General features: G+C 67.3%; 56 protein-coding genes (2 of these 56 only partly in view). 32 read left to right on the top strand and 24 right to left on the bottom strand.

The features are described from left to right. The 3 genes from LOC60_RS01385 to LOC60_RS01375 form a co-directional block, all read left to right on the top strand. On the top strand, positions 1–987 hold the 3' portion of the coding sequence (locus LOC60_RS01385) for an ABC transporter ATP-binding protein (RefSeq protein WP_230020979.1). It extends 708 nt beyond the left edge of the window; 987 of the gene's 1,695 nt are visible here — the last part of the coding sequence; its start codon lies beyond the left edge, outside the window; it ends in the stop codon at positions 985–987. A 266-nt stretch (positions 988–1,253) separates the two neighbouring features. Further along, entirely contained in the window at positions 1,254–3,176 is a 1,923-nt protein-coding gene (gene typA / locus LOC60_RS01380) for a translational GTPase TypA (RefSeq protein ID WP_230020977.1), read from the top strand. A gap of 62 nt (positions 3,177–3,238) precedes the next feature. Then, a complete protein-coding gene (locus tag LOC60_RS01375) occupies positions 3,239–3,622 on the top strand; it encodes a hypothetical protein (RefSeq protein ID WP_230020976.1) in 384 nt (127 codons plus the stop codon). Between the two features lie 82 nt (positions 3,623–3,704). On the opposite strand, the gene LOC60_RS01370 is transcribed toward LOC60_RS01375, so the two are convergent. Beyond that, positions 3,705–3,947 (bottom strand): putative acetyltransferase, encoded by a 243-nt coding sequence (locus tag LOC60_RS01370; RefSeq protein ID WP_230020974.1) that lies wholly within the window; start codon positions 3,945–3,947, stop codon positions 3,705–3,707. Positions 3,948–4,088: 141 nt separating this feature from the next. Between LOC60_RS01370 and fdxA the strand changes: the two genes are divergently transcribed. From fdxA to LOC60_RS01355, 3 genes are all read left to right on the top strand, one after another. Beyond that, a complete protein-coding gene (gene fdxA, locus LOC60_RS01365) occupies positions 4,089–4,412 on the top strand; it encodes a ferredoxin (protein ID WP_230020973.1) in 324 nt (107 codons plus the stop codon). Then, positions 4,409–5,578 carry a succinyldiaminopimelate transaminase gene (dapC, locus tag LOC60_RS01360; RefSeq protein ID WP_230020972.1) on the top strand — a complete coding sequence of 390 codons (1,170 nt, stop codon included), beginning with the start codon at positions 4,409–4,411 and terminating at the stop codon, positions 5,576–5,578. The genes fdxA and dapC overlap by 4 nt, the downstream gene beginning before the upstream one ends. Positions 5,579–5,840: 262 nt before the next feature. Then, positions 5,841–7,133 (top strand): citrate synthase, encoded by a 1,293-nt coding sequence (locus tag LOC60_RS01355; protein WP_230020969.1) that lies wholly within the window; start codon positions 5,841–5,843, stop codon positions 7,131–7,133. A 97-nt stretch (positions 7,134–7,230) separates the two neighbouring features. Here LOC60_RS01355 and galE read toward each other — a convergent pair whose 3' ends face one another. The 3 genes from galE to dapD all read right to left on the bottom strand — a co-directional run bounded on the left by galE (position 7,231) and on the right by dapD (position 10,169). Next, on the bottom strand, positions 7,231–8,247 hold the full coding sequence (galE, locus tag LOC60_RS01350; RefSeq protein WP_230020967.1) for a UDP-glucose 4-epimerase GalE: 1,017 nt from the start codon (positions 8,245–8,247) through the stop codon (positions 7,231–7,233). Between the two features lie 61 nt (positions 8,248–8,308). After that, positions 8,309–9,178 (bottom strand): hypothetical protein, encoded by an 870-nt coding sequence (locus LOC60_RS01345; protein WP_230020966.1) that lies wholly within the window; start codon positions 9,176–9,178, stop codon positions 8,309–8,311. A gap of 13 nt (positions 9,179–9,191) precedes the next feature. Further along, entirely contained in the window at positions 9,192–10,169 is a 978-nt protein-coding gene (dapD, locus tag LOC60_RS01340; RefSeq protein WP_230020964.1) for a 2,3,4,5-tetrahydropyridine-2,6-dicarboxylate N-succinyltransferase, read from the bottom strand. A gap of 33 nt (positions 10,170–10,202) precedes the next feature. Here dapD and dapE point away from each other — a divergent pair, with 33 nt between their 5' ends. Then, on the top strand, positions 10,203–11,294 hold the full coding sequence (gene dapE / locus LOC60_RS01335) for a succinyl-diaminopimelate desuccinylase (protein WP_230020962.1): 1,092 nt from the start codon (positions 10,203–10,205) through the stop codon (positions 11,292–11,294). 93 nt (positions 11,295–11,387) lie between these two features. On the opposite strand, the gene LOC60_RS01330 is transcribed toward dapE, so the two are convergent. From LOC60_RS01330 to LOC60_RS01315, 4 genes are all read right to left on the bottom strand, one after another. Then, positions 11,388–12,293 (bottom strand): amino acid ABC transporter permease, encoded by a 906-nt coding sequence (locus LOC60_RS01330; RefSeq protein WP_230020960.1) that lies wholly within the window; start codon positions 12,291–12,293, stop codon positions 11,388–11,390. Beyond that, positions 12,290–12,967, bottom strand: coding sequence for an amino acid ABC transporter permease (locus LOC60_RS01325; RefSeq protein ID WP_230020952.1), 678 nt, complete (start codon positions 12,965–12,967; stop codon positions 12,290–12,292). Before LOC60_RS01325 ends, LOC60_RS01330 begins: the two co-directional genes overlap by 4 nt. 85 nt (positions 12,968–13,052) lie before the next feature. Beyond that, complete coding sequence (locus LOC60_RS01320; RefSeq protein ID WP_230020950.1) at positions 13,053–13,898, bottom strand: glutamate ABC transporter substrate-binding protein; 846 nt, start codon at positions 13,896–13,898, stop codon at positions 13,053–13,055. A gap of 117 nt (positions 13,899–14,015) precedes the next feature. Beyond that, complete coding sequence (locus LOC60_RS01315) at positions 14,016–14,795, bottom strand: amino acid ABC transporter ATP-binding protein (protein ID WP_230020946.1); 780 nt, start codon at positions 14,793–14,795, stop codon at positions 14,016–14,018. Between the two features lie 147 nt (positions 14,796–14,942). On the opposite strand from LOC60_RS01315, the gene LOC60_RS01310 reads away from it, so the two are divergent. From LOC60_RS01310 to LOC60_RS01285, 6 genes are all read left to right on the top strand, one after another. Further along, the gene (locus tag LOC60_RS01310) at positions 14,943–15,713 is read left to right on the top strand and encodes a TIGR00730 family Rossman fold protein (protein WP_230020945.1); all 771 of its coding nucleotides are present in this window, start codon (positions 14,943–14,945) and stop codon (positions 15,711–15,713) included. A gap of 47 nt (positions 15,714–15,760) precedes the next feature. Beyond that, entirely contained in the window at positions 15,761–16,105 is a 345-nt protein-coding gene (locus LOC60_RS01305; protein ID WP_230020944.1) for a DivIVA domain-containing protein, read from the top strand. Continuing rightward, entirely contained in the window at positions 16,102–16,680 is a 579-nt protein-coding gene (locus tag LOC60_RS01300) for a DNA-3-methyladenine glycosylase I (RefSeq protein ID WP_230020942.1), read from the top strand. Before LOC60_RS01305 ends, LOC60_RS01300 begins: the two co-directional genes overlap by 4 nt. Next, entirely contained in the window at positions 16,670–17,905 is a 1,236-nt protein-coding gene (locus LOC60_RS01295) for a hypothetical protein (RefSeq protein ID WP_230020941.1), read from the top strand. Before LOC60_RS01300 ends, LOC60_RS01295 begins: the two co-directional genes overlap by 11 nt. A gap of 146 nt (positions 17,906–18,051) precedes the next feature. After that, positions 18,052–18,219, top strand: coding sequence for a DUF3117 domain-containing protein (locus LOC60_RS01290; protein WP_146361313.1), 168 nt, complete (start codon positions 18,052–18,054; stop codon positions 18,217–18,219). A gap of 10 nt (positions 18,220–18,229) precedes the next feature. Then, positions 18,230–19,867: a leucyl aminopeptidase family protein gene (locus LOC60_RS01285; protein WP_230020939.1), complete on the top strand. Its 1,638-nt coding sequence runs from the start codon at positions 18,230–18,232 to the stop codon at positions 19,865–19,867. On the opposite strand, the gene map is transcribed toward LOC60_RS01285, so the two are convergent. After that, positions 19,864–20,649, bottom strand: coding sequence for a type I methionyl aminopeptidase (gene map / locus LOC60_RS01280; protein ID WP_230020938.1), 786 nt, complete (start codon positions 20,647–20,649; stop codon positions 19,864–19,866). The genes LOC60_RS01285 and map overlap by 4 nt on opposite strands. A 50-nt stretch (positions 20,650–20,699) precedes the next feature. After that, a complete protein-coding gene (locus tag LOC60_RS01275; protein ID WP_230020937.1) occupies positions 20,700–21,335 on the bottom strand; it encodes an O-methyltransferase in 636 nt (211 codons plus the stop codon). Between the two features lie 328 nt (positions 21,336–21,663). On the opposite strand from LOC60_RS01275, the gene sigE reads away from it, so the two are divergent. From sigE to LOC60_RS01260, 3 genes are read left to right on the top strand one after another with little or no spacing between them, the layout of a single operon-like run. Next, positions 21,664–22,272: an RNA polymerase sigma factor SigE gene (sigE, locus tag LOC60_RS01270; protein WP_230020935.1), complete on the top strand. Its 609-nt coding sequence runs from the start codon at positions 21,664–21,666 to the stop codon at positions 22,270–22,272. Positions 22,273–22,275: 3 nt separating this feature from the next. Then, complete coding sequence (locus LOC60_RS01265; protein ID WP_230020933.1) at positions 22,276–23,202, top strand: zf-HC2 domain-containing protein; 927 nt, start codon at positions 22,276–22,278, stop codon at positions 23,200–23,202. A 48-nt stretch (positions 23,203–23,250) separates the two neighbouring features. Further along, positions 23,251–23,700, top strand: coding sequence for a Sec-independent protein translocase TatB (locus LOC60_RS01260; RefSeq protein ID WP_230020932.1), 450 nt, complete (start codon positions 23,251–23,253; stop codon positions 23,698–23,700). A 9-nt stretch (positions 23,701–23,709) separates the two neighbouring features. Here LOC60_RS01260 and LOC60_RS01255 read toward each other — a convergent pair whose 3' ends face one another. Genes LOC60_RS01255 through LOC60_RS01245 form a run of 3 tightly spaced genes read right to left on the bottom strand, consistent with a single transcriptional unit; the run spans position 23,710 to position 26,771 of the window. Then, positions 23,710–24,900, bottom strand: a complete 1,191-nt coding sequence (locus LOC60_RS01255; protein ID WP_230020931.1) for an Mrp/NBP35 family ATP-binding protein — start codon at positions 24,898–24,900, stop codon at positions 23,710–23,712. A gap of 4 nt (positions 24,901–24,904) precedes the next feature. Next, positions 24,905–25,492, bottom strand: coding sequence for a DUF1003 domain-containing protein (locus LOC60_RS01250; protein ID WP_230020930.1), 588 nt, complete (start codon positions 25,490–25,492; stop codon positions 24,905–24,907). Beyond that, a complete protein-coding gene (locus LOC60_RS01245) occupies positions 25,485–26,771 on the bottom strand; it encodes a magnesium transporter MgtE N-terminal domain-containing protein (protein WP_230020929.1) in 1,287 nt (428 codons plus the stop codon). Before LOC60_RS01245 ends, LOC60_RS01250 begins: the two co-directional genes overlap by 8 nt. A 118-nt stretch (positions 26,772–26,889) precedes the next feature. Between LOC60_RS01245 and LOC60_RS01240 the strand changes: the two genes are divergently transcribed. Next, the gene (locus LOC60_RS01240; RefSeq protein ID WP_230020926.1) at positions 26,890–27,774 is read left to right on the top strand and encodes a general stress protein; all 885 of its coding nucleotides are present in this window, start codon (positions 26,890–26,892) and stop codon (positions 27,772–27,774) included. A gap of 273 nt (positions 27,775–28,047) precedes the next feature. Here LOC60_RS01240 and LOC60_RS01235 read toward each other — a convergent pair whose 3' ends face one another. Further along, positions 28,048–29,631 (bottom strand): aminopeptidase P family protein, encoded by a 1,584-nt coding sequence (locus tag LOC60_RS01235; protein ID WP_230020925.1) that lies wholly within the window; start codon positions 29,629–29,631, stop codon positions 28,048–28,050. A 112-nt stretch (positions 29,632–29,743) separates the two neighbouring features. Here LOC60_RS01235 and LOC60_RS01230 point away from each other — a divergent pair, with 112 nt between their 5' ends. Then, entirely contained in the window at positions 29,744–30,601 is an 858-nt protein-coding gene (locus LOC60_RS01230; protein ID WP_230020924.1) for a PHP domain-containing protein, read from the top strand. A 67-nt stretch (positions 30,602–30,668) separates the two neighbouring features. Here LOC60_RS01230 and LOC60_RS01225 read toward each other — a convergent pair whose 3' ends face one another. Both LOC60_RS01225 and LOC60_RS01220 read right to left on the bottom strand, forming a co-directional pair. Then, positions 30,669–31,565, bottom strand: coding sequence for a DNA-methyltransferase (locus LOC60_RS01225; RefSeq protein WP_230020922.1), 897 nt, complete (start codon positions 31,563–31,565; stop codon positions 30,669–30,671). An 18-nt stretch (positions 31,566–31,583) separates the two neighbouring features. Continuing rightward, positions 31,584–33,224, bottom strand: coding sequence for a DEAD/DEAH box helicase (locus tag LOC60_RS01220; protein WP_230021344.1), 1,641 nt, complete (start codon positions 33,222–33,224; stop codon positions 31,584–31,586). Positions 33,225–33,655: 431 nt separating this feature from the next. On the opposite strand from LOC60_RS01220, the gene LOC60_RS01215 reads away from it, so the two are divergent. Beyond that, positions 33,656–34,366, top strand: a complete 711-nt coding sequence (locus LOC60_RS01215; RefSeq protein ID WP_230020921.1) for a ferritin-like fold-containing protein — start codon at positions 33,656–33,658, stop codon at positions 34,364–34,366. A 98-nt stretch (positions 34,367–34,464) separates the two neighbouring features. Beyond that, positions 34,465–35,295, top strand: a complete 831-nt coding sequence (locus LOC60_RS01210; protein ID WP_230020920.1) for an SGNH/GDSL hydrolase family protein — start codon at positions 34,465–34,467, stop codon at positions 35,293–35,295. A gap of 124 nt (positions 35,296–35,419) precedes the next feature. Here the strand turns inward: LOC60_RS01210 and LOC60_RS01205 are convergent, their stop codons facing one another. The 3 genes from LOC60_RS01205 to LOC60_RS01195 are packed head-to-tail and all read right to left on the bottom strand — an operon-like array spanning position 35,420 to position 36,617. Beyond that, positions 35,420–35,719 (bottom strand): hypothetical protein, encoded by a 300-nt coding sequence (locus LOC60_RS01205; RefSeq protein ID WP_230020919.1) that lies wholly within the window; start codon positions 35,717–35,719, stop codon positions 35,420–35,422. 12 nt (positions 35,720–35,731) lie between these two features. After that, positions 35,732–35,956 (bottom strand): DUF3107 domain-containing protein, encoded by a 225-nt coding sequence (locus LOC60_RS01200; protein WP_230020917.1) that lies wholly within the window; start codon positions 35,954–35,956, stop codon positions 35,732–35,734. Positions 35,957–36,002: 46 nt separating this feature from the next. Continuing rightward, positions 36,003–36,617, bottom strand: a complete 615-nt coding sequence (locus LOC60_RS01195; RefSeq protein WP_230020915.1) for a TetR/AcrR family transcriptional regulator — start codon at positions 36,615–36,617, stop codon at positions 36,003–36,005. Positions 36,618–36,735: 118 nt separating this feature from the next. Between LOC60_RS01195 and moeB the strand changes: the two genes are divergently transcribed. Then, positions 36,736–37,926, top strand: coding sequence for a molybdopterin-synthase adenylyltransferase MoeB (gene moeB / locus LOC60_RS01190; protein WP_230020914.1), 1,191 nt, complete (start codon positions 36,736–36,738; stop codon positions 37,924–37,926). A gap of 6 nt (positions 37,927–37,932) precedes the next feature. On the opposite strand, the gene LOC60_RS01185 is transcribed toward moeB, so the two are convergent. After that, positions 37,933–39,273, bottom strand: coding sequence for a glutamyl-tRNA reductase (locus LOC60_RS01185; RefSeq protein WP_230020913.1), 1,341 nt, complete (start codon positions 39,271–39,273; stop codon positions 37,933–37,935). Positions 39,274–39,416: 143 nt separating this feature from the next. On the opposite strand from LOC60_RS01185, the gene hemE reads away from it, so the two are divergent. From hemE to hemL, 8 genes are all read left to right on the top strand, one after another. Next, positions 39,417–40,478, top strand: coding sequence for a uroporphyrinogen decarboxylase (hemE, locus tag LOC60_RS01180; protein ID WP_230020911.1), 1,062 nt, complete (start codon positions 39,417–39,419; stop codon positions 40,476–40,478). 2 nt (positions 40,479–40,480) lie between these two features. Beyond that, positions 40,481–42,016: a protoporphyrinogen oxidase gene (gene hemG, locus LOC60_RS01175; protein WP_230020909.1), complete on the top strand. Its 1,536-nt coding sequence runs from the start codon at positions 40,481–40,483 to the stop codon at positions 42,014–42,016. A gap of 74 nt (positions 42,017–42,090) precedes the next feature. Continuing rightward, positions 42,091–42,798: a hydrogen peroxide-dependent heme synthase gene (gene hemQ, locus LOC60_RS01170; protein WP_230020908.1), complete on the top strand. Its 708-nt coding sequence runs from the start codon at positions 42,091–42,093 to the stop codon at positions 42,796–42,798. Beyond that, the gene (locus LOC60_RS01165) at positions 42,795–43,988 is read left to right on the top strand and encodes a ferrochelatase (RefSeq protein ID WP_230020907.1); all 1,194 of its coding nucleotides are present in this window, start codon (positions 42,795–42,797) and stop codon (positions 43,986–43,988) included. The genes hemQ and LOC60_RS01165 overlap by 4 nt, the downstream gene beginning before the upstream one ends. Next, positions 43,988–44,947, top strand: coding sequence for a hydroxymethylbilane synthase (gene hemC, locus LOC60_RS01160; protein WP_230020905.1), 960 nt, complete (start codon positions 43,988–43,990; stop codon positions 44,945–44,947). Before LOC60_RS01165 ends, hemC begins: the two co-directional genes overlap by 1 nt. A gap of 24 nt (positions 44,948–44,971) precedes the next feature. Then, a complete protein-coding gene (locus tag LOC60_RS01155) occupies positions 44,972–45,835 on the top strand; it encodes a uroporphyrinogen-III synthase (RefSeq protein ID WP_230020903.1) in 864 nt (287 codons plus the stop codon). 34 nt (positions 45,836–45,869) lie between these two features. Beyond that, positions 45,870–46,853 carry a porphobilinogen synthase gene (hemB, locus tag LOC60_RS01150; protein ID WP_230020902.1) on the top strand — a complete coding sequence of 328 codons (984 nt, stop codon included), beginning with the start codon at positions 45,870–45,872 and terminating at the stop codon, positions 46,851–46,853. Beyond that, positions 46,853–48,178: a glutamate-1-semialdehyde 2,1-aminomutase gene (hemL, locus tag LOC60_RS01145; RefSeq protein ID WP_230020901.1), complete on the top strand. Its 1,326-nt coding sequence runs from the start codon at positions 46,853–46,855 to the stop codon at positions 48,176–48,178. The genes hemB and hemL overlap by 1 nt, the downstream gene beginning before the upstream one ends. Positions 48,179–48,252: 74 nt before the next feature. Here the strand turns inward: hemL and LOC60_RS01140 are convergent, their stop codons facing one another. From LOC60_RS01140 to LOC60_RS01125, 4 genes are all read right to left on the bottom strand, one after another. Further along, positions 48,253–49,092: a MetQ/NlpA family ABC transporter substrate-binding protein gene (locus LOC60_RS01140; RefSeq protein ID WP_230020898.1), complete on the bottom strand. Its 840-nt coding sequence runs from the start codon at positions 49,090–49,092 to the stop codon at positions 48,253–48,255. A gap of 129 nt (positions 49,093–49,221) precedes the next feature. Continuing rightward, entirely contained in the window at positions 49,222–50,010 is a 789-nt protein-coding gene (locus LOC60_RS01135; RefSeq protein ID WP_230020896.1) for a methionine ABC transporter permease, read from the bottom strand. Next, positions 50,007–50,987: a methionine ABC transporter ATP-binding protein gene (locus tag LOC60_RS01130; protein ID WP_230020895.1), complete on the bottom strand. Its 981-nt coding sequence runs from the start codon at positions 50,985–50,987 to the stop codon at positions 50,007–50,009. Before LOC60_RS01130 ends, LOC60_RS01135 begins: the two co-directional genes overlap by 4 nt. 284 nt (positions 50,988–51,271) lie before the next feature. After that, positions 51,272–51,994: a 3'-5' exonuclease gene (locus LOC60_RS01125; protein ID WP_230020894.1), complete on the bottom strand. Its 723-nt coding sequence runs from the start codon at positions 51,992–51,994 to the stop codon at positions 51,272–51,274. 75 nt (positions 51,995–52,069) lie between these two features. Here LOC60_RS01125 and LOC60_RS01120 point away from each other — a divergent pair, with 75 nt between their 5' ends. The 3 genes in view from LOC60_RS01120 to LOC60_RS01110 are tightly spaced (each overlapping or abutting the next) and all read left to right on the top strand, a layout consistent with a single transcriptional unit that may run on beyond the window. Then, complete coding sequence (locus LOC60_RS01120; RefSeq protein ID WP_230020892.1) at positions 52,070–52,540, top strand: MGMT family protein; 471 nt, start codon at positions 52,070–52,072, stop codon at positions 52,538–52,540. Beyond that, positions 52,537–55,833: an ATP-dependent helicase gene (locus tag LOC60_RS01115; RefSeq protein ID WP_230020891.1), complete on the top strand. Its 3,297-nt coding sequence runs from the start codon at positions 52,537–52,539 to the stop codon at positions 55,831–55,833. The genes LOC60_RS01120 and LOC60_RS01115 overlap by 4 nt, the downstream gene beginning before the upstream one ends. Beyond that, positions 55,830–56,304, top strand: partial view of an ATP-dependent helicase gene (locus tag LOC60_RS01110; protein WP_230020890.1) — the beginning only. 2,978 nt of this gene lie beyond the right edge of the window; 475 of the gene's 3,453 nt are visible here — the first part of the coding sequence; it begins with the start codon at positions 55,830–55,832; its stop codon lies off the right edge, out of view. The genes LOC60_RS01115 and LOC60_RS01110 overlap by 4 nt, the downstream gene beginning before the upstream one ends.

The raw sequence follows: 56,304 nt of genomic DNA, 5'->3' as shown, positions 1-56,304 counted from the left end.
GGACGGGTGGTGGAATCCGGGCCGGCCCTGGAAATCCTGACCAATCCGCGCCACCCCTACACGCGGAAACTGGTGGAATCGGCGCCGTCGCTGGCCTCCAAGCGGATCGACTCTGCGAAGAGCCGCGGTTTGGAAAGCACGGATCTGCTGACCTCCGAAGATGATGCCAAGCTGAAGAGCGCGGATAACGTCATTGAGGTGAAGGACCTGACGAAGGTCTTCAAGCTCCGCAACGGTCTCGGCAAGTCCACCGATTTCACTGCCGTGGACAACGTGTCCTTCACTATCAAGCGCGGCACCACCACTGCCGTCGTGGGGGAGTCCGGTTCGGGCAAGTCCACGGTGGCACGCATGGTGCTGAACCTGGAAGCGCCCACCAGCGGATCCATCCTGTTCGACGGGGTGGATATGACCACGCTGAACAGTAAGCGCCTGTTCGAGTTCCGCCGCCGGGTCCAGCCGATCTTCCAGGATCCCTATGGTTCCCTGGACCCGATGTACAACATCTTCCGCACCATCGAAGAGCCTCTTCGGGTGCACAAGATCGGCACACCCAAGAGCCGCGAGGCCAAGGTGCGCGAGCTCCTGGACCAGGTGGCTTTGCCGGCCTCGGTGATGCGCCGCTTCCCGAACGAGCTCTCCGGCGGACAGCGCCAGCGCGTCGCCATTGCACGGGCCCTGGCACTGGATCCCGAGGTTGTCATCTGTGACGAAGCGGTTTCCGCGCTGGACGTGCTGGTCCAGGCCCAGATCCTGAACCTGCTGGCGGACCTGCAGTCGGAGCTGGGACTGAGCTACCTGTTCATCACCCATGACCTGGCCGTGGTCCGCCAGATTGCGGACTTCGTCTGCGTCATGGAAAAGGGCAAGCTCGTGGAGACAGGTACTACTGACGAGGTATTCGACGCCCCGCAGCAGGCCTACACGCAGGCCCTGCTCGCTGCCATCCCCGGGTCCCGGCTGGAACTTCCGCCGGAAGTTGCCTAGCAGCTAAGCAGCACGCGCACTGAAGGCGGGGAACCCACCGGTTCCCCGCCTTTACTGCTTCCCCCCGCCGTCCGCATTAGGGATCGTATGGTCTTGCGACTAGAATGTTAGCGTGCCCGCTGACGGCGGGGCCTTCGGTGGATTCTGACTGGTGATTGAGCAAGCGATTGAATCAGCATTCGTACAGAACAGCCGGAAACGCCGGTACCAATCCGGACGAAAAAGATACACCCCGAACTGATCTCCTATGAATTGAGTCCTCACGCATGTCAGAAACCAACACGGCTGTAAATACCGCAGTACGAAGCGATCTCCGCAACGTTGCGATTGTGGCCCACGTTGACCACGGTAAGACGACCCTCGTCGACGCCATGCTGAAGCAGACGAACTCGTTTGCCGCCCACGGCGACGTGGAAGACCGCGTGATGGACTCCGGTGACCTGGAGCGCGAAAAGGGCATCACCATCCTGGCCAAGAACACCACCGTGTTCTACAACGGCCCGGCCGCCAAGGGTGAAACCATCACCATCAACGTCATCGACACCCCCGGCCACGCCGACTTCGGCGGCGAGGTCGAGCGCGGCCTGTCCATGGTTGACGGCGTTGTGCTCCTCGTTGACGCTTCCGAGGGCCCGCTGCCGCAGACCCGCTTCGTGCTGCGCAAGGCACTGGCCGCGAAGCTGCCGGTAGTCCTCCTGGTCAACAAGACCGACCGTCCCGATGCGCGGATCGACGAAGTCGTCAGCGAGTCCATGGACCTGCTGCTCGGCCTGGCCTCCGACCTCGCCGACGAAGTTCCGGACCTCGACCTTGACCTGGTCCTGAACGTCCCGGTTGTCTACGCCGCCGCCCGCGTCGGTGCAGCGTCCCTGGAGCAGCCGGCCGACGGCTCCGCCCCCGCGAATGACAACCTGGAACCGCTGTTCCAGACGATCATCGACCACATCCCGGCTCCCACGTACGACCCGGAGGGTGTCCTCCAGGCGCACGTCACCAACCTTGACGCCTCCCCGTTCCTCGGCCGCCTGGCCCTGCTGCGTATCTTCAACGGCACCCTGCGTAAGGGCCAGACCGTTGCCTGGGCCCGCCACGATGGCACCATGAAGACCGTCAAGATCACTGAACTTCTGGCCACCAAGGCACTGGACCGGGTTCCGACCGAATCCGCCGGACCGGGCGAGATCGTTGCCGTCGCCGGTATCGAGGACATCACCATCGGTGAGACCCTGACCGACGTCGACAACCCCAAGCCGCTGCCGCTGATCACCGTGGACGATCCCGCGATCTCCATGACCATCGGTATCAACACCTCGCCGCTGGCCGGCCGGGTCAAGGGCGCCAAGGTCACGGCCCGCCAGGTCAAGGACCGCCTCGACAAGGAACTGATCGGCAACGTGTCGCTGAAGGTCCTCCCGACCGAGCGTCCGGATGCCTGGGAAGTCCAGGGCCGAGGCGAGCTCGCGCTGGCCATCCTGGTGGAGCAGATGCGCCGCGAAGGCTTCGAGCTGACTGTCGGCAAGCCGCAGGTGGTCACCAAGATCGTCGACGGCAAGGTCAACGAGCCGATGGAGCACATGACCATCGACGTACCCGAGGAATACCTGGGTGCCGTCACGCAGCTGATGGCCGTCCGCAAGGGCCGCATGGTCAACATGGCCAACCACGGCACCGGCTGGGTCCGCATGGAATTCATCGTTCCCGCCCGTGGCCTGATCGGCTTCCGCACCAAGTTCCTCACGGAAACCCACGGCGCCGGCATCTCCTCGTCCATCGCCGAGGGCTACGAGCCCTGGGCCGGTCCGATCGAGTACCGCACCAACGGTTCGCTGATCTCCGACCGCTCCGGCGTCGTTACCCCGTTCGCCATGATCAAGCTGCAGGAACGCGGATCCTTCTTCGTGGAGCCCACCTCCGAGGTCTACGAGGGCATGATCGTCGGCGAGAACTCCCGCGCCGATGACATGGACGTGAACATCACCAAGGAAAAGCAGCTCACAAACATGCGTGCCGCGTCCTCGGATACCTTCGAGAACCTGACCCCGCCGCGGAAGCTCACCCTGGAAGAGTCGCTCGAATTCGCCCGCGAGGACGAATGCGTGGAGGTCACTCCGGAGTCCATCCGGATCCGCAAGCTGGTCCTGAACGCGAACGACCGTGCCAAGGCCAACCGCGCCCGCGCCAAGGCCTAGTCATTACCACCACGGCTGAAACCGGGAAGAGGTCCCCGCGCTGGCGGGGGCCTCTTGCCGCCGTGATCGGCGGGATCCTGGCGGCACTGCTGGGCACCTCCCTGCACGGCCACGTGGTTTACGCCGGAGACAACGGACTGCCCGTCGGTGCGCTGCTGGCGGTGGTGTTCAGCGGCGCCGTGGCCCTGCTGGTCGGGCTTTGGCAGCGCAGCCCGCTGCTGAGCGCCGCCACCGGTGTGATTACCTACGTGGTGCTGGGCCTTTTCTCCCTGGACCTCGTCAGCGAAGTGCCGCTGATCGTGACCGGTTCGTCCGCACCGGAGCAGCCCCCGGTGGTTACCGCCGGACTTGTCTGGCTGTTCGGGCAGGCCGTGGCCACGGTAGCGGCCGTCCTGGTGTGTGCACGCGTGCTCGGCCGGGACCGGGCAGCCCGGACCACCGCCTAGGCATCCGCAGAACTCAAATGGCAGCCAAAAGGCCGCCGGAACATGACGTTCCGGCGGCCTTTTGCGTGGGATTTTTAGGGGTTCACAGCTGCCGCGTCCGGGCGGGACGGCGAGGGGGAGCGGGCGGGACGGTCTTGGCGGCGGTCACCAGCGGATACGGGATAACGACGTCGCCGCGCCGGGTGGCTACCGTACATCCGTCTGCGCCGACGTCGCTGAGCGTGCCGAGCGCATCCGTGAAGCCCCCGTCGATCCGGTAGCGGACCACCACGCGCACGCCGGCCTGCAGGCCGCGCAGCAGTGCGGCAGGTTCTTCTGGCGTCATCCTCCCATCCTACGGCGGAGCCGTAGTCACGGGGACGCTCCGACTGGGAGATAATGGACAAGGCTACTAACGTGGAACCAACACCCAGCGACCCGCCGACCCCTTGGGGCCGACGGTCCGCAGATCAGGAAGGCAAGGGACGTGACGTACGTAATTGCGCAGCCGTGCGTAGATGTAAAAGACAAGGCATGTATTGAAGAATGCCCCGTGGACTGCATCTATGAAGGCGAACGCTCCCTCTACATCCATCCGGACGAATGCGTCGACTGCGGCGCCTGCGAACCTGTCTGCCCGGTGGAGGCCATCTACTACGAGGACGACACTCCCGAGGAATGGGCCGACTACTACAAGGCCAACGTTGAATTCTTCGACGTGCTGGGTTCGCCCGGCGGCGCTGCCAAGGTAGGCAACACGCACACCGACCACCCGATCATCGCGGCCCTGCCGCCGCAGAACCAGGCATGAGCGCGCCGGCGTCCCGGGCTTTCGGCCTGGACCTGCCGGAATATCCCTGGGACGCCATGGCGCCGTACCAGCGCCGGGCGGCAGAGCATCCGGACGGGGCGGTGAACCTGTCCATCGGCACACCGGTGGACCCTACCCCCGCCGTCGTCCGTGAAGCGCTTGCAGCTGCTTCCGATGCCCCCGGCTATCCCACCACCCACGGCACCGCGGACCTGCGTGCCGCCGTCGTTGAATGGTTTGCCCGGCGGCGGAACGTGCCCGGCCTGGATCCGGCAGCGGTGCTGCCCACGGTGGGTTCCAAGGAACTCGTGGCCTGGCTGCCGCTGCTGCTCGGACTGGGGGAGGGCGACGTCGTTGTCCGTCCCGTGGTGGCGTACCCCACCTACGACATGGGTGCCGTCTTTGCCGGCGCGACGGCGGTCGCCGCGGATTCCCTGTCGGACCTCGATGAGCAGACGCGTTCGCGTGTGCGGCTGGTCTGGGTGAATTCCCCGGGCAACCCCACCGGCATCGTGCGTTCCGCCGAATCCCTGCGCACCCTCGTGGAAGAGGCCCGCGCCGTGGGCGCCGTGGTGGCTTCCGACGAATGCTACGCCGAACTCGGCTGGGGCTCCTGGGATCCGGCCCGGGGCGGCGAACCCGTCCCGAGCATCCTGGATCCCCGGGTCAGCGGCGGCAGCACCGACTCCCTGCTTGCGGTGTACTCCCTGAGCAAGCAGTCCAATCTGGCCGGTTACCGGGCCGCGTTCACGGCCGGGGACCCTGCGCTCATCGCCAACCTGGTCAACAGCCGCAAGCATGCCGGAATGATCGTCCCCGCGCCGGTGCAGGCCGCCATGGCCGCAGCCCTGCGCGACGATACGCATGTGGCCGCGCAGAAGGATCTTTACCGCTCCCGCCGAGCCCTGCTTGTCCCGGCGCTTGAGTCCTTTGGATTGAAAATCGAGCATTCCGAAGCCGGGCTGTACCTGTGGGCGAGTGCGGGGGAGGACACCTGGACTACCGTGGCGCGCTTCGCAGAGCTTGGCATAGTGGTGGGCCCGGGGGTCTTCTACGGCGAGGCAGGTGCCGGCTTCGTCCGGATTGCGCTTACCGGTACGGACGCGGCCATCCGGGCCGCTGCCGGCCGCCTGCACGGGGCGCCGGACGGAGCGGGGCGGGGCTGATACCCGCCCGGGACGGGCTGATACCCGCCCGGGACGGGCTGATACCCGCCGGGACGGCCCCGCGCTGCGGAGGAATAGTATTGGGCTCTGCACCGGAAATCGGTGCTTCCCATGTTGCGCTTGTACAACAGTCCCCGCCCCGATTAGTGGTAAGGGCACTGAAACCGGTAGCGTTTTAGCGAAATAGTTTAGTGGAATGCACTATGTCCGCCGGAAGCGGATGTACATAGCGGCGGTTTCGAAAACTCCTAAAGGAGAATTAATGACTGAGCAACCCAGTGCCAAGCTCCAGTACGGGCCAAACCCGGAAGACGAGCTTGTACTGCCGCGCGTTGCCGCAGCTGAGGGAAACAACGGCTACGACGTTTCCAAGCTGCTGAAACAGACCGGCACCGTCACTTTTGACCCCGGCTTCATGAACACGGCGGCCACCACCTCCGCGATCACCTACATCGACGGCGAAGAGGGCATCCTGCGTTACCGCGGCTACCCGATTGAGCAGCTGGCAAAGCACTCGAGTTTCCTCGAGACCTCTTACCTGCTGATCTACGGGGAACTGCCGACGCCCACCGAGCTGGAGAACTTCGACCAGCGGATCCGCCGCCACACCCTGCTCCATGAGGACCTCAAGGGCTTCTTCGGCGGCTTCCCGCGCGACGCGCACCCGATGCCGGTGCTCTCCTCGGCGGTCAGTGCACTGTCCACCTTCTACCAGGACTCCCTGGACCCGTTCGACGACGAACAGGTGGAGCTCTCCACGGTCCGCCTGATGGCGAAGCTGCCCGTGATTGCCGCCTACGCGCACAAGAAGTCCATCGGCCAGCCGATGCTCTACCCGGACAACTCCATGAACCTGGTGGAGAACTTCATGCGGCTCTCCTTCGGCCTGCCGGCCGAGCCGTACGAAATCGATCCGGACCTGGTGAAGGCCCTGGATCTGCTGCTCATCCTGCACGCAGACCACGAACAGAACTGCTCCACCTCCACGGTCCGCCTCGTGGGCAGCTCCAACGCCAACATGTTCGCCTCGGTTTCGGCCGGCATCAGCGCCCTCTTCGGCCCGCTGCACGGCGGAGCCAATGAAGCGGTGCTGAACATGCTCCGCGACATCCAGGCCACCGGCATGCAGCCGGAAACCTTCATGGAGAAGGTCAAGAACAAGGAAGACGGCGTGAAGCTCATGGGCTTCGGGCACCGCGTCTACAAGAACTACGACCCGCGTGCCAAGATCGTCAAGGCCACCGCCCACGACATCCTTGCCAAGCTCGGCGGCAACGACGAGCTGCTGGACATCGCCATGCGCCTGGAAGAGAAGGCCCTGGCCGACGACTACTTCATTGAGCGCAAGCTGTACCCGAACGTGGACTTCTACACCGGCCTGATCTACAAGGCCATGGGCTTCCCGGAGAAGATGTTCACGGTCCTGTTTGCCATTGGCCGCCTGCCGGGCTGGATTGCCCAGTGGCGCGAAATGATGCAGGATCCGCAGACGAAGATCGGCCGCCCCCGCCAGCTTTACACGGGTGCGCCGGAGCGCAATTACCCGCAGCGCTGATCTGTTTTTCACAAGGGAAGGTCCCCGGAAAATTCCGGGGACCTTCCCTTTTTTCCTGCCCGGCAGGTTATCTGCCGGGCAGGTAGGACAGTAATGCCTACTGGGCGGCGTAGCCCTCGGGGTTGTTCTTCTGCCAGCGCCAGTGGTCCTCGCACATGCTTTCCAGCGTGCGTTCGGCACGCCAGCCCAGGTCCGCGTGCGCTGCGGCCGGGTCGGCGTAGCTGACGGCGGCGTCACCCGGGCGGCGGGCGGTGAACTCGTACGGGATCTCCTTGCCGGCGGCGGCCGAGAAAGCGGACAGGACCTCCAGGACGGACGAGCCGTTGCCCGTGCCCAGGTTCCAGCGGTGCACGCCGGGGTGCTCGCCCACGTAATTCAGGGCTGCCAGGTGGCCGGCGGCAAGGTCCAGCACGTGGATGTAATCGCGGACGCCGGTGCCGTCCGGTGTGGGGTAGTCATTGCCGAACACCATGACCTTTTCCCGGCGGCCTACGGCAACCTGGGCGACGAACGGCAGCAGGTTGTTCGGAATGCCGTTCGGGTCCTCGCCGATCCGGCCGGACACGTGGGCGCCGGCGGGGTTGAAGTAGCGCAGCAGGGCAACGTTCCAGCGTTCATCGGCAGCCCCGAGATCGCTGAGGATGTCCTCGATCTGTTCCTTGGTCCGTCCGTACGGGTTCACGGCATCCATGGGGGAGTCCTCGGTCAGGGGAACCTCCTCGGACGCGCCGTAGACGGTCGCTGACGAGCTGAAGACAATGGTCCGGACATTGTGCCGGTCCATCGCGTGCAGCAGGTTGAGCGTGCCGACCACGTTGTTGGTGTAGTAGTACAGCGGCTTCGCTACGGACTCACCCACCGCTTTCAAGCCGGCGAAGTGGATCACGGCGTCGATGGAGTGGGCGCCGAAGACTGTTTCAAGGGCTGCCTCGTCCAGCAGATCCGCCCGAACGAACTCCGCTTTCCGGCCGGCCAGTTCCTGGACCCGCCGCAGGGATTCCTCGCTCGAATTAATCAGGTTGTCCAGGACCACTACGTCATGGCCTGCTTCCAGCAGGGCGAGCGTGGTGTGGGATCCGATATAACCGGTGCCACCGGTGACTAGTATGCGCATGCTCCTAAGCCTAAACGCTTACGCCGCGGGATCCGCAGCGGACGGGTACCTGACCTGCGGATTAATCCGCCGGCAGGGTAAAGGCCGTGACGGCTACCTGTCCGGGAACGGCGTCGGATTCCTCCCAGACGGCGCTGCCCCGATGCCAGGTCCGCCCGTCGAAGGCCACCGACTCGATGCCGAGCGTCTTGGCGTTGGCAACGAACCACTGGGCCACGGACCAGCCGTAGGCACCCTCGACGTCGGCGAGGTAGAGCGGCCCCATCACGGACCCGTTGAGCGGCCCGTAGATTTCCTCGACGGCCGCAGCGCTCAACGCGGGATCGGCGGATTCGGCCGGCGCCCGCAGGGTGCAGGACAGGGCCGCGGGGGTCTGCCCGGTCAGGGCGGACGCGAAGGCCCGGGCCGGACCTTCGTGCTTCGCGTAGGCATCGGGGAAGGCACTGCGCTGGACGGTCTGCGCCGCCTCAGTGATCGGGAGCTCCAGATACCCGGGAACCTGCTCCAGGCCGTTGTAGAAGGCCGTTGCGGCGTAGGCGGGGTCCATGACCTGCTCTTCGCTGCCCCACCCCTGCGAGGGGCGCTGCTGGAAGAGGCCGCGGGAGTCCGGGCCGGCGTCGTCGCCGTAGTCCACGTTGCGCAGCCCGGATTCCTGCAGGGCCGTGGCAAGGGCGATGGAGACGGCGCGCGGCGGCAGCCCGCGGGCCACCGCCACGCCGGAGATGATCGAGGCGTTCCCCGCCTGTTCAAGCGTCAGCCAGTACTCCGCGCCGCCCACGGCGGCCACACAGCGTTCAGTGATCACCGGTGCCTGTTTCTTTCCCGTGAGTGCGGACACTGCGAACAACGCGGCGAACGCGGCCAGGCACAGCACCAGCAGCAGGACCAGCACCCGGAAGCTGCGGGTTTCATGCTGCTGGAGCAGTTGCACGGGGACGGGGCCGCTAGTTCGCGTGCAGCGCGGAATTCAGTTCCACGGTGCGTCCGTTGCGGGGCAGGGCCTCCACCGCGCCGGTGGTGGAATTGCGGCGGAACAGCAGGTTGGGCACGCCGGAGAGCTCAGCGGCCTTCACCAGCCGGGGCTCGCCGCTGTCGAGCACGCTGACCCGGGTTCCGGCCGTTACGTACAGGCCGGCCTCCACCACGCTGTCGTCACCGATGCTGATGCCGACCCCCGAGTTCGCACCCAGCAGGACGCGTTCGCCCAGCGTGATTTTTTCCTTGCCGCCGCCGGAGAGGGTGCCCATGATGGAGGCGCCGCCGCCGACGTCGGTCCCGTCGCCCACCACTACCCCGGCGGAGATGCGGCCTTCGACCATGGAGGTGCCAAGGGTGCCGGCATTGAAGTTGACGAAGCCTTCATGCATGACCGTGGTGCCCTCGGCAAGGTGGGCGCCCAGGCGGACCCGTCCGGCGTCGGCGATGCGGACTCCGGAGGGCAGCACATAGTCGGTCATGCGGGGGAACTTGTCCACGCCGTAGACGGTCACGGTGCCGCGGCTGCGCAGCCGCAGGCGGACGGCCTCGAAGTCCGCCACGGCGCACGGGCCGTGGTTGGTCCAGACCACGTTGGGCAGCGCGGCGAAGATGCCGTCAAGGTTGATGGTGTTTGGCTGGACCAGGCGGGCGGAAAGCAGGTGCAGGCGGAGGTAGGCGTCGGCGGTGTCGGCCGGGGCTGCATCGAGGTCGATCCGGGTGTCGAGAACCTGGCCGTGGGTGCCGCGGATACCGTCGGCCATAGCTTCGGCGGCCGCGTCGAGGTCGCTTTGCAGCGCGGCGTCGGGAGCGGCGTCGCCCAGCAGGGGGCGGGGGAACCAGACATCGAGCACGACGCCGTCGGACGTAACGGTGGCCAGGCCGAGGCCCGAGGCAGTACGGATGTCGGTGGTTTCAGCGGGTGTGGGGGCAGCGCTAACAGTCATGGTCCCCAGTCTACCGAGCGGTACTGTGGGAGGGTGACTGATGCACCTGCGCCCTCCCTGGACCTTGCCGGCGACGTAGCGGACCTGACTGCTGCCCTGATGGACTTCGAGAGCGTTTCCGGTAACGAAACCGCCCTCGCCGACGCCGTCGAAGCGGCCCTCCGTGCCTACCCGCACCTTGAGGTGTCCCGGGACGGGGACTCCGTGGTGGCCCGGACCCGGCTCGGACGCCACGAGCGGGTCATCCTCGCCGGACACCTGGACACCGTGCCGCTGCCGACGGCGCCGGGGGCGCGTGGAACCGTGCCCTCGGCGTGGGACGGCGATGTCCTCTACGGCCGCGGTGCCACGGATATGAAGGGCGGTGTAGCGGTCCAGCTGGCCCTGGCGGCATCGCTCACGGATCCTGCCCGGGACGTCACCTACGTTTTCTACGACCATGAAGAAGTGGACGCCTCGCTGAGCGGGCTTGGGCGGCTGGCCGAAAGCCACGCCGACTGGTTGAAAGCGGACTTCGCGGTCCTGCTGGAACCGACCAACGGCACGGTGGAGGGCGGCTGCAACGGCACCATGCGCTTCCACGCCACCACCACCGGCCGCGCCGCGCACTCCGCCCGCGCCTGGATGGGGGAGAACGCCATCCATTCGGCGGCGGAAATCCTGGTGCGGCTGCGGGACCACTCACCCGCCACGGTGAACGTGGAGGGGCTGGATTTCCGTGAATCCCTGAACGCCGTCCGGATCTGGGGAGGAACGGCCGGCAACGTAATTCCCGACGCCGCCGCCGTCGAAATCAATTACCGCTTTGCTCCGGACAAGAACATTGAGGAAGCGGAAGCCTACGTCCGGGATCTGCTGGCAGGGTTCGACGTCGTCCGTACCGACGCTGCGGCGGGGGCACGCCCGGGACTGAACCTGCCGGCTGCCGCGTCCTTCGTGGCCGCCGTGGGCGCGGAGCCGAAGCCGAAATACGGCTGGACCGACGTCGCACGGTTCAGTGCGCTGGGGATTCCCGCGGTGAACTTCGGCCCGGGGGATGCCCTGCTGGCCCATACCGATGACGAACACGTGTCTGCCGGCGCCATCCGGGAGTGCCTCGCTGCGTTGAAGTCCTGGCTGGGCTAGCTACGGTCAGCAGGGAAGCAGCAGAAAAGGAGGGGACCGGCGGTGCCGGTCCCCTCCTTTTTGGTTAGCTGTCCGTCTTGGTTCCGGGAGCGGCTACGTGGCTGCGCCCTTTGCCGGTGCAGCAGCCGGAACCGGAGCTTCGATACCCTCGGGCTCGATCGTGTCCTCGATCTTCAGCACCTTGCCCGCACGGGCCCCCAGGCGCCGGGAGAGGCGCTGGGCGGCGAAGGTGAGCATCCAGTTGATGGCGATGAAGATCGCGGCGGTGACCAGCAGGGCGGGCAGGATGTTGCCCTCGCCCGAGGCCAGGCGGCGGGCGTACTCCAGCAGTTCCGTGTAGCCGATGAAGGTGCCCAGGGCCGAGTCCTTGAGGATCACCACGAACTGGCTCAGCAGGGCCGGCAGCATGGCTACCAGGGCCTGCGGCATCTCGATGCTGCGCAGCGACTGTCCCGGGGTCAGGCCGATGGCCAGGCCGGCCTCGCGCTGGCCCTTCGGCAGCCCGAAGACGCCGGAGCGGACCAGTTCCGCGATGACGGAACCGTTGTACAGGGTGAGGGATATGACCACCGCGAAGAAGGGCACCTGCCCCGGTTCCACCGAAGTGGACTTGGAGAGGAACTGGTAGAAGAACACCATCATCAGCAGCACGGGAACCGCGCGGAAGAATTCCACCACGATCCCGCAGGCCCAGCTGATCGGCTTGAAGCCGGAGAGCCGGCCGATACCGAAAATCAGGCCGAACAGGATCGAGGTCACCACTGCCACCGCGGCGGCCTTCAAGGTGGAGAGCAGCCCCGGGAGGATATAGAACTCCCACGTTCCCCACTCCAGGAACGGCGTCCACATGGCTGCCTCGAACTGGCCCTTCTCGGCCAGCCCGGAGACTGCCACCCAGAGCAGCGCTGCGATCAGCAGCACACCCAGGATGTTACCGATTCTGATGTTCCGGCGGGTCTTGGGTCCGGGAGCGTCAAACAGGACGTTCTGTGCGCTCATCGTGCGACCGCCAGTTTCTTCGAGGCCCAGGTGGTGAGCAGGCCAATGGGAATAACGATGATGACGTAGCCAAGGGCAAAGGTCAGGAAGATCTGGGTCATCAGGTTGGGGTAGAACTCGATCATTGTTTTCATCGTGCTGGAGGTTTCCACGGCAACGCCCGCCGTTGCGGCCACGGTGGTGTTCTTGACCAGGGCGATCAGTACGTTGCCCATCGGGGCAATGGCACCGCGGAAGGCCTGCGGCATGATGACCAGGCCGGCCGCCGGCAGGAAGCCCAGCCCGATGGCCCGGGCGGCCTCGGCCTGTCCCAGCGGAACGGTGTTAACGCCGCTGCGGATCGCCTCGCAGAAGAACGCCGCGTGGTAGATGGTCAGCGACAGGACGGCCAGACGGAAGAAATTCGTGTTGAAGTCGCTGGACAGGTTGACGTTCAACTGCGACCACAGGGCCAGCGAACCGAACACCATGATGATGGTCAGCGGCGTGTTGCGGAAGATGTTCACGTAGGCGGCACCGAACCACTGCAGGCTGGGGATCGGGGAGATCCGCATCAGTGCCAGGACGGTACCGAGAATCAGCGACCAGAGCGCCGCCCAGAACGCGAGCTGGATATTAACCCAGAAAGCGCCGACGACGTCGTACTGCTCGAAGAGGGCAGTAAAACCCTCCATGTTTCACCTCTTTATGGTGGGAGACGCCCGCAGCGGGGAAGCCGGCAGAGTGCCGGCTTCCCCGCGCAGGGTGGAACGGAATGAACTAGGCGCAGGCATCCGTCTTGGGCGGGTTCAGCTCTGCGTTGAAGGTGTAGTCGACGCCCTCGGTGTTCTTCTTGATGGCTTCGTCCCAGGCACCCTCATCGACCATCTTCGCGATGGCGGTGTTGATGTCTTCACACGTGACGAGTCCTTCTTCCTTCGGCAGGCCGACGCCGTACCGTTCCTCGGAGAAGGTGTTGCCGAGAACCTTGAACTTGCCCTTGTTGGCGTCGGTGGAGGCCAGGCCGGCGAGGATGATGTCGTCGGTGGTGACGGCGTCAATGGAGCCGCCCTGCATGGCGGTCACGCACTCCGCGTAGCTGGGCTGCTCCAGCAGGTTCACGCCGGCGGCGTAGTTGTCCTTGATTTTCTGGGCGGAGGTGGAGCTGCTGACTGAGCAAAGGGTCTTGCCGTCCAGGTCGTCGGGGCCGCTGATGTCGCTGTCGGAAGGAACCAGGAGGTCCTGCCCGGCCACGAAGTACGGACCGGCGAAGGCAATCGTCTCCTTGCGGGTGTCCGTAATGGAGTAGCTCGCGAAGATCATGTCAACCTGGTCATTCTCGAGCATGTTTTCGCGCTGCTGGGAGGGCGTCGAGATGAACTCGATCCGGTCCTCCGGGTAGCCGAGCTCATTGGCCACGTACTTGGCGACGTCGACGTCGAAGCCGGTGTAGGCGTTGCCGTCCTTGAAGCCCACGCCCGGCTGGTCGAACTTGATGCCGATGCGGATCTTCTCGCCGGAGCCTTCGGTGCTGCCGGAATCGGAACCGGAATCGCCGCCGCAGGCGGACAGGGTCAGTGCTGCCACGGCGGCGATGGCCGCTGCGGCATAACGGGTCTTGCGCATGTTTTTCTCCTTGCATTGCGGTCCTCCGCAAAAGCGGAGTTCCTAGCCTCATAAGGGTTGCTGCCTACTGGTGAAACCCCGGTACTGCTGGTGGAGCCGGTAGTGCCTGGAACGGTTCTAGTGCGAGAGGATCTTGCCCAGGAAGTCCTTGGCGCGGTCGCTCTTCGGGTTCGTGAAGAACTCCTCGGGAGTGGCTTCTTCGACAATCTGGCCGTCGGCCATAAAGATCACCCGGTCCGCAGCCTTGCGGGCGAAGCCCATTTCGTGCGTGACCACCACCATGGTCATGCCGTCCTTGGCCAGGCCCACCATGGTGTCCAGCACCTCGTTGATCATTTCCGGATCGAGGGCGGAGGTGGGCTCATCGAAGAGCATGACCTTCGGCTTCATCGCCAGCGCGCGGGCAATGGCTACGCGCTGCTGCTGGCCGCCCGAGAGCTGCGCCGGAAGCTTGTTGGCCTGGTTGGCAACGCCCACGCGCTCAAGCAGTTCCATGGCCAGTTTCTTGGCTTCGGCCGGCTTGGACTTGCGGACCTTGACCGGGCCGAGGGAAACGTTGTCCACGATGGACTTGTGTGCGAAAAGGTTGAAGGACTGGAAGACCATGCCGACGTCGGCGCGCAGCTTGGCAAGAGCCTTGCCTTCGGACGGCAGGACGGCGCCGTCAACGGTGATTTCGCCGTCGTCGATGGTTTCGAGGCGGTTGATTGCACGGCACAGGGTCGACTTGCCGGACCCGGACGGTCCGATTACCACCACTACCTCGCCGCGGGCGATGTCGAGATTGATGTTCTGCAGGACATGGAGGTCCCCGAAATGCTTGTTTACGTTCTTCAGCGAAACAAGCGGTGCAGCGGAATCAGGCACGGATGTACCTGGGGATGTGTCACTGGTCATAGGGAAATCTAACCATTGATTGTTACCGGCGTGTGTCAGGGGCCATCGGGGCGGGTAATTGTGACTTAAGCGCAACCTGTCCTGCGTAATCCCCGGGGAAGCAGCCGACCGCGTTGCCACCGGCTCCATCGCGGATAGCCTAGAGGCATGCCTATCAGTGAAGAGCCCCGTCCCATGCCCTCCGACCTTCCGCGCAAGCGGGGCCCGGTGGAGCTGCGGCGGGGCGCTGCCCTGACCCCGCAGTCGGACCGTTTCCTGCTGGATTCGGCGGACGCCACCCACTTCACGCATACCGACCCCTGGCGGGTCCTGCGGATCCAGAGCGAGTTCGTGGAAGGGTTCGGCACCCTGTCCGAGCTGGGGCCGGCCGTGAGCGTGTTCGGCTCGGCCCGCAGCGTTCCCGGGTCGCGCTATTACAAGCTCGGGGAAGAGGTCGGGCGGCTGCTGGCCGAAGCGGGCCTGGCAGTCATCACCGGGGGAGGGCCCGGCTCCATGGAAGCCGCCAACAAGGGGGCAGTGGGAGCAGACGGCCTGTCCGTGGGCCTCGGCATAGAACTTCCCTTCGAGACCGGCCTGAACGAATGGGTGGATCTGGGGGTCAACTTCCGGTACTTCTTCGTCCGCAAGACCATGTTCGTCAAGTACGCCCAGGGATTCATCGTCCTCCCGGGCGGGTTCGGGACCCTGGATGAGCTGTTCGAAGCCATGACCCTGGTGCAGACGCAGAAGGTCACCTCGTTCCCGATCGTGCTGATCGGCACCGAATTCTGGACACCGCTGCTGGGCTGGATCCGCGAGACGCTTCTCGCCGAGGGAATGGTGGGCGAAGCGGACCTCAAGCTGCTGCACCTGGTGGACGATCCGGCGGACGCAGTGCGGTTGATGATTGCGGACAGCGCAGGACACGTTTCCCCCTAGCCGGCGGACCCCGGGCCCGGACCCGCGGCATCTGGCACCATGGTCCTGTGACACTCCTCCTGGTCTTCCTCGCCATCGCCGTGCTGGGCCTGGCTGCCGTGCTCGGCATCGGGCGGCTGCGCCCGGCTCCCGTCGACGCCGGTGTCCGGACCACGGTCCAGGGCCTGCCCGAGCCGGATCCCCGGCTGCCGCCCGTGCTGCTGCCCGAGCACCCGGAGCCCGGCGATATTTCGCGGCTCCGGTTCTCGGTGGCCCTCCGCGGCTACCGCATGGGCCAGGTGGACGCGGTGCTGGACCGGCTGGCCGAAGCCCTCGCTGAACGCGATGCCCGGATCCGCCAACTCGAAACCGCGGCGGACGGGGAGATCCTGCCCGGCGGAGACGGGAGTTGAGTGCGGTGCCGGGCCCCGACGGACGGCTGCGCTGCGGCTGGGCACTGGCCAGTGCCGACTACCGGCACTATCACGATACGGAGTGGGGGCGTCCGGTCCAGGGCGAGGCAGCACTCTTCGAACGCCTGAGCCTGGAAGCTTTCCAGTCCGGCCTCAGCTGGATCACCATCCTCCGCAAACGCGAGGCGTTCCGCGCGGCGTTCGCCGGGTTCGACCCGCAGGCGGTGGCTGCCTTTGACGATGCGGACCGGGCGCGGCTGTTGTCCGACGCGGCAATAGTGCGCAACGCCGCCAAAATCGATGCCGTGATCAACAATGCCCGTGCACTGATGGAGCTGCCGGAGCATGAAAGCCTCGGCAGCCTGCTGGCCCGGTACCGTGCCCCGGCGGACCGGCCCGCGCCGCAGACCCTCGACGAGGTTCCGGCTTCGACGGCTGAATCCACTGCCCTGGCCGGGGAACTGAAAAAACGCGGCTTCCGGTTTGTCGGACCGATCACCGCCTACGCGATGCTGCAGGCAACCGGCTACGTCAACGACCACCTCGCTTCCTGCTGGGTGCGCCATGGAAACTGAAGCAGTGGAAAGCGCTTCCGGAAACCGGCCGGCAAGGACGGCAGTGAACCGTATCTGCGCGGCAGTGAAGCGGTGGCCGTGGTATCTCCAGGTCCTTGCCCTGTGGCTGGCCGCCCGCCTCTTCTCCTTCGCCGTCTTTGCGGCAGCAGCCCGTTTCCAGCCCGCAGGTCCGTGGTGGGATGCTTCGCCGTCGTACTGGAACTTCATCAACATCTGGGACGCCGAGTGGTATTACCGGATCTTTGCCGACGGCTACCCCGATACCGTGCCGCGCGACGCAGCCGGCAACGCCGTGGAGAACGAATGGGCCTTCTACGCCCTGTTTCCGCTGCTGGTGCGCGGGCTCGACGCCGTTACGGGCCTGGGCTGGAACGTCCTGGCCCCGGTGGTCGCCACGGTTGCCGGTTTTGCCGCTGCTCCCGTCATTTACCGGCTGTTCCGGCTGCGGGCAGGGCAGGGGACCGCGATGTGGGGGCTGCTCTTCGTAGCGGTCTTCCCCGTCTCCCCGATCCTGCAGGTCCCGTACGCCGAGTCGCTGAACCTGCTGCTGCTCGCAGGGGCCCTTTATCTCTTCCTGGCCGGGCGCTACCTCACCGCGGTCCCGGTGGTGGCCCTGATGTGCCTCTCCCGGCCGGTGGGTGTTCCCTTCGCGCTCGCGGTCGGGCTGGTGCTGGCCGTACGGTTCCTGCGCAGGGGCCGGGTGGATTTCCCCGCCGGTGAGGCGTGGCGGCTCGCCGTGCTCACAGCGGCGGCCGGCATCTCCGCGCTGGCCTGGCCGGCCATTGCGTGGGCCTCCACCGGAGAGCTGCGTGCCTACACGGATACGGAGAGCGCCTGGCGCTTCGGGAACCTGGTCCCCTTCAAACCCTGGCTCACCATGTCGGAGCACCTCTTCGGGCCGCTGTTCGGCCCGGCGGCGCTGCTGATACTGGTTCTGGGGGCCGGGTTCTACCTGGCGTCCGGCCCCGTCCGGCGGCTGGGGCTGGAACTGCAGCTGTGGTGTGCAAGCTATCTGCTTTACCTGCTGGTGTTCCTGAATCCGCAGACCAGTACGTTCCGGCTCCTATTGCCGCTTTTTCCGCTGGCACTTTCCACCGCGTGGCTCAGCCGCTCCAGGGCCTACCGGGGGACCGTCGCAGCAGGGTTCGCAGTATTGCAGATTGTCTGGGTGGTTTGGCTCTGGCGGTGGACGGAATTGCCCGGCGGAGGGGACTATCCACCCTAGTTTGTGGCCCGGAACACACGAAATTTCGTTTGCCCGGTACTTGTGCGGAATAATGACAGCAATTGCCGGGCGGATATTTTACTTCCACCGGCAGCGGATTACAGGTGATCCGGGTAAACCGGGCGCTGTGAAAGGGGAATCTCGAAATGGCTGCGATGAAACCACGTACGGGTGATGGGCCCATGGAGGTTACAAAGGAGGGGCGCAGCCTCATTTTGCGGGTGCCGATAGACGGCGGCGGCCGCCTGGTGGTTGAGCTTAATGTGGAGGAAGCCGGCAAGCTGAAGGACTGCCTTCTGGGCGTTACGGGCTAGCCTTTAATTTATGCAGCCTCCGAAGCCAACAGTCCGGACCGGATCCGTTCCGGCATCGCCATACGTCACCGCTTCGCTGCCGGGAGTCACTGCCCTGGCCGCGTTGAATGCACGGACCGGAAAGGCGGAGTCCGGAACCGGGCTGCAGCCCGACCCGGCTGAAGGCGTGGATGTCCTGGCCGTGGCCATGACCCCGGCGCCGGACGGTTCCGGGCGCGAAGACGCCGACGAGGCAGCACATCCGGTTCCTCAGCCGCGGCGCGGTGCCGTTGACGCAGCGCTGCGCTACGGCGTCGACGTCGCTCTGCGTGCCCGCAGCGCCAAGGTTTCGGGCAAGGCGGGTGAGATCCTTGTGATCGAGCCGCCCCGCGACGCTGCGGATCTGCCCGGAAAACTGATTTACGTGGGTGCCGGCGATGAATCCGGCGCCGCGCTGCGGCGTGCCGGTGCTGCACTGGCCCGGGCCACCATGGGCGCAAACCGGGTCCGCGGCAGCGTGGTGGACGGGCTGGAACCGGCAGTCCAGGAGGCCTTCCTGGAAGGCTTCCTGCTCGGCGGCTACCGGCCGCCGCGGGCAGGCGTCACCGCAGCCCCGGCCCCGATTGCGGCACACCTTGAATTGACCGGTCTGGACGCCGGTGCAGCAGCCCGTGCCACGGCGACCGCGGCTGCCGTGTGGATGGCCCGCGACCTGACCAATACACCTGCCGAGACGGCCACGCCGGAGTGGATGGCGGAACAGGCCCGGGGCGTCGCCGCCCGCAGCGGACTCGAGGTGCGGGTCCGTGCCGGGGACGAGCTGCGCGCCGAAGGGTTCGGCGGACTGCTCGCCGTCGGCTCCGGCTCCGAGCATCCGCCGCGTCTGGTCGAAGTCGGCTACCGGCCCGACGGCGGGGACCTGCCGCACGTGGTCCTCGTGGGCAAGGGCATCACGTTTGACTCCGGCGGAATCTCGCTCAAGCCGCGGGACGCCATGATGACCATGAAGACGGACATGGCCGGCGCGGCGGCCGTCCTGGCCGTGGCTGAAGCTGCAGCCGTGTTGAAGCTTCCCGTAAGGGTCACTGCCGTGCTCGCGTTGGCTGAAAACGCCATCGGCGGCGCCTCATACCGGCCGGCCGACGTCGTGACCACCTATAACGGGACCACGGTGGAAGTGGGCAATACCGATGCGGAGGGCCGGATGGTCCTTGCCGACGCGCTGGCCTATGCCGCCGCTGAGCTCGCTCCGGATGTGCTCGTGGACGTCGCCACCCTCACCGGTGCCGCGGCCCTGGGACTGGGAATGCACCACGCGGCACTGTTCAGCAACGCCCCGGGGCTGCTCGCCCGGCTGGAGGCAGCGGGGGAGAGCTCCGGCGACGCCGTGTGGCAGCTGCCGCTGGTGGAAGAGTACGGCTTTGTGCTGGACTCCGACATTGCCGATGTTTCCCATATTGCGCCGGTCAAGGCGAAGTTCGGTGCCGGAGCGGTTGTTGCCGCCCTGTTCCTGGAGAAATTCACCGGCGGCGTCCCGTGGGCGCATGTCGATATTGCCGGACCCGCACGCGCCAACAAGGACAACGGCGAACTCACCAAGGGAGCCACCGGTTTCGGGGTGCGGCTGTTGCTGTCCTATCTTGCCGGTCTGGGGCGGACCGCCGACTAGGGACGCGGGCCCTGCTTAGGCAGGGTGAGGATTTCAGCGCCGTCGGCCGTGACGGCGATCGTGTGCTCGCTGTGCGCCGTTCGGCAGCCTGTGGCGCTGCGCAGGGTCCAGCCGTCGGCGTCGGTCACCAGCTTTGCGGTGTCGGCCATGACCCATGGTTCCAGGGCCAGCAGGAGCCCGGGCTGCAGCTTATAGCCGCGGCCCGGCCGGCCGCTGTTCGCAATATGGGGGTCCTGGTGCATCGTAGAGCCGACGCCGTGCCCGCCGAACTCGGTGTTGACCGGATACCCGGCGTCGGTGAGGACCGACCCGATGGCGGCGGAAATGTCACCGATCCTGGCTCCGGGACGGGCCGCGGCTATTCCGGCGGCCAGCGCGCGCTCGGTTGCGGTGATCATCGCGGTGCTCTCCGGGGAGGCATTGTTACCCACGGTGAAGCTGATGGCCGAGTCGGCAACCATTCCGCCGAGGGATACGGCGAGGTCCAGTGTCAGCAGGTCGCCGTCGGCCAGTGCGTAGTCGTGCGGCAGTCCGTGAAGCACGGCGTCGTTCACGGATGTGCAGATGTAGTGGCCGAACGGCCCCCGGCCGAAGGACGGCGCATAGTCGACGTAACAGGACTTGGCGCCGGCCTCGAGGATCAGGGTCCTGGCCCACCGGTCGATGTCCAGCAGGTTGGTTCCCACCGTGCTGCGGCCCTTTATGGTCTGCAGGATGTCTGCGACCAGGGCGCCTGTTTTCCTGGCCCGGGACAGCTCGGCGGGGCTGAGGATCTCGATCATGTGGCGCCTTTCCTGGGAGCCCTGGGTGCGGCCCGCTCTGGTGAGGTTGGCTAAGCGGTCTTCACAGCCAGCAGCAGGCCGTCACCGGTGGGCAGCAGTGCGGACGCGAGGTCTTCGTTGTCCCGGATGGCCTTGCCCACCTTGCGCATGGTGTTGGTGGTTGCTTCGCGGACGGCCGGGTCCGCAACCTTGCCGTGGTCAAGTGCGTCATTGACCACCAGCAGCCCGCCGCGCTTGAGCAGGCGTACCGCCTGGTTCACGTAGAGCGGGAAGGACGGTTTGTCAGCATCGATGAACACCATGTCGTAGGCGGCGTCCGTGAGGCGCGGGAGCACCTCGGCGGCGCGTCCGGAGATGGTGCGGGTGCGGTTGCCCGGTATGCCGGCTTCCGCATAGGCCTCGCGGGCCGCCCGGAGGTGGTCGACGTCGGAATCGATGGTGGTCAGGACCGCGTTGCGGCCGAGGCCGCGCAGCAGGCAGACACCCGAAACCCCCGCGCCGGTGCCGACCTCCACCACCGTGGTGGCCTTGCTGGCTGCGGCCAGGACGGTCAACGCCGCGCCTACGCCGCTGGAGACGGCGCTGACGCCCAATTCATAGGACCGTTCACGCGCGCGGATCAGCACCTCATCCTCGGTAGGCAGGGCCTCCGTGTAGGACCAACTGGTCTGCTTGTCGGCGCGCATGCGTTTTCACTTTCGGTCCGGAGGAATTCCTGCTTTGACAAGCTTAAGGCCACGGAAGGCATAACCGGGTACGCACTGCCGCGGTACCTGGTTCCGGAACTAAAGGGGCACCGCTTAAGGGGTGCTATTGATGGGGTGCTAACAGCCAACTCCCAGATTGGTGCGTGACCATTGTTAATCAGTAATGCACGGCCCCCACCGCCGCATTCCGGGCCCGTCAGTGCAGTCCCGGTATTTGCCGACGTCCCCCGGCTTCCGCTTCCAATGCGGGAAAGGGGACCCCTGGAAAATTCGAATGGCGCGCAGGTTGGAAGGAAGGAGGAAGACTATGGCAACGACGCCGGACACAGCAGCCCCGGACATGGGTGCGGAGTGGGTGCGTCCCACTTGGGAGGAAGTAGTCCAGGCGCACTCGGCGAAGGTATACCGGCTGGCCTATCGGCTGACCGGCAACAAGCACGACGCCGAGGACCTGACCCAGGAAGTCTTCGTCCGGGTCTTCCGCTCACTGGCCAATTTCCAGCCGGGCACCCTCGACGGCTGGCTGCACCGCATCACGACCAACCTTTTCCTGGACCAGGCTCGACGCCGCAGCCGGATCCGTTTTGACGGCATGACCGAGGAAGCCTCGAGCAAGCTGCCCAGCAACGGTCCCGGCCCGGAGCGGAGCTTCGAATTCAACAATCTCGACGTGGACATTGCCCGCGCCTTGGAAGAGCTGCCGCCGGACTTCCGCGCCGCCGTCGTCCTCTGTGACCTGGAAGGTCTCTCCTACGATGAAGTTGCCCGCGTATTGGACGTCAAGCTGGGCACCGTCCGCTCCCGGATCCACCGTGGCCGGGCAATGCTGAAGGAGAAGCTCGCACACCGGGATCCGCAGCAGCAACCGGCTGCCCGCCCCCGGCTCAAACTGCCCCGAGTCGCGGGAGCCAGCTGAATAGTGCGACACCCCACCCGGCATCTGCACGACTACATCGACGGCGAAACGACCCCCCGGCGCCGGCAGGCCATCGAGGCGCATCTTTCCCGCTGTGCCTGCTGCCGTGCTGCCGTAGCCGAAGAGCGCCGGCTGCGCAGCCGCCTGCGTTCGGCCCGGGTACCCGACGCCGGCCCGGAACTGTCCGCACGGCTGCGGTACGTGGCGGCCGCGCAGTCCGGCTGCCCGGAATCCGGCGGCCCTCTGCCCGAGCAGCCGCAAAAGGTCCTTGACCGGCGCAGCCACGCCCTTGCCGCAGCCGGAGCGGTCGCCGCGGCGGGTGCCGTGCTGCTCGGCGGCGCCTATTACGCGGGAAGCATCCTGGAGGTTCCGGCGCAGACGGGCGCGCGTGCTGCCATGGCTGCCGGGTGGGACGAAGTTGCCGGAGGCGGCAGCCTCGGAGCGGATCAGCTGCAGCTGCTGCGTGCGCACGGGTGGACCTGCCCGGAACTGGCTGACCTGGGATTGAAGCTGGAGTCCGCCCGTTCCCTCCGGGTGCAGGGGCGTCCCGCCGTGGAAATGACCTTCACCGCAGACGGGGAACGCATCCGGCTCGTGGAACAGCATCCGCTCCCGGGAGAGGACAACCAGCCCGTGATTAACGCCGTCACCGGCCGGCCCGTATCGGAAGACGGGTTCTCCGTGGCGGGGCCGCAGACCGGGCCCGCGGTGTTCGGTTCGGACGAGCACCCCGGCCAGCAGGTCGTGGCCGCAGGCAGCGTCACGTACACCTTTGAATCCAGCCTGCCGGAGAAGTCGTTGCCGCGGGCAGTCGAGGAGCTTTCCCTGCTCGAATCGGCCCGCCTTGCCCGCGTCGGCGCCGATCCGGAGCCGATGGAGCGTATCGTCCGCGGTCTTGCCATGTTCACGCGCACCGGCTGGAGCCTCTAGGGTGCCCGCAAGTGGCTCCCCGCTCCCGGGAAAAGGTAGTCTTCAAGAGTGGTAGGAATCAACGGTTACGAGTTCATCCTTCTGGCAATAATCGCCGTGGTGATACTGGGTCCCGAACGCCTGCCCGAATACGCTTCGCAGCTGGCCCGCCTCGTGCGGGAAGTGCGGCGGATGGCCTCCGGGGCGCGTGAGCAACTGCGCGAAGAAGTAGGCCCGGAGATCGACGAGGTGGACTGGCGGAAGCTGGATCCACGGCAGTATGACCCGCGGCGGATCATCAAGGAAGCGCTGGTGGACGATTTCGACGACGCCGCCAAGGCCGCGAGCGGACGGCCCGCAACGGCGCCCGCTCCCCGGGTTCAGGCCGCCCAGTCTTCCACTGCATCCTCCACTGCGCCGTCGCCGGGGGCGGCACCCGCGTCCCGGCCGCCTGCGGTGAAACCGCTGGAACGCCTCGCCGCGGGCCAGCCGGCCCCGTTCGACGTCGAAGCCACCTAGCAGGGCGCCTTAGACCGGGCTGACCCCGAGGCTGCGTCCGGCAAGGCCACGCGGCCGGTGTGCCAGCTCCCGGGCAATCCGGCGTAGTTCGGCAGCGGCCGTATCTCCGGCTTCCCCCGTGTTTTCCGCAGCGCCGTCAATAGCTGCCGCCCCGGCCGCGTCGGCGAGGACGACCGGAAGGCCGCCGTCGCCGCCTTCGCGGAGGGCGACATCGAGCGGGATGCTGCCCAGCAGCGGAACCGGATAGCCCAGGGTGTCGCCGAGCCGGCCGGACACCGCAGCGCCTCCGCCGGAACCGAACACCTCCAGGCGTTCCCCGCCGGGCAGTACCAGCCAGGACATATTCTCAATCACGCCGGTGACTTTCTGCCCGGTCTGCCGGGCAACGCTGCCGGCGCGTTCGGCAACGTCCGCTGCGGCGCTCTGCGGAGTGGTGACGAGCAGGATCTCGGACCCCGGCAGGAGCTGCCCTACGGAAATGGCGATATCCCCGGTGCCGGGAGGAAGGTCCAGGAACAGGACGTCCAGGTCCCCGAAGTACACGTCGGTCAGGAACTGCTCCAGCGCGCGGTGGAGCATGGGTCCGCGCCAGGCCACCGGCTGGTTGCCGTCCACGAACATGCCGATCGAGATGGTCTTGATGCCGTAGGCCACCGGCGGCAGGATCATCTCGTCCACGCGGGTGGGCGGCCGGGTGATGCCCAGGAGTCCGGGGACGGAGAACCCGTGCACATCGGCGTCGACAATGCCCACGCGCAGTCCAAGCGATGCCATGGCCGCTGCGAGGTTGACGGTGACGCTGGACTTGCCGACGCCGCCCTTGCCGCTGGCCACGGCATACACGCGGGTCAGCGAATCGGGGCGGTTGAAGGGGATGGTCCGCACCGGGTCCCCGCCGCGCAGCCGGTCCTTGAGCGCATTGCGCTGCTCCGGGGTCATCACGTCAAGGAACACGCTGACGGCGTTTACTCCCGGCACCGCGGCAAGCGCACGCTCGACGTCGGCGGTGATGGTGTCGCGCAGCGGACAGCCGGCGATAGTCAGCAGCACATCCACTGCCACCCCGCCGCCGGCATCTACGCGCACGTCCTTGAGCATCCCGAGTTCGGTGATGGGGCGGCGCAGTTCGGGGTCCTGGACAGTGTCCAGGGCGCGGAGCACCTGCGCTTCCAGGGGGGAAGCCGGTTCGGATACTGGCACGGCTCTAGCGTTCCCTCCCGCCGGGATTCAGTTTCGGCATGCTGTCGGTTCCCTCGGGGCTGCGGCGGCGGCGCCGCGTCCCGCCGTCCTCGCCGTCATTGGCTTCGAGGAGTTCCTCCAGCAGGCCGCGGATTTCGGACCGGACATAGTCGCGGGTGGCAACCTCACGGAGAGCGATCCGCAGTTCGGCGATTTCCCGGGTGAGGTATTCGGTGTCCATGAGGTTGCGTTCGGCGCGTTCGCGGTCCTGGCGGACGGAGACGCGGTCCCGGTCATCCTGCCGGTTCTGCGCCAGCAGCAGCAGGGGAGCGGCATAGGAGGCCTGCAGCGAGAGCATAAGCGTCAGGACGGTGAAGCCCAGGGCGGCACTGTCAAAGCGGGCGGACTCCGGTCCCCAGGTATTCCAGGCAAGCCACACGAGGCAGAAGACCGTCATATAGACCAGGAACTGCGGGGTGCCCATAAACCGGGCGAAGTTCTCCGTGGCATGGCCGAATGCGTCCGGGTTCGGGGAGAGCCGCGGCAGCCATCGGGTCCGTGCAGAGCGGGGAGTGTCGAGGCCGGTGGTTGTTGACTTGATTTTTTCAGCCATTTGTCCTTCCCTGCTGCGGTAGGGGGCCGGTTTCGTCGGAGACGCGCCAGTCGTCCGGCAACAGGTGGTCCAGTACGTCGTCCACTGTTACCGCACCCACCAGGCGTCCGGCGTCGTTGACAACCGGCAGCGAGTTCAAGTTGTAGGTGGCCAGCATCCTCGATACTTCGCTGATGGTGGCGTGGTCCCGGACCGGTTCCAGGTCCGTGTCCAGGATGTTGCCCAGTGCCTCAGGCGGTGCCGAGCGCAGCAGCTGCTGGATGTGCACCACGCCGAGGTATTTGCCCGTGGGCGTCTCCAGCGGCGGCCGGCAGACATAGATGGAGGAGGCCAGGGCCGGGGTGAGCTCTTCCCGGCGCACATGTGCCAGTGCCTCGGCCACAGCGGCCTCGGGCGGCAGGATGACCGGCACGGGGGTCATCAGCGACCCGGCGGTGTCTTCCTCGTAGTTCAGCAGGCGCCGGACGTCCCGGGCGTCCTCAGGCTCCATCAGGGCCAGGAGCTCTTCCTTCTGCTCCTCGGGCAGTTCGTTGAGGAGGTCCGCGGCGTCGTCGGGGTCCATTTCCTCCAGCACGTCGGCGGCGCGTTCCACGTCCAGGGACTGCAGGATCTGGACCTGGTCGTCGTCGGGCAGTTCCTGCAGGACGTCCGCCAGGCGTTCGTCCTGCAGTTCGCTGGCCACTTCGATCCGGCGCTTGCCGCTCATCTCGTGCAGCGCGTCGGCGAAGTCCGCGGCCTTGAGGTCGTCATTCTGGGCGACGAAGGACGTGGCGGCCTGCGGGCCCGTGGCGTCCCAGTGCGCAATGTCCTTCCAGTCCAGGATGATCTGTTCGCCCCGCCGGCGCAGGGAACGCAGGCGGGAGGCAGCGCCGCCCCGGCGGACGAAGAGGTTGGAAACGTACCAGTCCCCGGCGCGGTTCTGCTCAATGGCAATGTCTTCAATCGTCGCTTCGCCGCTGCCGTCGCGCAGCTGTACCCGGCGGTCGAAGAGTTCCGCGACCACCAGCATTTCGGCGCCGCGCTGTTCGAAGCGGCGCAGGTTGACGAGGCCGGTGCAGATGATCTGCCCGGGGTCCATGGAGGTGATTCGGGTGAGGGGGACGAAAACCCGCTTCTTGCCGGGAACCTCCACCACAATGCCCACGGCCTGGGGCGGGAGGCCCGGACCGCGGTCAAGCACGACCGCATCGCGCAGCCGACCAAGACGGTCGCCCAGCGGGTCGAAGACATCAAGGCCGAGCAGGCGCGCAATAAAGACACGGGTAGGATTTGTGCTCACGTTCTTAGGCTACTTTGTGCCCGCCGCTAACGCCGTATTAAGGAGTACGCGGAGGTCAGTCCGTTCACTGCCAGCGATACGTTCACCGCTTTCGGCGGGCATGCGCGAGAATGGAGCAATGTCGAACCTATTTGGTGCCGCCCCTCCGCGTGACGCGGGCCGCAGCCTGCCCCAGGGAGAAACGGTGGGCCGGTACACGGCCTACCTCGACGCCCAGAAAGCCGTGGACTACCTTGCCGACAACAAGTTCCCGGTCCAGCTGGTCTCGATTATCGGGAACGAGCTCAAGTCCGTCGAACGGGTGACCGGCCGCCTGACCTACCCGCGGGTGGCGTTCTCCAGTGCAGCCACGGGTGCCTGGTTCGGACTGTTTGTCGGCCTTGCCCTGATGCTCTTCGGAGGCAGCGCCGCCGCTATTTCCCTGCTTCCCTCCATGGCCCTGGGCGCCGTGTTCTGGGTGCTCTTCGGGGTCCTGGCCTACGCCCTGCAGCGGGGGCGAAGGGACTTCACCTCCACAAGCCAGGTCATTGCAACCAGCTACGACGTGATTGTGGCGTCCGAAGCAGCCAATGACGCCCGGCAGCTGCTGCACCGGCTGCCCATGGTCGGCCAGGCAGGACACCCGCAGGCCCCTACGTCTGCTCCCCGCCACGAGGCACTGCGTCCGCCGGCGGGCGGCCAGCAGGCGCCGGAACGCCCTTCCGGCTGGGCCAACCCGTACGGAAACCCCTCCCCGGACTCCGATCCCGCCGCTGCACAGGCTCCGGGCAACGCCGGCCGGCAGGCACCTGCCGGAGCTGACTCCGGCTCCAAGCCCGCGACGCCGCGCGGCCAGTTCCCCGACCTTCCGGACGGCCGCCCGCAGTACGGTGTCCGCCGGCCTGCGGAGCCTGCCGCGGATGCGCCGGTTGCGCCGCAGCCTGATTCTGCCCGGCCGGCCGCGCCGGAGCAGGATCCGGGTGCTCCGCAGGGTTCAGGCCAGCCGGAGCAGCCCCGCCAGTAAGGCTCCCGGCCCATCGCAGAAGGCCCGCACCCCCAAGGGGGTGCGGGCCTTTTTCGTGCATTCGCTTCGGATCGGGCAAAGCCCCTCGGTTTGTCCGGTTCCCTGCGCTGCGCGGAGCGGGGATCCGGACAAACTGCGGGGATCCGGGCAAACCGCAGGGATCCGGCCCCGCCCGTCCGCACCGTCCGGCGGAGGGGCGCTCCCTCCCGGTAGGCAAAAGGTCCGCATCCTGTGGAGGATGCGGACCTTTTGCCTAAACCGGAAACTAAGAGGTTACTCCGCGGCGTAGATGCCGGCCATCCAGTCCTCGACGTCGCCCGGGTTGCGCGGCAGGGCATCGCTGAGGTTGACGGGCCCGTCGGCGGTGATAAGGACGTCGTCTTCCAGCCGCACGCCGATGCCGCGGTACTCCTCGGGCACCGAGAGGTCGGTGTCCTTGAAGTAGAGGCCGGGTTCGATGGTGAAGACCATGCCCTCGGTGATGGTTCCGTCCAGGTACAGCTCGGCACGGGCCTGGGCGCAGTCATGCACGTCCATGCCCAGGTGGTGGCTGACGCCGTGCGGCATCCACCGGCGGTGCTGCTGGCCTTCGGGTGAGAGTGCTTCCTCGAGCGCGACGGGCAGCAGGCCCCAGGCATCCAGCCGTTCGGCCAGGACCTTCACGGAGGCGGCGTGCACGTCGCGGAACCTGGCACCCGGCTTGGCTGCTTCGAAACCGGCGTCGGCGGCGTCGAGCACGGCCTGGTAGACCCGGCGCTGGACCTCGGTGTACGTGCCGTTGACGGGCAGGGTGCGGGTGATGTCGGCAGTGTAGAGGCTCTCGGCCTCCACGCCGCCGTCGAGCAGCAGCAGGTCGCCGGCGTGCACCGCACCGTTGTTGCGGATCCAGTGCAGGACGGTGGCGTTGTTGCCGGAGGCGGCAATGGTGTCGTAGCCCAGGTCATTGCCTTCTTCCCGTGCCCGGGCAAAGAAGGCGCCTTCGACGACGCGTTCGCCGCGGGGGTGGGAGATGGCCCGGGGGAGTGCCTTGACCACTTCGGTGAAGCCGTTGACCGTGGCGGCGACTGCCGCCTTCATCTGCTCGATCTCCCATTCGTCCTTGACGAGGCGGAGTTCGGACAGGGCTTCGGTCAGTTCGCCGTCGAGGGCATCCAATGCGCTGAGGTCCGCGTTTTCCGGGTCCAGGGCAGTGTTGTAGCGGACGGTGTCCACCAGGGCATCAACCATTTCGTCGACGCTGCGCAGCAGGCGGACGGAGATACCGCCGAACTGCGGATCCCCGACGTTGTTGGTGATGGCGGTCTCGGCTTCGTTGAGGTGCCGGGTGGGCAGGCCGATCAGCGCGCTGATTTCCTCCAGCCCGAGCCGGTCACCGATCCAGAAGGAGCCGTAGCGGGCGTTCGAGTAAAACTCGTCGCTGTCCGTACCGGCAAGCGGACGGAAGTAGAGCACGGCGGTGTGGTTGCCGCCGTCGTCGCCTGCACCCGGTTCGGTGGGTTCCATCACCAACACGGCATCGGGCTCGCGGTCCACGCCGAGGCCGGTCATGTGGGCAAACCCGGAGTGCGCGCGGAAGCGGTAATCGGTGTCATTGGAGCGGACCTTCAGCGGGCCGGCCGGGATGACCAGCCGCTCGCCAGGGAAGCGCTCGGAGAGGGCGCGGCGGCGGCGGGCCGCGAACGGCGCCACGGCGTCGGGCTCGGGCAGCCCGCCGGATTCCGAGGCCCAGCCGGAAGACATGAACTTCTTGAAGGCTTCCGAGGAGGGCCGCTGGGACCGGTTGTTGACCCGGTCTTCGAGCGGCTGGCCTTCGGAGGGCTCGGGCAGGGATGTCGTCGAATTCGCTTCAGTAGTCACCACTCCATCGTCTCACTGCCGCCCGGAGGGGCAAAACACCCCGCGGTACGCGGATTTTCCCCGGGGGACGGCGGGGAACGGGGCACAGTGTCCGGGGGCGTAGATTGAAAGCGTGAGAATTGACCTGCACACCCACTCCTGCGTATCCGACGGTACCGAGCAGCCGGCCGATGTCATCGCCTCCGCTGCGGCGGCCGGGCTGGATGCCGTTGCGCTGACCGACCACGATACGACGGCGGGCTGGGCCGGCGCCGCTGCTGCCGCCCGGGCGCGCGGCATCACGTTTGTTCCCGGCATGGAGGTTTCCTGCCGCAGCAGCGAGGGGATCAGCGTCCATGTGCTGTCCTATCTGCACGATCCGACGCATCCGGGACTCCTGGAGGAAATAGCCCGGTCGAGGGCAGCCCGCGTCACCCGGGCAGAACTGATGGTGCAGCGGCTCGCGGAGGATTTCCCCATCGACTGGGATTCGGTCCAGGAACAGGTGGCGCCGGGCGCAACCATCGGGCGGCCCCACATCGCCGATGCCCTGGTGGCTGCGGGAGTGGTCCCGAACCGCTCGGCGGCGTTCAGCGGCATCCTGACCGCCCGGTCACCGTACTTCGTGGCGCACTACGCTCCTGATCCGGCACGCGCAGCCGGGCTTATCCGGGAGGCCGGAGGAGTACCGGTCTTCGCACACCCCGTGGCCTCCTCGCGGGGACGGGTGGTGGGGGAGGAGACCTTCGCCGAAATGATCGGTGCCGGCCTGCTGGGGGTGGAAGCCGACCACCGGGACAACCCCGGGCCGGGCAGGGAATGGCTGCGCAGGCTGGCGAAGGACAATGACCTGCTGGTCACCGGCTCCAGCGACTACCACGGCACGGGGAAACCGAACCTGCTGGGCGAGTTCACCACAGACCCGGCCGTGCTGGTACGGATAGCCGAGCTGGGAACCGGCACCGCCGTCGTCGGTCCGTTGCCGCATTAGGCGGCGCAGGCACCCCGCCGGCGCAGGCCTGCCTCGCGGGCAGGGTGACGACGGCGCGGCGCGGACCCTAGGCGCCGGCGGCGGGAAGCGGTGATCCTGTTTCGGCGGAGAGCACCGTTGCCGCGGAACCGAGCCGCCGGGACATAACCTCGATGGCCTGGGGATTGGCATCCACGCAGACGAATTTCCGGCCCAGCTTGGCTGCAACGGCGCCCAGTGTGCCGGATCCGGCAAAGAAGTCCAGGACCCAGTCGCCCTCGCGGCTGCTGGCCGCGACGGCACGCCGGAGCAGGCCTTCGGGTTTCTGCGTGGGATAGCCGGTCTTCTCCCGGCCGGTGGGGGACACGATGGTGTGCCACCAGACATCGGTGGGCAGCTTGCCCAGCGCCACCTTTTCGGGCGTCACCAGGCCCGGGGCCATGTACGGTTCACGGTCCACCTCGGCGTTGTCGAAGTGGTACGCGTCGGGGTTCTTTACATAGACCAGAATGTTGTCGTGCTTGGCCGGCCACCGGTTTTTCGCCCGTCCGCCGTAGTCGTAGGCCCAGATAATTTCGTTCAGGAAGCAGTCCCTGCCGAACAACGCGTCCAGCATGACTTTCGCGTAGTGCACCTCGCGGTAATCCAGGTGCACGTACAGGGTGCCGTCGTCGGCCAGCAGCCGCCAGGCCTGCGCCAGCCGGGGTTCCAGGAACGCCCAGTAATCCTCGAAGGCGTCGTCGTAACTTGAGAGCAGACCCTTGACCGTGCTGTAGCTGCGGCCCTTGAACCCGATCCGGTCGCCGCTGCCGTCGGCGCTGCGGACCATGGTGGTCTGCTGCCGGCGCTGGGACCTGCCCGTGTTGAAGGGCGGATCCACGTAAATCATGGTGAAGGAGCCGTCCGGCAGGGTCGGGAGGAACTCCGCGTTATCCGCGTGTACCACCAGCGACCCGCCGTCCGGCGTCCACAAAGGGGTGCTCATGGCCGGCCTACGTCGCCGCTATTCGGCGGCCGGGCTGGTCTTGGGGACAACCTCGCCGTTGCGGCGGCGGGTCCGGCTGCGGCGCGGCCGGTCCGAAGCCGCACCGTCCACGGCCGGCGCTGCGGCAGGGGTCTCGGCCGGGCGGGACTCCGCGGTCCGCGCGTCCGCGGTTCGCCGTTCACCGGTCCGGGCCTCGCCGGAACGGGTGCTGCTGCGCCGGGATCCGTCGCGTGAACCGCTGCGGGCGTTGTCGGAGCCGCTGCGCGAGCCGGTTCCCCGGCCGGAGCGGCCGCCCTCGCGGGAGGACGAAGAGGTGCTGCGTCCGCCGGACTTGCCGGTCTCGCCGAGGTCCTCGATCTTTTCTGCATCAATGCCCGCATGGGTGCGCTTGTTGCGGGGCAGGCGTCCCTTGGTGCCTTCGGGGATGTCCAGGTCGGTGTACAGGTGCGGGGAAGAGGAGTAGGTTTCCACCGGCTCCGCCTGGTCCAGGCCCAGGGCCTTGTTGATCAGGCCCCAGCGGGGAACATCGTCCCAGTCCACGAAGGTGACTGCGGTGCCCTTGTGTCCGGCGCGGCCGGTACGGCCGACGCGGTGCAGGTAGGTCTTCTCGTCTTCGGGGCACTGGTAGTTGATCACGTGGGTGACGTCGTCGACGTCGATGCCGCGTGCGGCGACGTCGGTGGCTACCAGCACATCCACCTTTTCATTGCGGAAGGCGCGCATGGCCTGCTCGCGGGCACCCTGGCCCAGGTCGCCGTGCATCGCGGCCACGGCGAAACCGCGGTCCACGAGTTCCTCGGACAGCTTGGCGGCGGTGCGCTTGGTCTTGGTGAAGATGATGGTGCGGCCGCGGCCGCGGGACTGCAGGATGCGGGCCACCACTTCGCTCTTGTCCAGGTTGTGCGCCCGGTAGACCACCTGGCGGATGTCCTTCTTCGTCAGGCCTTCATCGTCGGGATCAGCCGCGCGGATGTGGGTGGGCTTGGTCATGTAGCGGCGGGCCATGGAAACGACGGCGCCGGGCATGGTGGCCGAGAACAGCAGGGTCTGGCGGACGGCGGGCGTGGCAGCCATCAGGGTTTCGACGTCGGGCAGGAAACCGAGGTCCAGCATTTCGTCGGCCTCGTCGAGGACGACAAGCCGCACGTTCTTCAGCGAGAGGTGCTTCTTGTTGTAGAGGTCGATCAGGCGGCCCGGGGTACCGACCACGATTTCGACGCCGGCGGCCAGGGCCTCCGTCTGCGGTTCGTAGGCACGGCCGCCGTAAATGGTGACGATGCGGGCGCCGCGCCGGCGGGCAGCGGTGGTGAGGTCGCCCGCCACCTGGACGGCCAGTTCACGGGTCGGCACCACGATCAGGGCCTGCGGCGCGCCGGGGACGGCGAGTTCGGCGTAGCCCTTGTCCTCCGGGCCCACCACCCGCTGCAGTGCGGGAATGCCGAAACCGAGCGTCTTGCCGGTGCCCGTCTTCGCCTGGCCAATGATGTCGTGGCCGCTGAGGGCAACGGGCAGCGTCATCGACTGGATGGGGAAGGGGTGCGTGATGCCGGCGTCGGCCAGGGACTCGACGATGTCCGCACGGACACCGAAATCGGCGAAGGTGAGTTCGGGGATTTCCTCGGCCTGGGCCTTGACGGCCAAGGTGTCCGCGACCGTCAGTTCTTCGGTGCTGTCATCGGCAGTGAGGTGACGACTGTCATCAACCTGGGAAAATTCAGTGTTCAATTAAATACCGTTCAGTTTAGGCAGCGCGGGGGCGCCAGGCTCGACGAGTGGCTGTTACAGCCCATCCCGGAGCGGATGGCACGCACGCGGTGCGTCCAGCGGAAGCCGATCGCGGGCTAACAACTGCGGGCCGCCTGTGCTCCATTGGCCACGGCGGCGGCCGAAAATTCAAGATCGCGTAGGGTTTGCGGGTCTGGCTATACAACGACTTCACATGAACACCATATGAACATCACATGTAATTCTTACGACAGACGACCGGGCATCCAATTACTACTTTCCCAGTCTACCTGCCAGCCGCTGAACACCTCGCATCCAGGGCCGCGGCACGGTCCGCAGGGGTGCCGGCAGGTACGCTGGCGGGTATGACTAACGGGCACCATTCGGATCATCCGGCCGCCTCCGGGACGGCCTCACAGCACACCGAGACGTATCAGCGGTTCCTCACGGACCTTTTCGGGGCCATCGCTTACGGCGAGTTGTCGGCGTTTGAACGGATGTCGTCCGATGCCCGCTTTTCCCCTACGCTGCATGACCGCGCCACGCTGGGGCGCCTGGCGGTGCATGAATACGCGCATTTCGAGTTGATCTGCGCCCGGCTCAGCGCCATGGGCGTTGACCCGGAAGAGGCCATGCGGCCCTTCCAACCCTCGGTGGACGCGTTCCACGACCGCACCCGGCCGGCGGACTGGTACGAATCGCTGATGAAGTTCTATGTCACGGATGCCATCTCCGATGATTTCTACTCCGCGGTGGCGTCCCGGCTGGATGCGGAAACGAACAGCCTGTTCCAGGGTCTCAAGGCTACCGAGCAGCCCGGGGAAATCCTGCTCGGCAGGCTGAGGGAAGCCCTCGCGGATGATCCCCGGCTTGCCTCGAGGCTGGCGCTCTGGGGCCGGCGGCTGGTTGGCGAAGCGCTGACCCAGGCCCAGCGGGTCCTGATTGAACGGGCTTTCCTGGGCGGGCTGCTTGAGGACGGGGGCCAGGGGGCCGTCGACGCCGAAATCAAGGCGCTCACGGCACAGCTGACCCGAAACCATTCAAAACGCATGAGCCTTCTCGGCCTGACGGCCTAGCTTCACGGTACGCTTCCCCCGTACGGAAGCGCCGGCTGCAGCCGGACACGGGCTGCAGGGGGAATCCAGTGCGGGGGAAAGCAACACGGAAGTGGGCGGTGCGCGCCCTCGCCGCAGTGGTTCTTGCGGTCCTGCTGCTGGCCGCGGCACCGGCTGTCCGGCCGGACCCCGGAGCGGGCGGGACGGCGGGAGCGCTTGCGACGGGCAGCGCCGTTCCTGTCGAAGCATTGCCCGCGCCGGCGGTGAGCTGGCCTGTGGAAGGCGAAACGGCTGCCCCCGCGGCTCCGGCTGCCGGATCGCTGGTTTATCTGCCCCGGACCGGCCGGATGATGTCCGTAGTTCCGGGAGTGGAGGACTCTGCCCTGGTGATCGGCGACTCGCAGGCCGGTCCGGATACCTGGGTGGGACTGGGGCTGGAACAGGCCGGGTACCCTGCCATCATCCGGGGCGCCATCGGAACCGGCTACGTCGAGGGGAACGGCTCAGTGGCCGGATATGCCCGGGCGCTGGAAGCGCACCAGTGGCTGCTCCCGTGGGGTACGCCGCGGTTGATCCTGCTTCAGGGCGGGGGCAATGACATCACCCATCCAGCCTCAGACATCCGCGCCGAAGCGCTCCGGCTAATCCGCGGCCTGCGGCAAAGCTACCCGTCCGTCCGGATTGTCATGGTGGGGGTCATCGGTGACGGCACCGGACCCCGCAGCGAGGTGGACCGGGTGCTCGCCGCCGTGGCCGCCGAACAGGGAATCGATTTCCTCACCCCGGGGAACTGGTGGGCACGGTATGGACTGAACGGCAGGCTGCGTCCGGACGGAAGGCACCTGAGCCCGGAAGGACACCGGATAGCGGCCGGCGTGTTCGCACACGAACTGGCCCGGATGTCGCCGCCCGCCATCCCGCAGACGATCCCGCACCGCGCCGTGTCGTAATCCGCATCGCCGTAACGCGAACGGAGCAAGCGGGACACGAAAAAAGGGCGGTGCCGCAGCATCGCCCTTCCGACGTTTCGTGCGGGTCCGGCAGATCCGTTGCCGGTTCCCGGCACCACGGGATCTAGAGGCGCAGGATGCGCTCCGTCTCGGCCGTGTCCGCCTTGGCGCGGCTGCGGCCAATCGGAACGGCCGCCACTATCGGCGCCAGGACGGACACTGCCGCCGGGACGGCCCAGCCGATCCAGTCCGCCTCAAAACCGGTCACGCCGGCCGCCCGCAGCGCCAGCCAGGTCAGGAGCGCAGCACACACGGAGATACCCGGGAGCAGCAGCGCGCCGTATAAGGCCCGGTGGCGGTCAGCGGCCCAGACGGCGAACCCCGCGGCAACGGCGGTCAGCGTGACCAGGATCAGGCTAAGCATGGAAGCGTCGGGTTAGAGGGCGCCGAAACCAACGCGGCGGACTTCCTCGGCGCCGATCTCGACGTAGCCGATGGAAGCACCGGGAACAACGATCAGCCGGCCCTTGACGTCCTTGAGACGGAGCAGGGCGCCGTTGGCGAGGGACTGCTCCACTGCGTCGGCAACCTCTTCAGCGCTCTGGCTGGATTCGAAGACAATTTCGCGGGCTACATTCTGAATGCCGATTTTTACTTCCACCGTGGTGCCTCCTGATTAACGATTTACGAACTAATCGAAATCTACTCTAGATCTCCTTGGGGAACCGGCTGATTCCGCGCCAAGCTAAACGGTAAACCAGCTCGCTTGCCGCATCGATGTCCAGGCCGCCGTCGGTTTCCAGCCAGTACCGGGCGCTCACCTGCGCCATTCCGGCCAGGGCACGGCCGAGCAGGGTGGCCTCGAGATGGGAAAGCTTGGTGTCTTCGGCAATGACGCCGGCAATGCTGTTGGCGAAGCGGGCATTGAATTCCTCAATACGGGCGCTGACCTCGGCGTCATTGGTGAGGTCGGATTCAAAAACCATCCGGTGCCCCTGGCTGTCCTGCGCCACGAAGCGGAAATAGGCCCGCATGGTTTCGCGGACCCGAAGCTTATTGTCCGTGGTGGAGTTCAACGCGGTACGCAGGAACTCCGTCAGCGTGTTCAGGTGGTTGTCCAGCAGGGCCAGGTACAGCTCCCGCTTGCCGGGGAAATGCTGGTAGAGCACGGGTTTGCTGACGTGCGCCGCTTCGGCGATCTCGTCCATGGCCGCACCGTGGAAGCCGTTACTGACAAACACTTCCTGCGCTGCGCTTAGCAGCTGCCGGCGGCGTTCCTCCCGCGGGAGTCGAACCGGTTTACCGGCTGCCTGGTTACTCACTGGTGGACCTCTCAACAGTTCCGGAGCCCTGAGCTGCACGGACAATGACCCTTAGTTTACCCGCGGGTATTCGAAGCGACAGGTCCAACCGCCATACCCGTGGCTTAGATTGGACTTCATGACCTTAGCAAGCGATACCGTCCCGGTCGGGGAGCTACCAGCTTTGGTGGCGCCCGGCGCGGAACTTACCCGTGACGAAACCGAACGCTACTCCCGGCACCTCATCATCCCCGGGTTCGGGTCCGCCGCGCAGCGCCGGCTGAAGAACGCCAGGGTGCTGGTGGTGGGAGCCGGAGGGCTGGGATCTCCGGCGCTGCTCTACCTGGCCGCTGCGGGAGTGGGCACGCTGGGTATTGTCGACGACGACGTCGTGGACGTTTCCAACCTGCAGCGCCAGGTCATCCACGGCGTATCCGACGTCGGTACCCCCAAGGCGGAGTCCGCGGCCCGCTCCGTGGCGGAGCTGAATCCGCTGGTCGAGGTGGTGCTGCACCGGGAGCGGCTGGACAATTCCAACGTGCTGGACATCTTTTCCGGATATGACCTGATTGTGGACGGCACCGACAATTTCGCCACCCGCTATCTGGTCAACGACGCCGCGGAAATCCTGGGCAAGCCGTACGTCTGGGGTTCGATCCTCCGCTACGACGGGCAGGTCAGCGTGTTCTGGGGCAAACACGGCCCCACCTACCGCGACCTGTTCCCGCAGGCACCTCCGGCAGGTTCCGTCCCCTCCTGCGCGGAGGGGGGAGTGCTCGGGGTGCTCTGCGCCCAGATCGGCTCGGTCATGGTCAACGAAGCCATCAAACTCATTACCGGCACGGGCCGGACCCTGCTGGGCCGGGTCCTGGTCTTCAATGCCCTGGAGATGAGCTGGCGCGAACTCCGGGTCCGGCGGGATCCGGAGACCGTTCCCGTGACGGCGCTGAGCGACTATCAGGCCTTCTGCGGCATTGCGCCTGCGGAACCTGCCCCGGCCGGAGCGGAAGTGGATGTGGAAGCCCTGCGGGAGCTGCTGGCGGAACGCTCGGCAGGATTCCGGGACTTCGAACTGCTGGACGTCCGGGAACCCGGGGAACATGAGATTGTCCGCATCGACGGTGCCCGGCTGGCGCCGCGGGGCGCCGTGCTGGCGGGGGAGTTCCGGCCGGAGCCGGGACGGCCGGTCTACGTGCACTGCAAGTCCGGGGTACGGTCCGCCGAGGTCGCGGCCTACCTGCGGCGTGCGGGTTATCCGGAGGTCTACAACGTCACCGGCGGGATCCTGGAGTGGGTGCGCCGGGTGGAACCGGAGAAACCGGTCTACTGAAACGCCCTACGCGGACTTCGGTTCCGCGTCGTCCGAATCGGCGCCGTCGTCCGCAGGCGAACCGGCACCCTTGGCGGGCGCGGCGGCGTCGCCGCGCTCCACCGTGATCCCGTACAGGGCTTCGAGTCCCCGGATGTAATCCTCCTGCTGGCCGCTGGCGGCCAGCTCCCGGGCGCGGACGGTGGGAACGTGGAGCAGCTGCTTGACCATGCGGCGCATGGCGAACTCCACTTCCTGCGCGGCGCCGGTGCACCCGTGCTGGGCGCGGACTTTCTCCAGCTCCGATTCGAGCACGTCCAGGGTGTGCCGGCGCAGTGCAACGATCGCGGAGTCCATCTCACGGCTGAGCTGCTGCTTCGAGAAGTTCTTCGCGGCATCGGCCACGATGGTGCTGGCCTGCTTCAGCGATTCGGCCTGCTCGGCCGGCGCGGCCAGCCGGACGGATTCCAGGGTGATCAGCTCGACGCTGTCGATCTCGCGGACCGCGGGATCGAAGTCATGCGTCAGGGCAAGGTCGATAATGATCAGCGGCTTGCCCGCTGCCGCACGGACGCGGCGCACATCTTCCGCGCTGACCTGGCTGTCGCTGCCGCTGCAGCCGATGACGACGTCGGCGCGGGTCAGGGCGGCGGGCAGCGATTCGCGGGTCAGCGGCCTGCCGCCGCGGGAAGCGGCGAAGGACTCTGCGCGGTTGGAGGAGGAATAGACACTGATGTCGGTGCAGCCGCGCTCCTTGAGCAGGGCCATGGTGGCGCCGGCGTAGGCACCGGTACCGAAAACCACCACGGACTTTCGTGACCAGTCGCGGTTTTCGGACAAGTCAGCGGCCAGGCCCAGGGCAACCGAAACAATGGAAAGCCCCCGTTTGCCGAGGGCTGTAAGGGCACCGACGTCCTTGGCGGTGCGGGAAGCGGTTTGGAATAATCGGGTGAGGCCGCCGCTGGCGGTGCCGCTTTCCTGGGCCTCGATCAGGGCCCGGCGCACCTGGCCGGCAATTTCACGTTCGCCGACGACGGCGGAGTCCAGCCCTGCGCCGACGGCGAAGAGGTGCTGGGGAACGGATTCACCGGTGTTGGTGGCAAAGGAGCGGGAGACCAGGTCTTCGCTCATCCCGGAGTGCCGGCTGATCTCGGCCACAACGGCGGAACGGGCGGCTTCAATGTCCGCGTCCGAGCTGGTTTCGCAATACACCTCCAACCGGTTGCAGGTGGCGAGGACGACGGAGCCGGCGACGGCGGTTCCGGAATCGACCAGCGAAGACGAGACCTCGGATGCGCCGGCGCTGAGCCGGGCGACAGTCTCCAGGTCTACGTCGGTGTGCGTAGCAATGAGGGAAAGTAGAACCACAGTAGGTCAATACTAGCCACGCCCCGGAGGATACCTTCAATCGGCTGCCCCGATTTCGCCGTTTAACCGTGTGAGAAGGGCCACCGTTCCCGCCGGGGGAGCCCCGGTTATCGATTGCCCGGGAATTTGGAGAGAATCAAGGTATGACTCTTAGCGCCACTCATCCGCTGCTGGATGGCCGTACGGCCGATTCGCCCCTCATCACCGCGTACCGCGGCGGCACTCCCGCCCGCCGTCCCGTGTGGTTTATGCGGCAGGCCGGCCGCTCCCTGCCGGAATACCTCAAGGCCAGGGAAGGGATCGGCATGCTGGAATCCTGCCTCCGTCCCGAACTGGCTGCGGAGATCACCCTGCAGCCGGTGCGCCGCCACGATGTGGATGCCGGGATTTTCTTCTCCGACATCGTTATTCCGCTGAAGCTGGCCGGCGTGGACGTGGACATTGTCCCCGGCATCGGGCCGGTGCTGGGCCGCCCGGTGCGGACCGCCGCCGACGTCGCCGCCCTGCCGCGGCTGACCGAGGAAGCGCTGGAACCCATCCGGGAAGCCGTCCGGCTGACGGTTGCCGAGCTCGGCTCCAAGCCGCTGATCGGTTTCGCCGGTGCGCCGTTCACCCTGGCCGCCTACATGGTCGAGGGCAAGCCATCCCGTGACCACCTCGGCCCGCGCACCATGATGCACGCCGACCCGGAGGCCTGGCAGGCGCTGACCGCCTGGGCGGCCGATGCGTCCGGCATGTTCCTGCGTGCGCAGCTGGAAGCCGGTGCCAGTGCCGGCCAGCTCTTCGATTCGTGGGCGGGCTCCCTAGGCCTGGCGGACTACGTCAAGCACGTGGCCCCTGCCTCTTCCCGGGCCCTGGACCATGTGCGCGGGCTCGGCGCCCCGCTGGTGCATTTCGGCACCGGCACCTCCGAACTGCTGGTGGCCATGCGCGACGTCGGCGTGGACGTGGTGGGCGTGGATTACCGGCTCCCGCTGGACGAGGCCAACCGCCGCCTCGGCGGTATGACGCCGCTGCAGGGCAACATTGACCCCGCACTGTTGAGCGCACCGTGGGAAATCCTGGAAGCACATGTCCGCGAGGTACTCGCCGCAGGCGCAGCCGCGCCCGGGCATGTGGTCAACCTGGGCCACGGCGTGCCGCCGGAAACCGACGCCGGCGTCCTGACGCGGGTGGTCGAACTGATTCATTCGGTGGAGCCGTAACCATGCCCAACCGTTTCCTCGCCAAGCCGGAAAAACCTGCCAAAGCGGAAAAATCCGCGAAGCCGGAAAAGCCCGCAGCCAAAACCGGCACGCAGCCCGAAACGCCGACCGGCCCCTCGGCCATCGTCGTCGGCGGCGGCATCTCCGGCCTGATCGCAGCCCGTGACCTGCAGCGGGCAGGCGTCCGCGTGACGGTGCTGGAAGCCTCGGACCGGTTCGGCGGCTGCGTGGGCCGGCACTCCGTGGCCGGGATAGAGCTGGACAGCGGCGCGGAGTCCTTCGCCACGCGGTCACCGGCAGTTCCGGAACTGGTGGGGGAACTGGGCCTGGCGGACGCGGTGACGGCGCCCAACCCGGCCGGGTCATGGCTGCAGCTGGCAGCGGACGACCTGCCCTCGGGGGCACAGCGGATGCCGGCCAGCGGGCTGCTCGGCATCCCGGCCGATCCGCGGCACCCGGATATCGCCCGTGCCCTGGGCCGCGCAGGAGCGGCCCGGGCAGCCATGGACAAGGTCCTGCCGGTGGGTAACCTGTTCCGCCGTGGATCCATGAGCCTGGGTGAGCTGGTGCGGACCCGGATGGGCGAGGCAGTGCTTCGCCGGCTCGTGACCCCGGTGGTCGGCGGCGTCTATTCCGCCGATCCGGACGTGCTCGACGTCGATTCCGTGGCACCGGGACTGCGCGCTGCCGTCTCCCGGCACGGCTCCCTTGCCGCCGCCGTAGGCGCCATGCGTGCAGCGGCGCCCGCCGGATCGGCGGTTGCCGGGCTTGAGGGCGGAATGGGCCGGCTCGCCGAGGCGCTGGTCTCGGACCTGGAAACCGCCGGTGCAGGCCTGCGTACCGGCATCCGTGCCGAGTCCCTGGCCCGCGAAGCCGAAGGGTGGCGGGTCCGCTGCAGCAACGGCCGGGAGCTGGCGGCGGACGCCGTGGTGGTTGCCGCGGAAGGTCCGGCAGCCGCGGACCTGATCGCGACCGCGCTGCCCGAGGTATCGGCTTACCGGCCCCAGCCGGGACCGGGAGTGGCCCTGGTGACGCTGGTGGTGGACCTGCCGGAACTGGATGCGATGCCGCGCGGCACCGGCGTCCTGGTGGCGCGCGAGGTGGAAGGCGTCGATGCGAAGGCCATGACCCATGCCACGGCCAAATGGCAGTGGCTCGCGGATTCCACCGGACCGGGAACCCACGTGCTGCGCCTCTCGTACGGCCGGGCACTGTCCGCGGAGGACTCCGCAGCCGAACCTTCCCACGTGGACCGCGCCGACGATGACCTCTTCCGGCAGGCCGTGGCGGATGCATCCGGCCTGCTGCAGGTGGGGATCAGGGCCGACGACGTCGTCGGCTGGGATGTTGTCCGGTGGGTGGGTGCTCTGCCCTCGGCCGCTGTAGGGCATAAGGACCGGGTGGGTGCCGTCCGCGCGGCGGTGGCCGAAGCGCCCGGACTTGAAGCGGTGGGAGCCTGGCTGGCCGGTACCGGTCTGGCCGCCGTCACTGCCGATACCCGCACCCGGATGGCAGCGCTCTCCAACACCCTGCTGTGATCTTCAGCACTTTCTACAGTTCGTAGAAGTGCGGTGTTTCGACTTAGCCATACGCAAAGGGCAGACTGTTAAACATGAGTGAGACGATGGACCGCAGCGCCGCCGGGGCGGCCGGCAACGACGAACAGTTCTTTACCCTTTGGACCGTTTTCAAACGGTCCTCCATGCCGAAAGCGCCTGTTTCAGCCGGCGCCGTTGACGCGTTCGAGGACCTTGCCAAGGAGATGGCAGCCGGCAACGTCACGCTCCGCGGGCTTTACGACGTCTCCGCCATGCGCGTGGACGCCGACGTTATGGTGTGGTTGCACGGCAGTGCGCCGGAAGCGCTGCAGGCGGCCCTTCGCCGGATCCGCCGGACGGAGCTGTTCGCCGGCACCGAAATCGCCTGGTCCGCCATGGGCGTGCACCGCGATGCGGAGTTCTCCAAGAACCACTGGCCGTCCTTCGCCCGGGGCATCGACCCGGAGGCCTGGATCTGCGTCTACCCGTTTGTCCGTTCCTACGAGTGGTACCAGCTGCCCGCCGAGGAACGCGGCAAGATGCTGCGCGACCACGGCATGCTCGGTCGCGAATTCCCGCAGGTCCTGGCCAACACCGTCGCTTCCTTCGCCCTCGGTGACTGGGAATGGATCCTGGGCCTGGAAGCTCCCAACCTGGTTGACCTGGTCGACATGATGCGCCACCTGCGTGCCACCGAGGCCCGCAACCACGTCCGTGAAGAAGTCCCGTTCTATACCGGCCGGCGTATTCCGGCCGCCGAAGTTGCCGAGGTACTCAAATGACATCCGCTGTTTCCAACGAGCCCGTGTTCGACCCGTTTGAGGGCGTCGACGAAAACGGCCGCATGGCCCCGAAGCACTACGACGCCATCCTGCTGGCGTCCTTCGGCGGCCCGGAAGGCCAGGAAGACGTCATTCCCTTCCTGCGCAACGTCACCGCCGGCCGCGGCATCCCCGATGAGCGGCTGGAGGAAGTGGCCACCCACTACCGCGCCAACGGCGGCATCAGCCCGATCAATGAGCAGAACCGCGCCTTGAAGGCGGCCCTGGAAGCCGAGCTGGCACGCCGCGGCGTCGAACTGCCCGTCCTCTGGGGCAACCGCAACTGGGCGCCCTACATCAAGGACGTCCTCCAGGAGGCGTACGACAACGGCTACCGCCGCATCCTCATGGTCACCACCAGTGTCTACTCCTCGTACTCCAGCTGCCGCCAGTACCGCGAAGACCTGGGCATGAACCTCTTGAAGACCGGGCTGGACAAGAAGCTGCACGTGGACAAGGTGCGCCAGTACTTCGACCACCCCGGCTTCGTCGATCCCTTCGTCGAAGGCGTACGTGAGTCCGTGGCGAAGGTCCGCGCACAGCTCGCCGCCAAGGGCGTGGACAACGAGAAGATCGAAATCCTCTTCTCCACCCACTCCATCCCCACCGCCGACGCCGAAGCCTCCGGCCCGCGCGACCGTGAGTTCGAAGAAGGCAGCGCCTACGTTGCCCAGCACCTGGCCAACGCCCGCGCCATCATGGACCGCGTCCCCGAAGCCGCAGGCATGGACTGGCAGCTGGTCTACCAGTCCCGCTCCGGTGCACCGCACATTCCCTGGCTGGAACCGGACATCAACGACGCCATCGCCGAGCTGCCCGCCAAGGGCGTCAACGGCGTGGTGATTGTTCCGCTGGGCTTCGTCAGCGACCACATGGAAGTTATCTGGGACCTCGACACCGAGGCCATGGATACCTGCAGGGAACTGGGCCTGGCGGCGGACCGCACGCCGACCCCGGGCATCCACGAAACCTTCGTCTCCGGCCTGGTGGACCTGCTGCAGGAACGCACCCTGGAAAACAACATCGCCATCCGGCCCGCCATGACCGAACTCGGCCCGTGGTACGACGTCTGCCGTCCCGGCTGCTGCGCCAACCTGCGCGGCGAGAAGCCGACGATCGCCGGCGCCGATTCCACCGTAGGCGTCGAATAGTGGCGCAGTCGCCCGTCCTGATCGGCACCCGCGGCAGCGCCCTGGCCGTCACCCAAACCACCACCGTTGCGCAGGCGCTGTCCGGGCTGGGCGGTTTCGACATCGAACTGGTGCGCGTGCGCACCGAGGGCGACATCAACCGTGCCGCCCTGTCCCAGATCGGCGGAACCGGCGTGTTCGTTGCCGCGCTGCGCGACTCGCTGCTGCGCGGGGACTGCGACGTTGCCGTGCACTCACTCAAGGACCTGCCCACCGCCCCCGCGGACGGCCTGGCCCTGGGGGCAATTCCGGAACGCGTGGATGTCCGCGACGTCCTGTGTGCCCGCGACGGCCTGACCCTGGCGCAGCTTCCTGCCGGTGCGAAGATCGGCACCGGCTCGCCGCGCCGCGCCGCCCAGCTGCGGGCCGCCCGCCCCGACCTGGAGATTGTGGACATCCGCGGCAACGTGGATACCCGCCTCGGCCGGGTGGCCGGCCTGGTGGAAGGCGCCCCGGGAGATCTTGACGCCGTGGTGCTGGCCGCCGCAGGCCTGGCCCGGCTGGGCCGGCTGAACATGGTCAGCGAGTTCATTGACCCCGCCGTCATGCTTCCCGCCCCCGGGCAGGGTGCGCTGGCGGTGGAATGCCGCGATGCGGACGCCGCCGACGGCGGTCAGCTCGCCAAGGCGCTTGCTGCCTACGACCACCTCGACAGCCGCCTGACCGTGGCTGCCGAGCGGGCCATGCTCGGCCGCCTCGAGGCCGGCTGCACGGCTCCGGTCGGTGCGCTGGCGAGCGTGGGTGCAGACAGCATCACGCTCGAAGCCGTGGTCTGCAGCGACGACGGAACGCGCCTGATGCGCCGGACCGGCGTCGTCAGCGAACTCACCGAAGACGCCGCCCGCGCCCTCGGCATCCAGGTGGCCGAGGAGCTGCTCGCGGCCGGTGCCGCACAGCTCACGGACCTGCCCGCCAGCTGATGCCCGGCTTCGGGAGCTGCTGAAATGGCAGCCACGCACCAGGGTCCGGACCTAGTCGGCCTGGACGTTGTCCTTCCACGCACCCCGGACCGGGCCTCGGCCATGGTCCGGGAGCTGGAGGACTGCGGGGCATCGGTGACGCTGATGCCCCTGATCGACTTCCAGTTCCCCACGGACACCGCGCTGCTGGACCGCGCCCTGAATTCGCTGAAGGCCGGCCGGTTCGCGTGGGTGGTCTTCACTTCGGTCACCACCGTCCGGGCGGTCACCCGCCGGTGCACGGCCCTGGGCATCCGCCCCGACGCCGTGGTGCCAGCGGACACCCGGATCGCCGCAGTAGGTGCCGGAACACGGCAGGCGCTGGAGGAGATCGGCTTCGATATCGACTTCCTGCCGGACACGGACCAGTCGGCCCGGGGGCTGGCCGCCTCCTGGCCAGACCCGTCCGGATCGGACCCCGAGGGCGGGGACCTTCGGGTGCTGCTGCCGCAGGCCGACATCGCCGATCCGTCACTGCACAACGCGCTGACGGACCTGGGCTGGGACGTCCGTGCCGTGACCGCGTACTGCACCGTGGACTACCCGGCGACCGGCGTGCGCTTCACCCCGGCGGTTACCGGGGGAGGGCTGCTGGACCCGGAAGGCTTTGCCGCCTCGGCACCCGCCGGACCCCGCGCCGTCGTCCTCACCTCCCCGAGCATTGCCCGCCGGTTCGTCCGCCGCTGCACGCCGGTCCCGGCCGGAACCCTGCTGGTGGCCATTGGCGACAGCACTGCCGCACGGATGCGCGAACTGGGCGTGGGCCCGGATGCCGTGGCGAAGCAGCCAACGCCGGCGGGAATAGCCGAGGCACTCTTTGTTGCTATGTCTACGGGTCCTACTCCCTAGTTCCCCCTCATTACCGGAAGGCAGAATTACCTCCATGAGCTTCCCCCAGCACCGCCCCCGCCGGCTCCGCACCACCCCCGCCATGCGGCGGCTGACCGCAGAGTTCCGGCTGGATCCGGCCGAGCTGATCCTGCCGGCCTTCGTCCGGGAGGGCATCACCGAGCCGAACCCGATCACCTCGATGCCCGGCGTCGTCCAGCACACCATGGACAGCCTGAAGAAAGCCGCGTCCGAAGCTGCAGAGCTGGGTATCGGCGGCATCATGCTGTTCGGCATCCCCGCCGAGCGTGACGCCGTCGGCAGTGCCGGCACCGATCCCAACGGCATCCTCAACCGCGGCATCGCCGCCGTCCGCGAGGAAGTCGGGGACGAACTGGTCATCATGAGCGACGTCTGCCTGGACGAATTCACCGACCACGGGCACTGCGGTGTGCTGGACGACAACGGCGTCGTGGACAATGACACCACCCTGGAGATCTACGGCCGGATGGCCGTGGAGCAGGCCCGCGCCGGTGCACATGTACTGGGTCCGTCGGGCATGATGGACGGGCAGATCGCCGTCATCCGCCACGCCCTGGACACCGCCGGGTACACCGACGTTTCCCTGTTTGCCTACGCCGCGAAGTACGCCTCCGCGTTCTACGGCCCCTTCCGCGAAGCGGTCGACTCCCAGCTGAAGGGTGACCGCCGGACCTACCAGATGGACGCCTCGAACCGCCGCGAAGCACTGCTCGAAGTGGAACTGGACCTTGAAGAAGGCGCCGACATGGTGATGGTCAAGCCGGCCATGAGCTACCTCGACGTACTGGCCGACGTGGCCGCCATGTCCCCGGTCCCCGTGGGCGCTTACCAGATCTCCGGCGAGTACGCGATGATTGAAGCTGCCGCCGCCAACGGCTGGATTGACCGCCGCCGGGCCATCGAAGAGTCCGTGCTTGGCATCAAGCGGGCCGGCGCCAACATGATTCTCACGTACTGGGCCACCGAGCTGGCGGCCTGGCTGAAGGAAAGCAAGTAATGTCCTCATCTGTCTCACCGTCTTCCTCCGAAGAACTCTTTGACCGCGCCCGGGCCCTGATGCCCGGCGGCGTGAACTCCCCGGTCCGGGCCTTCGGCTCCGTGGGCGGCACCCCGCGCTTTATGGTCTCCGCCAAGGGCCCGTACATCACGGACTCCGAAGGCCGCGAATACGTTGACCTCGTCTGCTCCTGGGGGCCGGCCCTGGTGGGACACTCCCACCCGGACGTCCTAGCGGCCGTCCACGCCGCCGTCGACAACGGGCTGTCCTTCGGTGCGTCCACCCCGGCCGAGGCCGAACTGGCGCAGCTGGTGATGGACCGGGTGCCGGGCGTCAAGCGCCTGCGCATGGTCTCCACCGGCACCGAGGCCACCATGACCGCGATCCGGCTGGCCCGCGGCTTCACCGGCCGGAACCTGGTCATCAAGTTCGCCGGCTGCTACCACGGCCACCTCGACGGACTGCTGGCCTCCGCCGGTTCCGGCCTGGCCACCCTGGCACTGCCCGGCTCGGCCGGCGTCACCGAAGCCACTGCCGCCGAGACACTGGTGCTGCCGTACAACGACGTTGCCGCCGTCGAAAAGGCATTCGCGGAGCACGGCGCCGACATTGCCGCGGTCATTACCGAAGCGGCCCCCGCCAACATGGGCGTGGTCACTCCGGACGAGGGCTTCAATGCCGCCCTGTCCCGGATCACCGCCGCGCACGGCGCCCTGCTGATCCTCGACGAGGTGCTCACCGGTTTCCGTACCGGCCCGGGCGGCTACTGGGGCCTGACCGGCGCGGTGGAAGGCTGGACCCCGGACCTGTTCACCTTCGGCAAGGTGATCGGCGGCGGTATGCCCGTCGCCGCCCTGGGCGGCCGTGCCGACGTGATGGACTACCTCGCGCCGCTGGGCCCGGTCTACCAGGCCGGCACCCTCTCGGGTAACCCGATCGCGATGGCGGCCGGCGTCGCCACCCTGAAGGCCGCCACCGCCGAGGTCTACGCCACCGTCGACAAGCGCTCCGCGGAGCTCTCCGCAGCCGTGTCCGCCGCCCTCGACGCAGCCGGGGTGGACCACAGCATCCAGCGTGCCGGCAGCCTCTTCAGCGTCGCCTTCGGCACCTCCGCCGCCGGCGTGCACAACTACGAGCAGGCACAGGCGCAGGAAGCCTTCCGCTATCGGCCGTTCTTCCACTCGATGCTCGACGCCGGTGTGTACCTGCCGCCGTCGGTGTTCGAGGCCTGGTTCCTGTCCGGCGCCCACGACGACGCCGCAATGGACCGGATCTACGCCGCCCTTCCGGCCGCCGCGAAGGCCGCAGCCGAGGCGCAGCCGTAAGGCAGGCGTTCGAAGGCACGAAAAACCCCGCACCTCCCTTTCACGGGAAGTGCGGGGTTTTTCGTTGTCTTGGCTTAGAAAGCGGGTGTTACGTCACCGTTCGGCCAGGTCTCTTCGATGAAGGCCTTGGTTTCGGGGGAGTGGAGCAGTTCCTCGAGCTTGTCGATCCGTGCGTCCTTGGCGCCGGCCTTCCAGACGAGGAAGTTGGCGTACGGGTTATCCTCGGCGGATTCCACCAGCAGGGCGTCGTCGGTGTTCAGCCCGGCTTCGAGAATGTAGTTGCCGTTGATGATGGCCAGGTCCACGGTGGGATCGCTGAGGTCGTTGACCAGCAGTTCCGGCTGGTTTTCCTGGAAGTCCAGGCCCTTGGGATTCTGTTCATCGGTCAGGGTCAGTACCGAGGAATCGTCCGCGATGTCCTTCACGAGTCCGGCCTCTTCAAGCATCTTCAGGGCGCGGGCCTGGTTCGAGGGGTCGTTGGTGACCATGACCCGGGCGCCCTCCTTGATGGTGGAAACGTCCTCGTGCTTCTCCGAGAACGCGGCGTAGGGCTCCACATGGATGCCGGCACCGTGCTCGAACTCGTAGCCCTGGCTCTCCATCTGGGATTCCAGGTAGGGCAGGTGCTGGTAGAAGTTGACGTCGCTGTCGCCGTCGTTGAGGGAGATGTTCGGCGTCACGTAGTCGTCGAACTCCTGGATTTCGAGTTCCAGGCCGGTGCCCTCGGCGAGGTTGTCGCGGACAAACTCCAGGATCCGGGCGTGCGGCGTGGGGCTGGCGCCCACTGTGAGGGTGACCGGCTTCGCCGGGTCAAGGCTCTCAACGGCGCTGGAGGCGGAATCGGATCCGCCGCAAGCCGTCAGCGCCAGAGCCGTGGCCACACCGGTGGCAACGAGGGTAAGTGCTTTACGCATCGAATGCGTTCCTTTCACGTAACCCGGGAAGCGGAACACCGCCGTCCGGGGGGAGGTGCAGCTAGCGGCTACTGGCTGCAGATCCGCAGGGTCCGCAGGGCGTGCCCGGGACCTTTGCGAAGACTGGGACTAGACCTGGGCCTTGTCGGGTTCGCGGGCGGTGCCGGCGGGCGCGGCGTCGGGGCTGATGCCTTCTGCTGCGGCAGCCGGGCGGCTGCGCCGGCCGGTTCCTGTGGCCGAGCGGTGGTCCACGCGGCGCGAAACGAAATCACCCGCGAGCTGGATGATCTGCACGAGGGCCACAATGATGATGATCGTGACCACCATGACCTGGGTGTCAAAGCGCTGGACGCCGTAGTTGTAGGCCAGCCGGCCCAGTCCGCCGCCGCCGACGATGCCGGCCATGGCGGAGTAGCCCACGAGGGTCACCAGCGTGGTGGTCAGGGCCGCGACGAGACCGGGCAGGGCCTCGCCCAGCAGGACCTTGGTAACCACCTGCATCCTGGTGGAGCCCATCACCAGGGCTGCGTCGATCTTGCCGCCGGAAACGTCGCGGAGGGCGTTTTCCACCAGCCGGGCAAAGAACGGGATGGTGGCGATGCTCAACGAGACCGAAGCGGCCACGGGGCCGATCGAGGTGCCGGTGATGAGGCGTGCCAGCGGAATCAGCGTGACCATCAGGATGGCGAACGGCACCGACCGGGTGATGTTGACAATGATGTCGCTGACAATCCGGTTGACGATCTTCATCGGGAGCAGGCCCCCGGGTGCGGAGACGTGCAGGAACACACCCAGCGGCAGGCCGATCAGCAGGGTGAAGAACCCGGAGATGCCCACCATCTGAAGCGTTTCGATCACGGCTTCGGGCAGGGCCTTGGTGATGCCGGGGTTGTCGAAGAGTCCGGTCAGGAAGTTCATGCGGCCACCTCCACGGTGACGCCCTGCAGGGCGAGGTATTCATGGACGGCGGCCATGTCGGTATGCGAGTCCAGCTGGATACGCAGCCGTCCGAAGCGGGTTCCGGCCAGCAGTTCGACACTGCCGGCCAGGACGTTGACGTCGGTGTCGAACCGGCGGGTCAGCGCGGAAAGCACCGGATCCGAGGTGGTCTGGCCCGTGAACAGCAGTTCCAGGACCGGACCGCCGGGCGACGGCGGCGTTACGGGCAGCGGGATCAGCTGTTTGGCCAGCCGGCCGCGCAGGTCGGAGGCAACCTCGCGCAGCGGGCCGTGTTCCACGACCCGTCCGGCTTCGAGCAGGGAGACCGAATCGCAGATCCGCTTCACCACGTTCATCTCGTGCGTGATGATCAGGACCGTCAGGCCCAGGCGCCGGGTGAGCTCGGAAATCAGGTCGAGGATGTCATCAGTGGTGCCGGGGTCCAGGGCCGAGGTCGGCTCATCGCACAGCAGCACGTCCGGATCGGAGGCCAGCGCCCGGGCAATGCCCACGCGCTGCTTCTGCCCGCCGGAAAGCTGGGCGGGGTATGCTCCTGCACTGCCTTCGAGGCCAACCAGGGCCAGCAGTTCCTTCACCCGGGCGTCGATGACGCTCTTCTTCGTGCCCACCAGCTCCAGCGGGTGCGCAATGTTGGCGGCGGCGGTGCGGGAGTCCATGAGGTTCGCGTGCTGGAACACCATGCCGATCCGGCGGCGGGCGGCGCGGATCTCGGAGTCCTTTACCGCGGTCAGTTCACGGCCGTCGATCGTGACGGAGCCCGACGTCGGCCGGTCCAGCAGGGTCAGGCAGCGGACCAGGGTGGACTTTCCGGCACCGGAGTGCCCGATGATCCCGTGGATCGACCCCTTGGGCACGCTCAGGCTCACGCCGTCCAGTGCAGTGACCGTACGGTCGCCCTGCCGGTAGACCTTGCGCAGGTCGGTAACTGTGATCATTCATCCTCGTTATGTGCGTAAATGGCCGGACCGGAGCATGGGGAAAGGAGCACGGTTCGGTGCCGTGCCTCAATGCCGGCTGTGCGGAGGGTGCCTGCCAATCTCGTGGCGCGAGACTGTACGCGCGCGTTAAATTACGAGCCGTACGCCTGGGGCGCCATCAGCGCCAAACACAGTAACCAGTATCGCATGACGACTGCCGCGCCCCTGCCAAAGTGACGGCCTGTGAAGGAGCGTTCAGCGGCGGCGGACCCGGGCAGCGGACCCGGAGAGACCCGGAGGGATCAGGCGGGATCCAGGACGGAATCCGGGGCGTGGTCAGGTGCGGGACGGAACGGCCAGCTGCCGTCAATCACTGCCTCCGGGTCCCGGCGCCGCAGGTATTCCTGGAAGCTGGCGGCCTGGCCGGCGGCCCAGCTGACCTGGGAATCGTGCAGGGTGCGCGCATCGCACTGCAGTTCCGGGTACTTCTGGGCCATCACCGCAGCGACGGACAGGGTGGCCGCGACGTCGGCGGCGGAGGTGTGCGCATTTTCAAAACCCACGCCGTAGTGCTCGGCCATGGCGGTGAGGGTGCGCTTGCCGCGGCGGAACCGGTCCACCTGCTTGTCCAGGATGTAGGGATCGATCACGGGCACGGGACGGGGGGCCGTCAGGCCGAACCGCTCGCATTCGCGGGCCAGGACAGTGAAGTCATAGCAGGCGTTGAAAGCCAGGACGGGAATGCCTGCGGCGAACATGCCCGCCAGCACCTCGGCTACCTCGGCCGTCACGGCGGCCGGGTTTCCGCCTTCCGCCCGGGCACGTTCATTGGTGATGCCGTGGATGGCTGCCGCCTCCGCGGGGATGGGGATTTCCGGGCAGGCCAGCCACTCGTGGTGCTGCAGGGTTTCGCCGCGGCCGTTGACCAGGATGATGGATGCGGTGACGATGCGCGCGGTCTGCGGGTCCCGGCCCGTGGTCTCCAGGTCAAAGGCGGCCCGGGGGAGTTCATGCCAGCTGTTCATGCCTCCAACTTATCCGGGCGCGGTGACATTCCCGGGATTGGCGGCGGCCGCGGCGGCGTCGGTACCCTACTGGATATGCGCAGGGACTACGCCGACGCGGTGCTCGCTGTGGCCGATCTCATACCTCCCGGCCGCGTGCTTTCCTACGGCGACATTGCCGAACTGCTCGACGCCGGCGGGCCGCGCCAGGTAGGTGCCGTGATGGCGGCGCGCGGTTCCGAGGTGTGCTGGTGGCGCGTCCTGCGGTCTTCGGGACAGCCGCCTCGCTGCCATGAGCGGCGTGCCTGGGACCATTACCGCCGCGAGGGCACCCCGGTGAGGGGAACAGCGGACGGCGACGGGGCGGGTTACCGGGTGCGGATCACAGCTGCGCGCTGGCAGCCGGACGAGGCGGAATGGGACCGGCTGGACAGCCTCCGCGCTGCGCTCCGGGAGGACCCGCCGCCGGGAGGACCCGCCTCCGGGCCGCGCGCCGCCGCGCGGAAGCAGCCGCTGGAAGCGCCGATATCAGGATTGTCGGAGGGACATGATGAAGTGGAACCATGAGCGTTGAACTCCAACTCGTCGGCCCGGCTGCAGGCGCACTGTCCGCGCCCAGGCTCAGCGCAGACCAGCAGGCCGTGGTGGACCTGCCCACGGGCAGCGGCCCCGTGCTTGTCCTCGGAGCGCCGGGTACCGGCAAGTCCACCGTCCTGGTGGAGGCCGCCGTTGCCCGGATTGAACGCGACGGACTGGACCCGTCACGCCTGTTGATGCTGGCTCCTTCCCGCCTTGCCGCTGCCGGCCTGCGGGACGCGCTGTCGGCGCGGCTGCAGGGCACCCTGAGCACCGCTCCCGCCCGGACCTGGGCGTCCTACGCCTTCGACCTGATCCGGCGGGCCAAGACCGAAGGCCGCCTGCCCTACCTCACGCGCGCACCGAAGCTCCTGTCCGGCGCTGAGCAGGACGTCATCATCAAGGAACTGCTGGCCGGACACGGACAGCACGGCGTGCCGGAACTGCCGTGGCCGGACAGCCTGGACCTTGCCCTGGGCACCCGCGGGTTCCGGCAGGAAATCCGCCAGCTCTTCGACCGCGTGATCGAGTACGGCATTTCCGCCGAAGAGCTGCGCGAACTGGGGCAGCGGCACGGCCGACCGGACTGGGTGGCAGCCGCGGAGCTGTATGCCGAGTACCGGGACGTCCTGGACCTGCGCATGCCCGAGTCCTTCGACCCGGCAGGCATCATTACTTCCGCACTGAACATCCTGCACTCGGATCCGGAGTTCCTGGCGGCCGAGCAGGAACGCCAGCAGCTGGTCCTGGTCGATGACCTGCAGGAAGCCAACCCCGCCATCCACAGCCTCTACGCGCTGCTGGCCGGCACCGGGGATTCCCTTGCCACTGCCTGCCCCGACACCGTGGTGCAGGGTTTCCGCGGCGCGCGCCCGGACCTGGTGGGCCAGCTGGGCAGGCGTTTTGACCGCCTCGATACCCGTGTCCTGACCACCTCGCACCGCCTGACCGGCTCGCTGGCCGGTGCCTGGACCCGCACGGCCTCGCGGATTTCCGTGGTCGGCCAGCTGCCGTCCTACCGCACCGCCGTGGCGGATGCCCGGTTCATCGGGACGGCACCGGCGGGCGTGCCGGCCGACGGCGACACCCAGGTGGAAGCGCCGGACGCTTCGGAGTCCGCAGCCGCACCGGCAGCGGGCACGGCCGAGGCGCACGTTGTGGACACCCCCATGCATGAACAGCGGTATGTGGCTCAGCGGATCCTGGAAGCGCAGCTGCTGCAGGGCCGTTCGCTGGAGGATATAGCCGTCATTGTCCGGACCGGCGCCCAGCTGGCTGCCCTCCAGCGCTACCTCACCGGGCAGGGAATCGAAGTCAAGGTACCCGTCGCGGAACGGGCGGTGCGCGACGAAGCCGCCGTCCGCCCGCTGCTGGACGCGTTCGCCGTCGTGCTGGATCCGGAACTGCTCACCCCCGAGCTGGCCGTGTCGCTGCTGACCTCACGCATCGGCGGTGCCAGCACGCTGGAACTGCGCCGGCTGCGGCAGGCGCTGCGCCGCGAAGAGCGAAGCTCCGGCGGCGGACGGACCAGCGACGCCCTGCTGGTGGAGTCGCTGCTGGACCCGGAGTCGGAATCCGGGCGGGCGCTCGCCGGCCTGAGCTGGGACGCCCGTCCGGCCGCCCAGCGCATCTCCGCCATGCTGGCCGCCGGCCGGGCAGCCGCCAAGGAACCGGGAGCTACCGCGGAGACCGTCCTGTGGGCACTGTGGTCCGTCTCCGGCTGGTCCAAGCGCTGGGCGGAAACGGCCCTCTCCGGCGGGCCCGGTGCCTCACGCGCAGACCGCGACCTCGACGCAATCATGGCCCTGTTCCAGACTGCCGAACGCTATGTCGACCAGCTGCCCGGCTCCACTCCGGCGCAGTTCCTGGACTACCTGACCAGCTCCGAGCTGCCCATGGATACCCTGGCTGCCCGTGCCCAGCGCCGTGAGGCAGTGGAGCTGCTCACCCCGGCCAGCGCCGCCGGGCGGGAATGGCCCATGGTGATCGTCGCCGGCATCCAGCAGGACGTGTGGCCGAACCTGCGTCTCCGCGGTGAACTGCTGGGCAGCGGCGAGCTGGTGGCAGCCGTGGAGCACGGCGACAACTTCCGTGCCCACCGCAGCCCGCTGACGTTGATGCAGTCCATCCGCTTTGATGAGCTGCGCAGCTTCTCGACCGCCATTTCACGCGCCCGGGAAGTCCTGATCTGCACGGCCGTCTCCTCCGAGGATGAACAGCCCTCTGCCTTCCTGGACCTCGTGGCGCCGTTGGAACCGGGGGCGGAAAAACGCCAGCGGACCGAAGTCCTCCGTCCGCACACGCTTCGCTCGCTGGTGGCGGAGCTGCGCCGGTATGCCCAGCAGCCCGGGGAAGACCCGGAACTGGCAGCCGAAGCCGTCCATCACCTGGGTACCATGCTGAACCATCCCGTTCCGGTTCCCGGCGCCCATCCGGAAAAGTGGTGGGGACTCGCGCCGCTGTCCAGCACGGCCCCCATCCTGCCCCCGGATGCGCCGATCCCGGTATCGCCCTCCAAGGTCGATGCCGTGCTGAAGTCGCCCCTGAGCTGGTTCGTCTCCGCTGCCGGCGGCGAGCAGGCCACCGATTTCGCCCGCTCCCTGGGCACGCTGGTGCATTCCATCGCGCAGGACATGCCCGACGCCGCCGGCAGCGAGTACGTGCAGGAGCTGCAGAAACGCTGGCCGTCCCTGGGCATGAAGGACAACTGGGAGGGGCAGATGGACTACCAGCGGGCTGAAACCATGGTCCGCAAGCTGGCCGAATACGTCATCAGCATGCGCCGCAGCGGCCGTTCCCTCGTAGCCGTTGAAAAGGACTTCGAGGTGGAACTGCCGGTGGAGATCGACGGCGCGGTCCGCACTGCGCTGCTGCGCGGCCAGATCGACCGGCTGGAAGCCGATGCCGACGGGCGGCTGTTCATCGTCGATCTGAAGACCGGAAAATCGGCCCCGAAGAAGGACGACCTGCTGGGGCACCCCCAGCTGGCCGCCTACCAGGAGGCCGTACGCGAAGGAGCGCTGCCGGACGCCCCGCCGGTGCCCGGCGGAGCCGCCCTGGTGCAGCTGGGCACTACCAACAAGGGTGTTTCCGTCCAGGAACAGCCGCCCCTGGATCCGGAGGACACCACTGCGCGGGAGATGGTCCGCAATGCCGCGGCCCTGATGTCCGCGGCGTTCTTCGAAACCGTCCATGACCCGGGCCGCAGCGGATTCGGCGGCAACGGCTGCCGGCTGCCCGAGATTTGTCCCATCTGTGCTGAAGGAAAGCAGGTCACCGAGTGAGTGCGTCCTTAACCGACGAGGTGCCAGGCGGGCTGCCGGAAGCGGCGCCCGTCCCGAAGTACTCCGCCCGGGAACTGGCGGAACTGCTGCACACTGACCCGAACTCGTCGGTGCAGTACCCCACCGAGGACCAGATCGGGATCATCGAGGGCCCCCTCGAACCCCTGCTGGTCATCGCCGGGGCGGGCTCGGGCAAAACCAAGACCATGGCGGACCGGGTCGTCTGGCTCGTGGCCAACGAACTGGTCCGGCCCGAGGAGATTCTTGGCGTCACCTTCACCCGCAAGGCGGCCGGCGAGCTGGCCTCCCGCATCCGCGCGCGCCTGAACCTGCTCTACCACCAGCTCGACGCCGAACCCGGCGGAGCAGCGGATCCGGACACCGCCGGCGGCGGCGAGGAACGGATGGAACCGAGCGTTTCCACCTACCATTCCTACGCGAACGGCATCGTGAACGACTACGGCCTGCGGA

It is taken from the genome of Arthrobacter sp. zg-Y769 (genome assembly GCF_020907405.1).
In the GTDB taxonomy this organism is placed as follows: Bacteria; Actinomycetota; Actinomycetes; order Actinomycetales; family Micrococcaceae; genus Arthrobacter_B.
This window is presented reverse-complemented; position numbering and strand designations above follow the sequence as displayed.

Coding starts and splice junctions, on each gene's coding strand:
- typA (WP_230020977.1), top strand. CDS start 1,254: ATGTCAGAAACCAACACGGCTGTAAATACCGCAGTACGAAGCGATCTC.
- LOC60_RS01370 (WP_230020974.1), bottom strand. CDS start 3,947: ATGACGCCAGAAGAACCTGCCGCACTGCTGCGCGGCCTGCAGGCCGGC.
- dapC (WP_230020972.1), top strand. CDS start 4,409: ATGAGCGCGCCGGCGTCCCGGGCTTTCGGCCTGGACCTGCCGGAATAT.
- LOC60_RS01355 (WP_230020969.1), top strand. CDS start 5,841: ATGACTGAGCAACCCAGTGCCAAGCTCCAGTACGGGCCAAACCCGGAA.
- galE (WP_230020967.1), bottom strand. CDS start 8,247: ATGCGCATACTAGTCACCGGTGGCACCGGTTATATCGGATCCCACACC.
- dapD (WP_230020964.1), bottom strand. CDS start 10,169: ATGACTGTTAGCGCTGCCCCCACACCCGCTGAAACCACCGACATCCGT.
- LOC60_RS01330 (WP_230020960.1), bottom strand. CDS start 12,293: ATGAGCGCACAGAACGTCCTGTTTGACGCTCCCGGACCCAAGACCCGC.
- LOC60_RS01325 (WP_230020952.1), bottom strand. CDS start 12,967: ATGGAGGGTTTTACTGCCCTCTTCGAGCAGTACGACGTCGTCGGCGCT.
- LOC60_RS01320 (WP_230020950.1), bottom strand. CDS start 13,898: ATGCGCAAGACCCGTTATGCCGCAGCGGCCATCGCCGCCGTGGCAGCA.
- LOC60_RS01315 (WP_230020946.1), bottom strand. CDS start 14,795: ATGACCAGTGACACATCCCCAGGTACATCCGTGCCTGATTCCGCTGCA.
- LOC60_RS01310 (WP_230020945.1), top strand. CDS start 14,943: ATGCCTATCAGTGAAGAGCCCCGTCCCATGCCCTCCGACCTTCCGCGC.
- LOC60_RS01295 (WP_230020941.1), top strand. CDS start 16,670: ATGGAAACTGAAGCAGTGGAAAGCGCTTCCGGAAACCGGCCGGCAAGG.
- LOC60_RS01290 (WP_146361313.1), top strand. CDS start 18,052: ATGGCTGCGATGAAACCACGTACGGGTGATGGGCCCATGGAGGTTACA.
- LOC60_RS01285 (WP_230020939.1), top strand. CDS start 18,230: ATGCAGCCTCCGAAGCCAACAGTCCGGACCGGATCCGTTCCGGCATCG.
- map (WP_230020938.1), bottom strand. CDS start 20,649: ATGATCGAGATCCTCAGCCCCGCCGAGCTGTCCCGGGCCAGGAAAACA.
- LOC60_RS01275 (WP_230020937.1), bottom strand. CDS start 21,335: ATGCGCGCCGACAAGCAGACCAGTTGGTCCTACACGGAGGCCCTGCCT.
- sigE (WP_230020935.1), top strand. CDS start 21,664: ATGGCAACGACGCCGGACACAGCAGCCCCGGACATGGGTGCGGAGTGG.
- LOC60_RS01250 (WP_230020930.1), bottom strand. CDS start 25,492: ATGGCTGAAAAAATCAAGTCAACAACCACCGGCCTCGACACTCCCCGC.
- LOC60_RS01240 (WP_230020926.1), top strand. CDS start 26,890: ATGTCGAACCTATTTGGTGCCGCCCCTCCGCGTGACGCGGGCCGCAGC.
- LOC60_RS01225 (WP_230020922.1), bottom strand. CDS start 31,565: ATGAGCACCCCTTTGTGGACGCCGGACGGCGGGTCGCTGGTGGTACAC.
- LOC60_RS01215 (WP_230020921.1), top strand. CDS start 33,656: ATGACTAACGGGCACCATTCGGATCATCCGGCCGCCTCCGGGACGGCC.
- LOC60_RS01205 (WP_230020919.1), bottom strand. CDS start 35,719: ATGCTTAGCCTGATCCTGGTCACGCTGACCGCCGTTGCCGCGGGGTTC.
- moeB (WP_230020914.1), top strand. CDS start 36,736: ATGACCTTAGCAAGCGATACCGTCCCGGTCGGGGAGCTACCAGCTTTG.
- hemE (WP_230020911.1), top strand. CDS start 39,417: ATGACTCTTAGCGCCACTCATCCGCTGCTGGATGGCCGTACGGCCGAT.
- hemG (WP_230020909.1), top strand. CDS start 40,481: ATGCCCAACCGTTTCCTCGCCAAGCCGGAAAAACCTGCCAAAGCGGAA.
- hemQ (WP_230020908.1), top strand. CDS start 42,091: ATGAGTGAGACGATGGACCGCAGCGCCGCCGGGGCGGCCGGCAACGAC.
- LOC60_RS01165 (WP_230020907.1), top strand. CDS start 42,795: ATGACATCCGCTGTTTCCAACGAGCCCGTGTTCGACCCGTTTGAGGGC.
- LOC60_RS01155 (WP_230020903.1), top strand. CDS start 44,972: ATGGCAGCCACGCACCAGGGTCCGGACCTAGTCGGCCTGGACGTTGTC.
- hemB (WP_230020902.1), top strand. CDS start 45,870: ATGAGCTTCCCCCAGCACCGCCCCCGCCGGCTCCGCACCACCCCCGCC.
- hemL (WP_230020901.1), top strand. CDS start 46,853: ATGTCCTCATCTGTCTCACCGTCTTCCTCCGAAGAACTCTTTGACCGC.
- LOC60_RS01140 (WP_230020898.1), bottom strand. CDS start 49,092: ATGCGTAAAGCACTTACCCTCGTTGCCACCGGTGTGGCCACGGCTCTG.
- LOC60_RS01135 (WP_230020896.1), bottom strand. CDS start 50,010: ATGAACTTCCTGACCGGACTCTTCGACAACCCCGGCATCACCAAGGCC.
- LOC60_RS01130 (WP_230020895.1), bottom strand. CDS start 50,987: ATGATCACAGTTACCGACCTGCGCAAGGTCTACCGGCAGGGCGACCGT.
- LOC60_RS01125 (WP_230020894.1), bottom strand. CDS start 51,994: ATGAACAGCTGGCATGAACTCCCCCGGGCCGCCTTTGACCTGGAGACC.
- LOC60_RS01120 (WP_230020892.1), top strand. CDS start 52,070: ATGCGCAGGGACTACGCCGACGCGGTGCTCGCTGTGGCCGATCTCATA.
- LOC60_RS01115 (WP_230020891.1), top strand. CDS start 52,537: ATGAGCGTTGAACTCCAACTCGTCGGCCCGGCTGCAGGCGCACTGTCC.